The sequence below is a fragment of the Thalassolituus sp. ST750PaO-4 genome, assembly GCF_020320405.1.
Lineage (GTDB): Bacteria > Pseudomonadota > Gammaproteobacteria > Pseudomonadales > Oceanobacteraceae > Venatoribacter > Venatoribacter alkanivorans.
Map to the genome: position 1 here is coordinate 293,253 of NZ_JABVCB010000012.1, position 57,671 is coordinate 350,923.

General features: G+C 53.7%; 50 protein-coding genes, 4 tRNA genes and 2 pseudogenes (2 of these 56 cut by a window edge). 43 read left to right on the forward strand and 13 right to left on the reverse strand.

Annotated elements, in window-relative coordinates:
* Positions 1-168 carry the 5' portion of a leucyl/phenylalanyl-tRNA--protein transferase gene (gene aat, locus HUF18_RS14475; RefSeq protein ID WP_225692688.1) on the reverse strand. It extends 528 nt beyond the left edge of the window, so only the first 168 of its 696 coding nucleotides appear in the window; its start codon is at positions 166-168; the stop codon falls past the left edge of the window.
* Positions 169-316: 148 nt separating this feature from the next.
* Between aat and HUF18_RS19860 the strand changes: the two are divergent.
* The 8 genes and pseudogenes from HUF18_RS19860 to HUF18_RS14515 form a co-directional block, all read left to right on the forward strand.
* Positions 317-742: pseudogene (locus HUF18_RS19860) on the forward strand (DNA translocase FtsK 4TM domain-containing protein); the annotation flags it as partial.
* A 561-nt stretch (positions 743-1,303) separates the two neighbouring features.
* Positions 1,304-2,863: pseudogene (locus tag HUF18_RS19865) on the forward strand (DNA translocase FtsK); the annotation flags it as partial.
* Between the two features lie 12 nt (positions 2,864-2,875).
* A complete protein-coding gene (gene lolA, locus HUF18_RS14490) occupies positions 2,876-3,562 on the forward strand; it encodes an outer membrane lipoprotein chaperone LolA (protein WP_225692689.1) in 687 nt (228 codons plus the stop codon).
* Entirely contained in the window at positions 3,552-4,889 is a 1,338-nt protein-coding gene (locus HUF18_RS14495; RefSeq protein WP_225692690.1) for a replication-associated recombination protein A, read from the forward strand. Before lolA ends, HUF18_RS14495 begins: the two co-directional genes overlap by 11 nt.
* Positions 4,886-5,260 carry a fluoride efflux transporter CrcB gene (gene crcB, locus HUF18_RS14500; protein ID WP_145468647.1) on the forward strand — a complete coding sequence of 125 codons (375 nt, stop codon included), beginning with the start codon at positions 4,886-4,888 and terminating at the stop codon, positions 5,258-5,260. The genes HUF18_RS14495 and crcB overlap by 4 nt, the downstream gene beginning before the upstream one ends.
* Positions 5,261-5,266: 6 nt before the next feature.
* Positions 5,267-6,541 (forward strand): serine--tRNA ligase, encoded by a 1,275-nt coding sequence (gene serS, locus HUF18_RS14505; RefSeq protein WP_225692691.1) that lies wholly within the window; start codon positions 5,267-5,269, stop codon positions 6,539-6,541.
* Positions 6,538-7,908: a siroheme synthase CysG gene (cysG, locus tag HUF18_RS14510; protein ID WP_225692692.1), complete on the forward strand. Its 1,371-nt coding sequence runs from the start codon at positions 6,538-6,540 to the stop codon at positions 7,906-7,908. The genes serS and cysG overlap by 4 nt, the downstream gene beginning before the upstream one ends.
* Positions 7,909-8,010: 102 nt before the next feature.
* Positions 8,011-9,630, forward strand: a complete 1,620-nt coding sequence (locus HUF18_RS14515; RefSeq protein ID WP_225692693.1) for a methyl-accepting chemotaxis protein — start codon at positions 8,011-8,013, stop codon at positions 9,628-9,630.
* Positions 9,631-9,706: 76 nt separating this feature from the next.
* Here the strand turns inward: HUF18_RS14515 and HUF18_RS14520 are convergent, their stop codons facing one another.
* From HUF18_RS14520 to tusD, 5 genes are read right to left on the reverse strand one after another with little or no spacing between them, the layout of a single operon-like run.
* Positions 9,707-10,684: a glycosyl transferase family protein gene (locus HUF18_RS14520; protein WP_225692694.1), complete on the reverse strand. Its 978-nt coding sequence runs from the start codon at positions 10,682-10,684 to the stop codon at positions 9,707-9,709.
* Positions 10,681-10,995 (reverse strand): TusE/DsrC/DsvC family sulfur relay protein, encoded by a 315-nt coding sequence (locus tag HUF18_RS14525; RefSeq protein ID WP_145468657.1) that lies wholly within the window; start codon positions 10,993-10,995, stop codon positions 10,681-10,683. Before HUF18_RS14525 ends, HUF18_RS14520 begins: the two co-directional genes overlap by 4 nt.
* Before the next feature lie 4 nt (positions 10,996-10,999).
* A complete protein-coding gene (locus HUF18_RS14530) occupies positions 11,000-11,263 on the reverse strand; it encodes a DsrH/TusB family sulfur metabolism protein (RefSeq protein ID WP_225692695.1) in 264 nt (87 codons plus the stop codon).
* A gap of 1 nt (position 11,264) precedes the next feature.
* Positions 11,265-11,612: a DsrE family protein gene (locus tag HUF18_RS14535; protein WP_225692696.1), complete on the reverse strand. Its 348-nt coding sequence runs from the start codon at positions 11,610-11,612 to the stop codon at positions 11,265-11,267.
* A gap of 6 nt (positions 11,613-11,618) precedes the next feature.
* Complete coding sequence (gene tusD / locus HUF18_RS14540; protein WP_145468663.1) at positions 11,619-12,008, reverse strand: sulfurtransferase complex subunit TusD; 390 nt, start codon at positions 12,006-12,008, stop codon at positions 11,619-11,621.
* Between the two features lie 143 nt (positions 12,009-12,151).
* On the opposite strand from tusD, the gene HUF18_RS14545 reads away from it, so the two are divergent.
* A tRNA-Ser gene (locus tag HUF18_RS14545) sits at positions 12,152-12,241 on the forward strand.
* Between the two features lie 50 nt (positions 12,242-12,291).
* On the opposite strand, the gene HUF18_RS14550 is transcribed toward HUF18_RS14545, so the two are convergent.
* Positions 12,292-12,438 carry a hypothetical protein gene (locus HUF18_RS14550; protein WP_186435868.1) on the reverse strand — a complete coding sequence of 49 codons (147 nt, stop codon included), beginning with the start codon at positions 12,436-12,438 and terminating at the stop codon, positions 12,292-12,294.
* A 115-nt stretch (positions 12,439-12,553) separates the two neighbouring features.
* The gene (locus HUF18_RS14555) at positions 12,554-13,480 is read right to left on the reverse strand and encodes a histone deacetylase family protein (RefSeq protein WP_225692697.1); all 927 of its coding nucleotides are present in this window, start codon (positions 13,478-13,480) and stop codon (positions 12,554-12,556) included.
* Between the two features lie 81 nt (positions 13,481-13,561).
* On the opposite strand from HUF18_RS14555, the gene HUF18_RS14560 reads away from it, so the two are divergent.
* The 10 genes from HUF18_RS14560 to HUF18_RS14605 all read left to right on the forward strand — a co-directional run bounded on the left by HUF18_RS14560 (position 13,562) and on the right by HUF18_RS14605 (position 22,270).
* Complete coding sequence (locus HUF18_RS14560) at positions 13,562-16,276, forward strand: bifunctional acetate--CoA ligase family protein/GNAT family N-acetyltransferase (RefSeq protein WP_145468667.1); 2,715 nt, start codon at positions 13,562-13,564, stop codon at positions 16,274-16,276.
* A gap of 84 nt (positions 16,277-16,360) precedes the next feature.
* Positions 16,361-17,008, forward strand: a complete 648-nt coding sequence (gene uvrY, locus HUF18_RS14565; RefSeq protein ID WP_145468669.1) for a UvrY/SirA/GacA family response regulator transcription factor — start codon at positions 16,361-16,363, stop codon at positions 17,006-17,008.
* Positions 17,008-18,828 (forward strand): excinuclease ABC subunit UvrC, encoded by a 1,821-nt coding sequence (gene uvrC, locus HUF18_RS14570; protein ID WP_222428542.1) that lies wholly within the window; start codon positions 17,008-17,010, stop codon positions 18,826-18,828. Before uvrY ends, uvrC begins: the two co-directional genes overlap by 1 nt.
* Before the next feature lie 15 nt (positions 18,829-18,843).
* Positions 18,844-19,392, forward strand: coding sequence for a CDP-diacylglycerol--glycerol-3-phosphate 3-phosphatidyltransferase (gene pgsA / locus HUF18_RS14575; RefSeq protein WP_145468673.1), 549 nt, complete (start codon positions 18,844-18,846; stop codon positions 19,390-19,392).
* Between the two features lie 75 nt (positions 19,393-19,467).
* A tRNA-Gly gene (locus HUF18_RS14580) sits at positions 19,468-19,543 on the forward strand.
* Between the two features lie 26 nt (positions 19,544-19,569).
* Positions 19,570-19,643: transfer RNA gene (locus HUF18_RS14585), tRNA-Cys, on the forward strand.
* A gap of 41 nt (positions 19,644-19,684) precedes the next feature.
* Positions 19,685-19,770: transfer RNA gene (locus HUF18_RS14590), tRNA-Leu, on the forward strand.
* Positions 19,771-19,881: 111 nt separating this feature from the next.
* A complete protein-coding gene (locus tag HUF18_RS14595; RefSeq protein ID WP_145468675.1) occupies positions 19,882-20,766 on the forward strand; it encodes a radical SAM protein in 885 nt (294 codons plus the stop codon).
* Complete coding sequence (locus tag HUF18_RS14600) at positions 20,766-21,284, forward strand: DUF1285 domain-containing protein (protein WP_222428543.1); 519 nt, start codon at positions 20,766-20,768, stop codon at positions 21,282-21,284. The genes HUF18_RS14595 and HUF18_RS14600 overlap by 1 nt, the downstream gene beginning before the upstream one ends.
* Positions 21,285-21,454: 170 nt before the next feature.
* A complete protein-coding gene (locus tag HUF18_RS14605) occupies positions 21,455-22,270 on the forward strand; it encodes a DUF6160 family protein (protein ID WP_145468679.1) in 816 nt (271 codons plus the stop codon).
* Positions 22,271-22,342: 72 nt separating this feature from the next.
* On the opposite strand, the gene HUF18_RS14610 is transcribed toward HUF18_RS14605, so the two are convergent.
* The 3 genes from HUF18_RS14610 to HUF18_RS14620 form a co-directional block, all read right to left on the reverse strand.
* The gene (locus HUF18_RS14610; RefSeq protein WP_145468681.1) at positions 22,343-23,983 is read right to left on the reverse strand and encodes an electron transfer flavoprotein-ubiquinone oxidoreductase; all 1,641 of its coding nucleotides are present in this window, start codon (positions 23,981-23,983) and stop codon (positions 22,343-22,345) included.
* 107 nt (positions 23,984-24,090) lie between these two features.
* The gene (locus tag HUF18_RS14615) at positions 24,091-25,611 is read right to left on the reverse strand and encodes a helix-turn-helix transcriptional regulator (RefSeq protein ID WP_225692698.1); all 1,521 of its coding nucleotides are present in this window, start codon (positions 25,609-25,611) and stop codon (positions 24,091-24,093) included.
* A 58-nt stretch (positions 25,612-25,669) separates the two neighbouring features.
* Positions 25,670-27,310, reverse strand: coding sequence for an electron transfer flavoprotein-ubiquinone oxidoreductase (locus HUF18_RS14620; protein WP_145468685.1), 1,641 nt, complete (start codon positions 27,308-27,310; stop codon positions 25,670-25,672).
* Between the two features lie 352 nt (positions 27,311-27,662).
* Between HUF18_RS14620 and HUF18_RS14625 the strand changes: the two genes are divergently transcribed.
* The 13 genes from HUF18_RS14625 (at position 27,663) to gorA (ending at position 39,887) form a co-directional block, all read left to right on the forward strand.
* A complete protein-coding gene (locus HUF18_RS14625) occupies positions 27,663-28,412 on the forward strand; it encodes an electron transfer flavoprotein subunit beta/FixA family protein (protein ID WP_145468687.1) in 750 nt (249 codons plus the stop codon).
* Positions 28,413-28,426: 14 nt separating this feature from the next.
* Positions 28,427-29,356 carry an electron transfer flavoprotein subunit alpha/FixB family protein gene (locus HUF18_RS14630; RefSeq protein WP_145468689.1) on the forward strand — a complete coding sequence of 310 codons (930 nt, stop codon included), beginning with the start codon at positions 28,427-28,429 and terminating at the stop codon, positions 29,354-29,356.
* A 118-nt stretch (positions 29,357-29,474) separates the two neighbouring features.
* A complete protein-coding gene (locus tag HUF18_RS14635; RefSeq protein WP_225692699.1) occupies positions 29,475-30,815 on the forward strand; it encodes a UDP-glucose dehydrogenase family protein in 1,341 nt (446 codons plus the stop codon).
* A gap of 2 nt (positions 30,816-30,817) precedes the next feature.
* Positions 30,818-32,359, forward strand: a complete 1,542-nt coding sequence (gene gspE, locus HUF18_RS14640; protein ID WP_446751463.1) for a type II secretion system ATPase GspE — start codon at positions 30,818-30,820, stop codon at positions 32,357-32,359.
* A 2-nt stretch (positions 32,360-32,361) separates the two neighbouring features.
* Complete coding sequence (gspF, locus tag HUF18_RS14645) at positions 32,362-33,573, forward strand: type II secretion system inner membrane protein GspF (protein ID WP_145468695.1); 1,212 nt, start codon at positions 32,362-32,364, stop codon at positions 33,571-33,573.
* A 9-nt stretch (positions 33,574-33,582) separates the two neighbouring features.
* On the forward strand, positions 33,583-34,023 hold the full coding sequence (gspG, locus tag HUF18_RS14650; RefSeq protein WP_225692700.1) for a type II secretion system major pseudopilin GspG: 441 nt from the start codon (positions 33,583-33,585) through the stop codon (positions 34,021-34,023).
* Positions 34,023-34,604: a type II secretion system minor pseudopilin GspH gene (gspH, locus tag HUF18_RS14655; RefSeq protein ID WP_145468697.1), complete on the forward strand. Its 582-nt coding sequence runs from the start codon at positions 34,023-34,025 to the stop codon at positions 34,602-34,604. The genes gspG and gspH overlap by 1 nt, the downstream gene beginning before the upstream one ends.
* A complete protein-coding gene (gene gspI, locus HUF18_RS14660) occupies positions 34,594-34,965 on the forward strand; it encodes a type II secretion system minor pseudopilin GspI (RefSeq protein ID WP_145468699.1) in 372 nt (123 codons plus the stop codon). The genes gspH and gspI overlap by 11 nt, the downstream gene beginning before the upstream one ends.
* Positions 34,965-35,696 (forward strand): type II secretion system minor pseudopilin GspJ, encoded by a 732-nt coding sequence (gene gspJ, locus HUF18_RS14665; protein WP_225692701.1) that lies wholly within the window; start codon positions 34,965-34,967, stop codon positions 35,694-35,696. The genes gspI and gspJ overlap by 1 nt, the downstream gene beginning before the upstream one ends.
* The gene (gspK, locus tag HUF18_RS14670; RefSeq protein ID WP_225692702.1) at positions 35,696-36,712 is read left to right on the forward strand and encodes a type II secretion system minor pseudopilin GspK; all 1,017 of its coding nucleotides are present in this window, start codon (positions 35,696-35,698) and stop codon (positions 36,710-36,712) included. Before gspJ ends, gspK begins: the two co-directional genes overlap by 1 nt.
* Positions 36,713-36,722: 10 nt before the next feature.
* Positions 36,723-37,979, forward strand: coding sequence for a type II secretion system protein GspL (gene gspL / locus HUF18_RS14675; protein WP_225692703.1), 1,257 nt, complete (start codon positions 36,723-36,725; stop codon positions 37,977-37,979).
* A complete protein-coding gene (gene gspM, locus HUF18_RS14680; RefSeq protein WP_225692704.1) occupies positions 37,976-38,500 on the forward strand; it encodes a type II secretion system protein GspM in 525 nt (174 codons plus the stop codon). Before gspL ends, gspM begins: the two co-directional genes overlap by 4 nt.
* Before the next feature lie 31 nt (positions 38,501-38,531).
* Complete coding sequence (gene gorA, locus HUF18_RS14685; protein WP_255606141.1) at positions 38,532-39,887, forward strand: glutathione-disulfide reductase; 1,356 nt, start codon at positions 38,532-38,534, stop codon at positions 39,885-39,887.
* A gap of 105 nt (positions 39,888-39,992) precedes the next feature.
* Here the strand turns inward: gorA and rapA are convergent, their stop codons facing one another.
* Positions 39,993-42,752 carry an RNA polymerase-associated protein RapA gene (gene rapA / locus HUF18_RS14690; RefSeq protein WP_225692705.1) on the reverse strand — a complete coding sequence of 920 codons (2,760 nt, stop codon included), beginning with the start codon at positions 42,750-42,752 and terminating at the stop codon, positions 39,993-39,995.
* Positions 42,753-43,015: 263 nt separating this feature from the next.
* Here rapA and HUF18_RS14695 point away from each other — a divergent pair, with 263 nt between their 5' ends.
* Complete coding sequence (locus tag HUF18_RS14695; RefSeq protein WP_225692706.1) at positions 43,016-44,308, forward strand: DUF945 family protein; 1,293 nt, start codon at positions 43,016-43,018, stop codon at positions 44,306-44,308.
* A 66-nt stretch (positions 44,309-44,374) separates the two neighbouring features.
* On the opposite strand, the gene HUF18_RS14700 is transcribed toward HUF18_RS14695, so the two are convergent.
* Positions 44,375-45,565 (reverse strand): sigma 54-interacting transcriptional regulator, encoded by a 1,191-nt coding sequence (locus HUF18_RS14700; protein ID WP_225692811.1) that lies wholly within the window; start codon positions 45,563-45,565, stop codon positions 44,375-44,377.
* 572 nt (positions 45,566-46,137) lie between these two features.
* On the opposite strand from HUF18_RS14700, the gene HUF18_RS14705 reads away from it, so the two are divergent.
* The 10 genes from HUF18_RS14705 to HUF18_RS14750 form a co-directional block, all read left to right on the forward strand.
* Entirely contained in the window at positions 46,138-46,368 is a 231-nt protein-coding gene (locus tag HUF18_RS14705; RefSeq protein WP_145468714.1) for a hypothetical protein, read from the forward strand.
* A gap of 61 nt (positions 46,369-46,429) precedes the next feature.
* Positions 46,430-48,373: a type VI secretion system contractile sheath large subunit gene (tssC, locus tag HUF18_RS14710; protein ID WP_225692707.1), complete on the forward strand. Its 1,944-nt coding sequence runs from the start codon at positions 46,430-46,432 to the stop codon at positions 48,371-48,373.
* Between the two features lie 39 nt (positions 48,374-48,412).
* Positions 48,413-49,018, forward strand: a complete 606-nt coding sequence (locus tag HUF18_RS14715; protein ID WP_145468718.1) for an Hcp family type VI secretion system effector — start codon at positions 48,413-48,415, stop codon at positions 49,016-49,018.
* A gap of 16 nt (positions 49,019-49,034) precedes the next feature.
* Positions 49,035-49,388, forward strand: coding sequence for a GPW/gp25 family protein (locus HUF18_RS14720; RefSeq protein ID WP_225692812.1), 354 nt, complete (start codon positions 49,035-49,037; stop codon positions 49,386-49,388).
* Between the two features lie 37 nt (positions 49,389-49,425).
* The gene (gene tssF, locus HUF18_RS14725) at positions 49,426-51,240 is read left to right on the forward strand and encodes a type VI secretion system baseplate subunit TssF (RefSeq protein ID WP_145468722.1); all 1,815 of its coding nucleotides are present in this window, start codon (positions 49,426-49,428) and stop codon (positions 51,238-51,240) included.
* Entirely contained in the window at positions 51,204-52,247 is a 1,044-nt protein-coding gene (tssG, locus tag HUF18_RS14730) for a type VI secretion system baseplate subunit TssG (RefSeq protein WP_225692708.1), read from the forward strand. The genes tssF and tssG overlap by 37 nt, the downstream gene beginning before the upstream one ends.
* Positions 52,244-52,732 carry a hypothetical protein gene (locus tag HUF18_RS14735; protein ID WP_145468726.1) on the forward strand — a complete coding sequence of 163 codons (489 nt, stop codon included), beginning with the start codon at positions 52,244-52,246 and terminating at the stop codon, positions 52,730-52,732. Before tssG ends, HUF18_RS14735 begins: the two co-directional genes overlap by 4 nt.
* 6 nt (positions 52,733-52,738) lie before the next feature.
* Entirely contained in the window at positions 52,739-54,169 is a 1,431-nt protein-coding gene (gene tssK, locus HUF18_RS14740; RefSeq protein WP_225692709.1) for a type VI secretion system baseplate subunit TssK, read from the forward strand.
* A gap of 92 nt (positions 54,170-54,261) precedes the next feature.
* Positions 54,262-54,951 carry a DotU family type IV/VI secretion system protein gene (locus HUF18_RS14745; protein ID WP_225692710.1) on the forward strand — a complete coding sequence of 230 codons (690 nt, stop codon included), beginning with the start codon at positions 54,262-54,264 and terminating at the stop codon, positions 54,949-54,951.
* A gap of 6 nt (positions 54,952-54,957) precedes the next feature.
* Positions 54,958-57,671, forward strand: partial view of a type VI secretion system protein gene (locus HUF18_RS14750; protein WP_225692711.1) — the 5' portion only. 1,447 nt of this gene lie beyond the right edge of the window; only the first 2,714 of its 4,161 coding nucleotides appear in the window; the start codon lies at positions 54,958-54,960; the stop codon falls past the right edge of the window.

A 57,671-nucleotide genomic window follows, 5' to 3' on the forward strand; every position in this document is an offset into this window, starting at 1 on the left:
CCGTGCTTCCCCCGGATCATTCCAGGGAAAGATCCCTTTACGGTAGGCGCTGTCCGCCCATAGCGGACTTACCCGGCCTCCGGCTGCGAGCAGGCCGTTGGGTTCGTTCAGGGCTTTTGACGTGGCCGGAAATACCGGCGGAAGGACTTCATCTAGCCAATCAATCATGATAAACCCGTGGTAAACTTCGCCTCTGAATAAGGGTAACGGGAAGGGTATTTTGCCAAAGGATACGTCTGAAGCAGGTTTTCAGCCAGCAACAACACCGGATTCTGCTTCTGCCGGCAGCTGGCAGCGGCGCCATGATGTTATTTTTTTGCTGCTGACGCTGGTCAGCCTGCTGCTCCTGCTCGCTCTGTTTTCGTACACCCCCTCCGATCTGGCCTGGTCCGCGGCGGGAGAGGGGGCAACTCATAATTCGGTTGGCCGTATTGGTGCTGTCATTGCCGACCTTCTTTTTCATGGCCTGGGTTACCTGGCTTTCGCTCTGCCTCTGCTGGTCATGGCCAAGCTGTGGTTGCTGTTCCGCAAAGCTCCGCGACCCGGCGGTCGCATCTGGTTGTTGCGCACACTCGGCATGGTGCTCTCTGTCAGCATGCTGTGTGCGCTGGCTGAGATGAGCATCTGGCATGGCGAGGGTTTGCCTGTTGGCTCCGGCGGTATCGTTGGCAAGGTGATTGTGGGCGGTTTTCTGCCGCTGTTCAGCTTCGTTGGCTCAGCCATTATTTTTACCGCATTACTGGCTTTGGGGCTGATGCTATTTCTTGAATTTTCCTGGCTGCAACTGTTCGACCGCCTGGGCGGATGGTTGCTGGAATTGCGTGAGCGCAGTATTGCCCGTCGCCAGAGTGCACAGCATGTCAGCTCAGATGCTGTTGCGGTAACCGGTGATTATGACGACACAGATGATTATGAGAGCTCTGCTGAGCAGGCTAAGGCGGAGCCCGTCAAAGCTCCCGCAGGTAAAAATGACAAAGCAACATCTGTAAGCACCAATAAGCCGGGTGATGAGGTCGCAGGTTTTGATCGTTTCTTCAGCCGCATGGATGCTGCTACAGCCGCTGCAGATGATGACGTCGAGCCATGGCTTGGCGACCTGGATGTTTTCAGCAGTAGCGATGATCAGGTCGCGGCCAGTAATAGCCCTGCAGCAACCGATCTGCCGCCACGCCAGGAGAAAACAACTGCGGTCGTCACGCCAGAGCCAGCGGCTGACACATCAGAAATCCCTCCATGGGAAGATACGCCAGTAAAAACCAAAGCGGCAAATGCCGAGCCTGCGGAGGCTGTAATTCCTATTGAGCCTCTGGCGCGCAAAGAGAACCGCACCAGCGAACGTGCTCAGCGTGAGTTACAGGGAACATTGTTTAAAAGCGATCAGCCGCTGCCCTCGATAGCGTTACTTGATCCTCCGCGTAACGATCAGAAAAGTGGCTTCTCGCCGGAGCGCTTGCAGGAAATGTCGAAACTGTTGGTGCAGAAACTGGCGGACTTCGGCGTAAAAATCGAAGTGACTGCTGTGGCTCCGGGGCCGGTGATTACCCGCTTTGAAATTCAGCCGGCGCCCGGCGTAAAGGCCAGTAAAATTTCGAATCTGGCCCGCGATCTGGCGCGCTCGATGGCGATGATCAGTGTGCGTGTGGTTGAAGTTATTCCCGGCAAGTCGGTCATGGGGATTGAAGTGCCCAACGAAGATCGTGCTGTGGTATCACTGTCAGAAGTCTTGTCATCAGAAGAATACGATCGCTCGAAATCGCCGCTGACGCTTGCCCTCGGACACGATATTGGCGGCAATCCGATCATTACCGATCTGGCAAAAATGCCTCACCTGCTGGTTGCCGGTACAACTGGTTCCGGTAAATCGGTTGGGGTGAACGCCATGCTGCTTAGTCTGCTGTTTAAATCGACACCGGATGAGCTGCGCCTGATTCTGGTTGACCCGAAAATGCTGGAATTGTCGGTATATGAAGGAATTCCGCACCTGCTGACGCCAGTCATTACCGATATGAAAGAAGCGGCTAACGGTCTGCGCTGGTCGGTTGCCGAAATGGAACGGCGCTATATGCTGATGGCCGCGATGGGCGTGCGTAACCTTGCCGGCTACAACAAAAAAGTCCGTGATGCTATCGAAGCCGGACAGCCGCTGACAGACCCTTTATGGCAGATTGATAAATCTTTTGAAACGACACCGCCAGCGCTGGAGCCTCTGCCTTATATCGTTATTGTGATCGACGAATTTGCCGACATGATGATGATGGTGGGTAAAAAGGTGGAAGAGCTGATTGCCCGTATCGCACAAAAAGCCCGTGCCGCTGGTATTCATATGATTCTGGCGACTCAGCGCCCGTCGGTGGATGTTATTACCGGCTTAATTAAAGCCAACGTGCCGACCCGGATTGCGTTCCAGGTGTCATCCAAAATCGATTCTCGCACCATTCTTGATCAGGGCGGAGCGGAGCAACTGCTCGGACACGGTGACATGCTGTATATGCCACCGGGAAATGCTTTGCCTGAGCGTGTGCATGGCGCCTTTGTTGACGATGATGAGGTTCACCGTGTGGTGGCCGAATGGAAGCTGCGTGGCGAACCCAATTATATTGAGGAAATCACCAGCAGCGATGAAGACGGCGGCGGGGCTTTCTCACTGGAAGGCGGTGATGAAAAAGACGATCTGTATGATCAGGCGGTCGCCTTTGTCACCGAAAGTGGCAAATGCTCTATTTCCTCTGTGCAGCGCAAACTGCGCATCGGCTATAATCGCGCCGCACGCCTTGTAGAAACAATGGAGGCGGCCGGTGTTGTATCATCGCCGGCACATAATGGCTCACGTGAAGTGCTGGCGGGTGCGCCGCCGAATTACTGAGCGGATTTTATTTTGACGTACGCTAAACAAGTGGTAACCGACGTGTTTTTATCTGAATTTTTCCGCAAATATTTGCTGATTTTTATGGGTGCTTTAACTTTCAGCCTGCCTTCCGGTGCGCAATCGTCCGGCGATGCCTTAGCGGATTTTTTACTGCGCCTGAAACAGCTGCAGAGTCTTGAATCCTCTTTTGTGCAGACCACCCGCGATACATCCGGACGCATCCTGCAACAGATGAGTGGCAGTCTGACCGTCGCCAAGCCCGGAAAAATGCGCTGGCAGACCGATGCGCCTTTTGAGCAACTGGTTGTTTCTGACGGCAAGCTGATCTGGATTTACGACATGGACCTTGAGCAGGTAACTATTCGCGACATGGATCAGCGTGTTCAGGAAACTCCGGCCTTACTGCTGAGTGGCAGCACTGCCGATGTTGAAAAAAGTTTCGTTGTTGCTAAAGAAGTGGCCAGCAACGAAATTATTTTCCAGCTGGTACCCAAAGATCCGAGCCAGCTGTTTGAATCGCTGGAATTTCATTATCAGGGCAAAAACCTTAAGCGCATGATGATTTATGATGCGGCCGGTCAGGTTACGGAAATTTCATTTTCAGCCGCCAATGTAAACACCGCCGTAGATCCTTCCGCTTTTATATTTGATGTACCTGAAGGTGTGGACGTAATCGACGGACGCCATGGCATCTGATCTTTTCGGTAACCATACGCCCGCATACGAACCGCTAGCCTCAAGGCTTCGTCCGCAGCGTCTGGAACATTATATCGGCCAGGAACATGTTATTGGTCCGGGAACACCATTGCGTAAATCACTGGATGCCGGGCAGTTGCATTCGGTGATTTTCTGGGGGCCGCCGGGCGTTGGTAAAACCACACTGGCGCGTCTGATTGCACAATACGTCGATGCGGCGTTTCTGGCCCTCAGTGCGGTTATGTCCGGGGTTAAAGAAATCCGTGAAGCCGTGCAGCGGGCGCAGCAATATCGTGCGACGGGTCGTAAAACGGTGCTGTTTATTGACGAAGTACACCGCTTTAATAAATCCCAGCAGGATGCCTTTTTACCCTATGTGGAAGACGGCACTTTTATCTTCGTTGGCGCTACAACAGAAAACCCTTCCTTTGAATTAAATAACGCCTTGCTGTCCCGTGCTCAGGTTTATGTTTTAAAAAGCCTGAGTGCGGAGCAGTTGCAGCAGATTTTGCAGCAGGGGATTGCGCAGCTTGATCCTGCGCCGCGAGCCAGTGCAGAAGCGTTGCAGATGATCGCCGATGTCGCCGATGGTGATGCGCGACGTGCTTTGAATATGCTCGAATTCGCGCTGCAGCTCAGCGGCGAAGATGAACTCAGTGTGGCGGTTGTTAAAGAATTGCTGGGTAATCAGGCGCGTCGCTTTGATAAAGGCGGCGAGGCTTTTTACGATCAGATTTCAGCACTGCATAAATCGGTGCGCGGCTCGGACCCGGATGCAGCCCTTTATTGGTTTGCACGCATGCTGGATGGCGGCTGCGATCCTTTGTATATCGCCCGCCGGGTCGTGCGTATGGCCAGCGAAGATATTGGCAATGCCGATCCGCGTGCCCTGACGCTGTGTGTGAATGCCTGGGATGTACAGGAACGGTTGGGGTCGCCGGAAGGTGAGCTGGCCATTGCGCAGGCGGTTACTTATCTGGCCTGCGCACCGAAAAGTAATGCGGTCTATAAGGCTTTTAACAAAGTGCGGGCGATGATTGCTTCGCAGCCAAGCTACGAAGTGCCTCTGCATTTACGCAATGCGCCAACCAAATTAATGAAGCAGCTCGATTACGGTGCGGAATACCGCTATGCCCATGACGAGCCGGATGCCTTTGCCGCCGGTGAAAATTATTTTCCGCCGGAACTGAAAGATACTCAGCTGTACGAGCCGGTAAACCGTGGACTGGAAAGTAAGATACGGCAGAAACTGGAGCATCTTCAGCAGCTGAATCAGCAGTCCACACAACAGCGTTACCCACTGAGTGACGCAGGAGAGGGTGAATGACGTATCTGTGGATCGGCATCGGTGGCGCGCTCGGCGCCATTTCCCGTTATCTGCTGGCAACGGCCGTTTTCCGCTGGGCCGACAAGCCCTTTCCCTATGGCACCTTAACAGTGAACCTGCTAGGCTCCTTCGCCATCGGTATGGCCTATATTTGGCTGGTAGAACACCAGTGGGGCGGTGATCATCACAAGCAACTGGCGATGATCGGCTTCCTCGGTGCCTTTACCACCTTCTCTACGTTTTCATTAGAAAGTATTGCACTGCTGCAGCAGGAGCGTTGGCTGGCGATGGCCAGCTATGTCGGCTTCAGTGTTACAGGCTGCCTGCTGGCGACTGCCGCAGGCATGTGGTTATCTAAATCCTTGGTATAAGAAACAATGCTGGACGTTAAGTTTATTCGCGACAATCTGGATCAGGTAAAAGCAGCCCTGGCCAAGAAAGGCTTTATGTTTGATGAAGCCGAATTCACCCGCCTGGACGATGCGCGCAAAGCCGCACTGACCAGTGCTCAATCCCTGCAGGCCGAGAAGAAAAAAGCGTCCAAACAGATTGGCGCATTAATCGGTCAGGGCATGTCTCCGGAAGACGCTAAAGCTCAGGTGATGGGCAGTATCGATTCCGATATCGGTGAGGCCGAGCTGGCAGCAAAACAGGCTGAACAGAGTCTGCGCGAATTGCTGATGAGCATTCCGAATGTGCCACAAAATGATGTGCCATTTGGTTCTGACGAAAATGATAACGTTGAAGTGCTGACCTGGGGTGAGCCCGTTGCGTTCAGTTTCGAAGCCAAGGATCATGTTGATCTGGGCGAGCCGCTGGGCCTGAGTTTTGACGACGGCGCTCTGGTTGCCGGCTCCCGTTTTGTGGCGATGAGTGGCGCCATGGCGCGTCTGCATCGTGCTATTACCCAGTTTATGCTCGACACCCACAGCGAAGAACACGGTTACGAAGAGACCTATGTGCCTTACCTGGTGAATCGCCAGGCGCTGGAAGGTACCGGTCAGTTGCCAAAATTCGAGGAAGATCTGTTCAAGGTGCCGGGTGAGAAAGATTTCTACCTGATTCCGACAGCTGAGGTACCGGTCACCAATTTGCTGCGCGACAGCGTGACGGACAAGACCCTGCCAATTAAAAAGGTGGCGCACACTCCGTGCTTCCGCAGTGAAGCGGGCAGTTATGGTCGCGATACCCGCGGCATGATCCGTCAGCATCAGTTCGACAAAGTAGAGCTGGTGCAGTTTGTCCGCCCACAGGATTCTGATGCCGCACTGGAAGAATTAACCGGTCATGCAGAAGCTATTCTGCAAAAGCTCAACCTGCCATACCGCAAAGTGATTCTGTGTGGTGGCGATCTGGGCTTTTCTGCAGCCAAAACCTACGATCTGGAAGTCTGGCTGCCAGGTCAGCAGAAATACCGTGAAATCTCTTCCTGCAGCACCTTTGGTGATTATCAGGCGCGCCGCATGCAAGCGCGCTGGCGCAACCCGGAAACCGGCAAGCCAGAACTGCTGCACACCCTGAACGGCTCCGGTCTGGCGGTTGGCCGCACCATGGTTGCGATTCTGGAAAACTATCAGCAGGAAGACGGCAGTATCGTTGTTCCTGAAGCGCTGCGCCCTTACATGCGCGGCCGAGAAGTCATCCGCCCATGATGAATCTGCCCCTGGTCCTCCGGGGGAGTACCCGGCCTTTTGTGCTGGTTGGGGGCGGCCAGGTTGCCGCCCGCAAGCTGCTGACATTACTGAAAGCCGGCGCTCAGGTTCAGCTGATTGCCCCCGAACTGCACACGGATATTACCGCCTGTGCCGGAAACCCTCTCCTTAGCATCGAACGACGTCCCGCCAGCCTTACCGAAACCTTTGATTCCGGTTCTCTGGTGGTTCTGGCAACCGATAATCACGCTTTGAACAAGCAGCTGGCACTCAACGCCCGCAAGGCCGGTTGTCTGGTGTGTCGCTGTGATGAAACCGAAGACAACGATTTTATCTTTCCGGCGGTGATCGACCGATCGCCGCTGCTTGTCAGCATTTCAACCAGTGGTGCATCGCCGGCATTAACACGCCATGTGCGTCAGCGTCTGGAAGCCTTTTTGCCGCAGGAATACCGCGACCTCGGAGCCTTTGCTGAGCGTCTGCGCGGGCAGATTAAGCAGCAGCTTGCTGCGCCGCTGCGAGCCGGGTTCTGGCGCCGCTGGATCGGCAGTCTGGCACCTGAGCTGATACTGGCGCGACAGGCTGAGCGGGCAGAGGCTGTTACTGCAGAGTTGTTGAATGGAAATGTTGAGCAGCAGGGCGAAGTCTACTTGGTGGGCGCCGGGCCCGGCGATCCGGATCTGCTCACGTTCCGTGCTCTGCGCCTGATTCAGAGTGCTGACGTGGTGTTTTACGACCGTCTGGTCAATCCGCTGATCCTGGACTTTATCCATCCGCAGGCTGAACGCTTTTATGTCGGCAAGGCAAAAAGTGACCATGCGGTACCACAGGAAGGCATTAACCAGTTATTGGTTGATGCTGCCCGAACCGGGAAGAAAGTACTGCGCCTGAAAGGCGGAGATCCCTTTATATTTGGTCGTGGCGGTGAAGAAATCGAGGAGCTGGCTGCGGCTGGCATTCCGTTTCAGGTGGTGCCGGGCATTACCGCAGCCAGTGGTTGTGCGGCTTATGCCGGCATTCCGCTGACGCATCGTGATCACGCACAAAGCGTGCGCTTTGTAACCGGTCACCTGAAAAACGGAACCTGTGATTTACCCTGGCAGGAGCTGGTCCATCCGGGGCAAACGCTGGTGATTTATATGGGACTGAGTGGTCTGCCACATATTTGCGCCCAGCTGATGGCTGCCGGTATGGAGAAAACAACACCAGTGGCTCTGGTTGAGAAGGGAACCTTGCCAGACCAGAAGGTTCATGTCAGCACTCTGGAACATATGCCTGACTACATCGCCGGACGCACCATTCAGGCGCCAACACTCACTATCGTCGGCTCAGTCGTCAGTCTGCATGAGCGGCTGAAATGGCGTTAAAAACCGACCTTTTCTGACGTTAGTCTGCCGCTTGCTGAAGCGGCAGAGTCAAAAATATGCACTATGCTTGGACTTAGTGGTTGTAACTATCAGGTCTGAGCAATGAGTCTTCTGAATTCTTTAAGTATTAAAACCAAAATCCTGTCTCTCACTGGCGTTGCGGTTCTTGGTTTTATCGTCAGTATTCTGGTGAATACCAATATGAATACGGCGAACTCTGAGCGTCTGCAAACGATTCAGAAGACCTTCTTCCCGGTGGTTGAGATTTCAAAGGCTAACCTTGTGCGCCTGTCCCGTCTTGAAGAGCTATTTTCCACCGCAGTGAGCACCGGTGAAATGGACTTTGTGAATGCCGCAGAAAAAGTCAGAAAAGAAGTTACTGACGCGCTGGCAAAGCTTGAAACCATTTGGCCGGAACGTGCTGCTGAGGTAGGCGATACCCGCAATGCATTTAATGCCTATTTCACCGCAGCTAAAAAACTGTCGGGTGGCATGATCGACGGCACACTGGAACCATCGTTAATGTCGTCATCCATCGACACCATGAACACCGCTTTGGCGACAGCCCGAAAACTGATGCAGAAGTACAGCGATGATGGCCTTGAGGCGTTCAATCAGACGGTCGCCCAGTCTAATGAGGCCGCGCAAAATGCATTGTCTATCGGTTTGGTTGTTACTCTGGTAACGCTCGTGTTTCTCGCATTTGTTGCCTGGAGCACCAGCAGCTCAATCAATACCGCAGTGAACAGCCTTCTGACATCCCTGAAAGATATTGCTTCTGGCGAAGGGGATCTTACCCGGCGTATATCCAAATCATCCAATGATGAAATTGGCGAGGTGGTTGATTGGTTCAATCAGTTTGTCGACAAACTGCATCGCAGCATTGGTGAGGTGGTTGCAACCACCAGACCTCTGAGTGGCGTATCCGGCGATCTTGGCAGCCTTACGTCGCAGACATCGCAGATAACAGAGCAGCAGAACCGGGCAACAGAAGAAGTGTCTTTTGTTGTCGATGAAATGGTTGCCAGTGTTAAAAATGTTTCCGTGAATGCCAGCTCCGCGGCTCAGGCGGCGCGGGAAGCAGATCAGGCAGCCAAGGAAGGTCGTACCATCGTTAATGATACGGTGAAAAGCATTAATGCTCTGGCCGGTGAAGTTGAGCGTGCCAGCGAAGTTATTCGCAAACTAGAAGCAGATACAGCAAACGTAGGCAGTATTCTGGATGTGATTAAAGGTATCGCCGAACAGACCAATCTGCTTGCATTGAACGCAGCCATTGAAGCCGCCCGCGCGGGTGAGCAGGGACGTGGCTTTGCGGTGGTTGCTGATGAAGTACGAACACTGGCTTCACGAACCCAGGACTCGACGCAGGAAATTCAGGCGGTTATTGAAGAGTTGCAGTCTGCTGCACGCTCGGCGGTTGAGGTGATGAGCTCCAGTAAAGAGCGGGCACAAACCAGTGTTAGCCAGGCGGCAAAAACTGATGAAAGTCTGCAGGCGATCACCAGTAAAGTTGAATCGATTACGGCGATGAACAGCCAGATCGCTTCCGCAACTGACCGTCAGGAACAGGCTGCGCACAGCATCAAAGATAATGTGGTTGGCATTAAAGATACCTCGGCGACAGCGATGGCCAGTATGCAAAAAGTGGCAGCGGCCAGTCGCTCATTGACGGAGATTGCGCAGACACTGCAGCGTATTACCGGGCAATTCAAAGTCTGAAGCATGGGTCGCTAAATATAAAAAAAACCGGCATCTTGCCGGTTTTTTTATGACTGCTGCTATTTCCATGGCCTGTCTATGCCAGCAGGCTACGGTCTCTGTTGTTCCATGCATCACGGCATCGTTGCAGGGCCGTATCAATATCATTGTTTCTTTCAATAGCGCACAGGGCCAGGGCCGCCGTCTGTAAGATAGCGCTGTTGGCGTAAGTATTTTCTGCTTTCCCTTGCCATATCTGCGCCAGCCAGTCGATATCGGTGTTCTGGGGCTTGTCATCAATGTGAGAGGCCAGTTTCGGAATGTGAATTTCCCCGGCTTCTTGTGCAAAAAAGCTCTGCGCAGTGCAGTCGCGTTCCGGATTAACTTCAAACTCGCCGCCTTCTCCTTTTATCACCAGAGCATCATTCTGATTCAGTCGGGCAGCATCGATGTGAGTGAACGCGTAATTGGGATGAAATACCCCCTGAACGCTGGCGATGCCTGCAGGGGCGATGGTTTTCATTACCGTATTGATTGGCGAACGGACTCCGAGGATCGATTTCAGGGATAGCCAGCGCTGCAGTTGCGGATTCAGCACAGAGCAGGGCAGATACATTAATGGCGCTGTCGCTGAAATCGACAAAATGTCATTCAGTGTGCCCGCAACCGGGATTCTGAAATGGGCAAAAACGTCGGCCATATAGAGGCGGCCGGAGGTATGGGCTTCGGTGCCATGAAACAGAATGCGATATCCCATCTGTGTCAGCAGTAGGGCTGACAGGAAACACCAGAATGGCTGGCGGCGTTTGCCAGCATAGCTTGGCCAGATCAGGTCGGCCGGAATATCAGCAGGCCATAGCTGATTAATAGCGGCAGCAAAGCCGGCCAGCTCTTCTGCGCTTTCTTCTTTGACGCGCATCAGCATAAAAATAGCGCCCAGCTGCTCTGGCTCATACTCACCGGCAAGCATCGTTTGCATGGTGAACTGAGCTTCTTCATAGGACATGCTGCGGCTGGCGTTTTTCCCGCGGGCCAGAATGCGGACGTAATCCGCCAGTTTGTGTTGCGAATTCAAAGGCAATTCTCCGGACGGGGCAGGCCTGCAATTTTGGCAGCCACTTTGGCCGGGCTGCCGGGGAATAATGTCAGCAGATAAATGCTGCCTGCTTTATCGGCACCGAGTGTCTGCTTAAGGTATTTGCTCAATGGACGCATCGCCGGAGCAAGATCGTACTGTTGGTAAAAGTCACGAAGCGCCCAGAGGATTTCCCAGTGATCCGGAGTCAGCTCAATGCCTTCGCTTTGGGCCAGCTCAGCAGCAACGGCCTCTGACCAGTCGCCCAGATTCTGCAAAAAGCCGTCCTTATCGAGTTGTAATTCGCTCATGGGGTTATAACTTCCAGCTCAGGGTGCGGGGATGTTGCAGGCAGAGTTCGACCCACTGTGCATCATCAATGGCTATGGCTCCGGGGATCTCTGGCAGGCCTCTCTGGGTGCAGTCTGCGATGCGGTAGTAGCATGGATGACTGCTGTCCCAATTGGGCAGGGCGTATACGCCATCACCGATAAAGGCGATGGCATCTTCGCTGCTCAGGCTGCGTCTGAGATCATTTAAGCTGGATAGCTGACTGGTAAATAGCAGGTGCAGGGTCATATTAAAAACTCAGACAGTATTGGGCGCTGCTCAGTAACGATGGAATTTGAGGGTTGCTGAGAGGCTGAGCCAGTTTGTTTATGCTGGCCACTGGAATATTGAATGCCTGCAGGTCATCTTCAGCATAATAAACCGTCTCGCAGTCATACATTGGCAAGGCATTGATGATTTTTGCAGGCGATTTCCCGCCAGGCTTGCGCGCTTCCTGAGTGTTCAGCAGCCAGAATATGCCGGTTCCCTGAAACAGCAGGCTGACTTTATGCTCAAAGGCCGCCAGCGCCATCGCCATCTCCAGTGCTTCCGGGTCATTCCCCGGGGCGGTGCGAATTAAAATACAAACAGTGCTCATAAGCCCTCAGAAGTCGATGATACGGTCAGAATCCAGCGCTGCTTCCGCCATTTCGCCCAGCCCAGCAAGTTCAAAACCTTCGGCCAGGGTGTCTGTGGGCAGGTTGTAACGTTGCTGCTCTGTTTTGTCGACCACACCCCGACGCAAGGCGTTAGCAATACAGACCTGTAGTGAAAAACCATGCTCAGTAGCCAGGGCCTGCCACTGCTGACTGATGGACGGCTGCCCCTGCACCGGATTCTGTGTGCCCAGGGCGGCAAAAACGGCGTCCTGATAGAAAAATACGCGCTGCAGAGTATGTCCCTGCGAGAGCAGGGATCGGGCAAATTGCTGCGCCAGAGTATGGGATATGCCGGAGTGCGGACTCTGGGTCAGAAGTAGCGAAAACGTGGCCATAACATGGGTCCGGAAAGGTTGCTGCTATGGTAATCGGCTGTGCCAATAATGCAAAGCGGAGGTTAGTTTCGCCGCTATCGTGTTGATTTATAAAAAAAAGTATTGACCCAAATTCTGGATTCAGTATTATACGCGCACTGTTCGGAGGGATGGCTGAGCGGTTAAAAGCACCGGTCTTGAAAACCGGCATAGGTTAATCCCTATCTAGGGTTCGAATCCCTATCCCTCCGCCAAATACCAAAAGGCCAGCGCATGCGCTGGCCTTTTTTTATGTCTGAAAAGCTCAGGAAAGAGCTGCCTGGATGAGCAGGTACAAGCTGCAGCCTGCAACCAGTGTGATAGCCAGCCACTCGGCCTGATAGATTTTTGCCAATAAGGCAGGGGAGACAGAAACTTCATCCTGATGTGAGGAGGAACGTTTGATAATCATGATGCAATTCCACTGCGATGACCTGCAGTAAGAATGACTTAGGTTTTATGCCGGTGATGTTGTAGTCGTGTACATATTCTGTATCGCTGAGTAATCAGTCACCGGCGTTGTGTGATTATCTTTTACCCAGCATTTCATTGATAAATTCACATACTGAACGCCCCAGGGCGTTCAGGTTGTATCCCCCTTCGAGGATGGCCATCCACGGAATATTGCGCGAGGCGGCATATTCCTGAATCCAGCGCCCAATCCAGCGATAGTCGTCGTCCAGTAGGCACAGCTCAGCCATAGGGTCATCCCGGTGAGCATCGAATCCGGCCGAGACAATAATCACCTCGGGTGCGAAGCCGCGCAGCGCGGGTGCCCATGATTCTTCGACCTTGCCACGGAATTCATCGCTGCCGGCGCCGGCATTCAGATGAACGTTAATCAGGTTGCTGTATTTGTCGATCTGATAGTGGGAGTAGGGGTAAAACGGGTGCTGAAAGCTTGAGCAGATTAAAAACCGGGGATCGTTTTTAAGAATGTCGACGGTGCCATTGCCCTGGTGTGCATCAAAGTCGAGGATGGCTACGCGCTGCGCATGGTGAACTTCTGCTGCCCGCAGTGCTGTAATTGCGACATTGTTAAAAAAGCAGAATCCCATACTTTTACGGTGTTCAGCATGATGACCCGGTGGGCGCACGGAAACAAAAGCGTTGTCATACTTACCCGCCATAATGTCGTCCAGTGCCAATGTGCTGGTGCCGACAGAATAGAGAGCTGCATCAAGGCTGCCGGAGGACATTGGTGTATCCTCGTCGACATAAATATGACCCTGCTTGGGCTGAATCAGCTGTAGCTGGTCAACATAGCCTGGGCTGTGGGCGCGCAGGATATCTGGCTTATGCGCGGTCTGACCGTCAAGAATGGTTAGCTGATCCCACACTCCTCGCGATTTGAGCTGCTGCTCAATCGCCAGAATACGCATGGCGTGTTCCGGATGTTCATCGCCGGTATCGTGCTCAAAATGCTGCTGGAAGGAGTAGTAGGCTGTGGTCATATGAGGTAGTTTTTGTCTTTTTGTGTGCCCAGTGTATATAGGGCCAGTGTTTACGCCAACTAAACTTAAGGATCATTCCTTATGGGAACCCGCTCTCTCGAGTTATTTTTTCAGCCCAAAACAATTGCCGTCATCGGTGCCTCTGAGCGGGTCGGCAGTCTCGGCGGTGCCATTGTGCGCAATCTGGTCAATGGCGAATACCCCGGTGTGATCATTCCGGTGAACTCGCGCGGCTATAAAGAAGTGTACGGCATACCGGCTTTGTCCCGCATAGGGCAGATTGATGGTGCTGTCGATCTGGCCATTATCTGTACTCCGGCGGAAACCGTCCCGAAGATTATTAAGCAGCTTCACAGTAAGAATGTTGGTGCTGCTATGCTGCTGACCGGTGGTATTGCCCGAACCCGTTCCTGGCAGTTCCGGCCATCGTCTGACCGTCTGAATCAGGTTATCCAGCAGACCCGGATGCGCATACTGGGCCCTGATTGTCTGGGCATGGTCATTCCCGGGCGTAAGCTGAACGCCAGCTTTCTTCATGTGCCGGTACGCAGCGGACACATTGCCTACGTCGGGCAATCGGGCACGCTGGCTTCCGGTGTTATGGATTGGGCATTCAGCCGTAATATCGGTTTTTCTCACGTGCTGACGCTGGGTAAGAGTCAGGACGTAACCCTGCCGGATCTGATCGACTACATCGTGCAGGAGCCTCAGGTACGCACACTGCTGATTCAGCTGGACGAAATAGGCTCTGGCAAAGCACTGATCCGTGCGTTGCGGGCCGCCTCCCGGCATAAGCTGGTACTGGCGGTTAAGAGCAATCGCTTTCAGGAAAACCCATTAAACCGCATTGCCAGCCCGAAAGGGCTGCGTTCCCGTGATGCGTTGGTGGATGAAACTCTGGCCCGTGCCGGTGTGTTGCGGGTATCGGCCACTGATGAACTGTTTGATTGCGTCGATGCCCTGAGTCGTCGACGCGAAAGTTTTGGTCCGCGTCTGGCAATCATCGCTAATGGTCGCGGACCGGCGATACTGGCTATGGACCGGCTGTTGCACGACAAGGGAAGACTGGCAACACTGTCAGAAGACACCCGTACCCATCTGCGCAGCCTGTTGCCTGAATATGTGAAAACCGACAATCCGGTGCTGCTGAATCCGGAGCTGAAGCCGCAGCAGCTGGCGGCAGTTGCCAATACGCTGCTGCGCGACAAGCAGGTTGATGCCTTACTGGTCATCTACATTCCGAGTCTTGGCTCAGACCCGCTGGCCAACGCCGAAACACTGGTCAAAATCGCTCAGCACAGCAATAAAAGCGTGCTGACCAGCTGGATGGGGGAGTACTCGGTGGAAGCTGCGCGCGAATGCTTCGACCAGCATGGCATTCCCACCTTTGATACACCGGATAATGCCATTAAGTCTTATATGTACATGGTGCAGCACCAGCGTACCCAGGATCTGTTGCGCGAGACGCCGGAGAGTCTTGAAATTCCGATTTCTTCCGTGCACACCGAGGTCGATAAAGCCATTCTGGCGGTTCATCGCCCCGGTGATTACCTGCTGCCGGATCAGGCCTGGGATCTGCTCAATGCCTATGGTTTCTCCTGTGCAGAAAACCGCTATCGCGCCTCGCTGTCGGAGTTGCTGAGCGTAGCGGAAGAAGTCAAAGGCCCCTGGGTATTACGGGTACACCACCGTGATTACCTCTATCCCTTTGCTTACGGCAACAACCCACGCGAGCGTCTGCGTTCGGTGGCGCGCGAGCTGAAAACCATTGAAGACGTCACCAATGCCGCAGAGGATCTGGAAAGTAAGATTGCCACGGCCTTTCCGAACAGTCCGGTGCTGGGTTACACCCTGCAAACCATGCACAGGGCGCTGGACAACCTGCAATTTTCTTTTGGTATTGGCCGCGATTCTGAAATCGGCCCTTACCTGTTCTTTGGTGGTGGTGGCTCCACTGCCGACATCCTGGTGGACCGTCAGGTGGCATTGCCGCCGCTGAATGCCAATCTGGCGGAAAAACTGATTAAACGCAGCCACTTTTATCAGGTGCTGAGTGAGCGTTCTGACAATATTGAGCGTGAACTGGTAACACTGGAGCGCTGGCTGGTTGCGCTGTCACATATGGCGCTGAACCATCCGTGGATGGCGGGCTTTGAAGTGAACGCCATCCGCCGTCAGGTGGGTCGCTATATGGTGATTGGTGTGGCTGGCGAGGTGGGGCATTCGGCGAAAAGCGCCATCATGCCTTATCCGAAAGAGCTGGAAAGCCAGTATGAAAGCCGTAATGGCCACGCCTACGATGTGCGCCCGATCCGTGCTGAAGATGAACCGGCGCTGGAACGCTTTTATCAGCGCCTGAGTCCGGAATCGCTGCGCCTGAGATTCTTCTCGGCACGCCGCCAGTTTGATCACCGGGAACTGGCGCGCTTCACGCAGATTGATTATGACCGTGAGATGGCCTTTGTCGCGCTGCGCGAAGGGGAATTGTACGGTGTGGTGCGGGTGTATATCGATGCCGATGATGTCGCGGCGGAGTTCTCGGTTATTATCGATGACAACTGTCGCGGAGAAGGGCTGGGGCTGCGGCTGATGCAGGGCATTATTGGCTACCTGACCGAGCGTGGCGTGCTGCAGATTTTCGGCACCGTTCTGCCGCATAATGGTGGCATGCTGAAGCTGGCAGAGCGTCTGGGCTTCAGTGCGCACCACAATATGGATGAGGGGGTTGTGGAAGTGGGTAAGAATCTGAACCCGCTTAAATACGCCTGGCAGAGAAAACGAATGTACCCTCTGTGAACGGTTTGTTATATTTCCGCAGATAACAACGACAGTGCCATGATGCATTGCGCTGCTGAGATTGTGTAATAACGGGGTGGTCCCTTGATTAAAGTGCTGGTTGTCGATGACCATGAGCTGGTTCGCTCAGGTATCTCTCGTCTGCTGACAGACGCAAAGGGAATTGAAGTAGTCGGTGAAGCAGCAAGTGGTGAGGAGGCGGTTCAGTTCGCCAAAGAGCACTCACCCGACATTATTCTTATGGATATCCGCATGCCGGGTATTGGTGGGCTTGAGGCCACCCGCAAGATTACGCGTCATAATCCGGAAATTCAGGTGATTGCGGTCACTGCCTGTGATGACAATCCTTATGCCACGCGTCTGTTGCAGGCCGGGGCTGCGGGCTATATCACCAAGGGTGCAGACGCGGATGAAATGGTTCGCGCCATTATGAAGGTGAAGAGCGGGCAGAAGTACATCAGTCCGGATATTGCTCAGCGTATGGCCCTCAAGCCATTCCAGCAGGATCAGACGTCACCTTTTGATGAGCTTTCAGAGCGGGAAATGCAGATTACGCTGATGATTGTTGGTTGTCAGAAGGTCGCTGAAATCAGTGAAAAGCTGTTCCTCAGTCCTAAAACCGTCAACAGCTACCGCTACCGGATTTTCGAAAAACTCGAAATCGACAGCGATGTTGAACTGACTCTGCTGGCTATGCGCCACGGTCTGGTGGATCCTGCGGCGACCGCCTGATGGCAGACTTTGATATCAGCGCATTTCTGCAGACCCTGACCCAGCGGGCCGGGGTTTACCGCATGTTCGCGGCCGACGATGAATTGCTTTACGTCGGCAAAGCCAAGAATCTTAAAAACCGTGTTTCCAGTTATTTCCGTGCCCGTGGTCTGAACAGCAAGACGGTTGCGCTGGTCAGCCGTATTGATCATATCGAAGTGACCGTCACCGCCAGCGAGGCGGAAGCGCTGCTGCTTGAACAAACGCTGATCAAACAGCACAAGCCGCAGTACAACATCCTGCTGAAAGACGATAAATCTTATCCCTTTATTCACCTGTCAGAGCACGACTTCCCTTTGCTGGCTTACAGAAGAGGGAAAAAACGCCGCGATGGCCGCTTGTTTGGCCCTTACCCGAATGCCGGCGCGGCGCGTGACACCCTGAATTACCTGCAACGATTATTTTTGCTGCGTTCCTGCGAAGACAGTTATTTCAATCACCGCAGCCGGCCCTGTCTGCAGTATGAGATCAAGCGCTGCTCTGCACCCTGTGTCAATAAAATCAGCCAGCAGGATTACCAGCAAAGCGTACGGCAGGCGACACTGTTTTTACAGGGTAAAAGTCAGGAGTTGCTGCAGGAACTGCAAACGCAGATGCTGGCAGCGGCCGAAACCCTGGATTTTGAAAAAGCCGCCGCGTTGCGCGATCAGATTGAGCTGTTGCGCCAGACTCAGGAAAAACAGTTTGTCGATGCCGGGCAGGGTGAAGCGGATGCCTGGGCTATTATTGAGTGGCAGAATGTTCTCTGCATTCACCGTCTGGCGTTCCGTCAGGGACGATTGGTGGCGAGTAAAAATTACTATCCGGAGAATCCGGCCGGTGAAAGCGATGAGCAGTTATTGCTGGATTTTATCAGTCAGTTTTATCTGGCTGACCATGCCCTTGAAGGTATTCCGCGTGATCTGGTCGTGGATGTCGGCGATGAAGATGTTGCCCCCTTACTGGAGGCATTGCGCCTGCACCGTCAGGCAAGGGTTCAGCACAGTCGCGGTGGACGTGGGCAGAACCGCAAGTGGCTGCATATGGCCAGCGAGAATGCCCGCACCGGTGCGCAGACAAAAATCTCCGGTCATCAGGCAGCACTGAATAAACTCAGTCAGGTTGCACAATTGCTGAATCTGGCCGAGCCACCCAAACGCATCGAGTGTTTTGATATCAGCCATGCGCAGGGCGAGGCGACTTACGCATCCTGCGTTGTGTATGGCGAAGAAGGTTTAATGAAACAGCGCTACCGGCGCTTCTCAATTAAAGGCGTTGTTGCCGGTGATGATTATGCCGCACTGGAGCAGGCGGTCACCCGCCATCTGACACGCCTGAAAGAGCAGGATGATTTGCCCGGCTTGCTGTTGATCGACGGGGGGAAAGGCCAGATAGGCAGGATTCAGGAAGTGCTGCAGCGTCTGCAATTGAGTTCATTGCCAGCCTTTGGTATCTCAAAAGGAGAGACCCGTAAGTCGGGCTGGGAATTCTTGTGGGAAGCCGGTGCTACACAACCTATAATGCCCGACGCCCATCATGAGGGATTCCGTTTGCTGCAATGGGTGCGTGATGAAGCACACCGTTTTGCCATTACCGGGCATCGTAAAGCCCGGGCAAAATCGCGCAGTCAGTCGGATGTGGATTCTCTGACAGGCGTTGGCCCTAAGCGCCGGCGTGAACTGCTGCTGCATTTTGGCAGTCTGAAAAACATGCGCAGCGCACCGCGCGAAGAGTTGGAAAAGGTTCCAGGCATTAGTAAAAAACTTGCCGAACAGATATTCATGCAATTACACGGCGAGTAACGGAGATACGTTTTAATGAATTTGCCCAACATACTGACCCTGAGCCGCATTCTGATGATTCCGCTGATGGTGGTCAGTTTTTACTGGTTTGGCCCGGACGGGAAGATCGGGGCCGCCGTGTTGTTTGCACTAGCCGCCGTTACCGATTGGTTTGATGGTTATCTGGCGCGTAAGCTCAATCAGACAACCCCGCTGGGTGCCTTCCTCGATCCGGTGGCTGATAAGCTGATTGTAGCGGTCGCGCTGGTACTGCTGGTCGAAAACTTTGCCAGTATGTGGCTGACCATTCCGGCATCCATTATTGTTGGCCGGGAAATTGTGATCTCAGCCCTGCGCGAGTGGATGGCTGAGCTGGGCAAAAGGGCCAATATTGCCGTTAGTTATGTCGGTAAAGTAAAAACGGCACTGCAGATGGCTTCTATTACCATTCTGATGGCATCCGGTGATCATCAGCTGTTAATTGAAGCGGGTTATGTGACCCTTTATCTGGCTGCGGTACTGACCATCTGGTCCATGCTGGTTTATCTGCGTGCTGCCTGGCCGGAACTGCGTGCCAAGGCATAAATCGTCTAAGTGCTTAAAAAGTAAGAAAAAACACTTGACTCTCAGGCTGCTCCATTTAAAATGCGCAGCACTTAAGCGGGAATAGCTCAGTTGGTAGAGCACAACCTTGCCAAGGTTGGGGTCGCGAGTTCGAGTCTCGTTTCCCGCTCCAAATTTTCATTGCACTCAATGAATCTCGGCGCGATAGCAAAATGGTTATGCTGCGGATTGCAAATCCGCCGATGCCGGTTCGATTCCGGCTCGCGCCTCCAAATTCGGTGATCCCGACATTCGCCGAGCTGCGCGGCAAGATGCCCCGGTGGTGAAATTGGTAGACACAAGGGATTTAAAATCCCTCGGCCTATGGCTGTGCCGGTTCGACTCCGGCCCGGGGCACCATTTCTAGCATTCGCAGTACTCCTCCTTTTTAAAAACATCCGATGTGTTCTGCGATCGCAGCTTCAGGGATAATACCTGATACTCTGTTAATTTCCGGCTGAGACATCGTTTATGTTCAATTACATCGAACCTGTATTCCGTCCCCCCAGCGAAGCCCGCTCCCTTATTTTGCAAGTCACCAATGGCTGCTCGTGGAATCAGTGTACTTTCTGCGATATGTACACTCAGCCGCAAAAAAAATTCCGTGCCCGTGACGAAGCCGATGTGCTGAATGAAATCCGTCAGGCGGCTGCTCTGGGTCCGCGTTTTGAAAAAGTCTTCCTGGCCGATGGTGACGCCATGGTGCTGCCGGTACGCCGCCTCACGAATATTCTGCTGGCCATTAAAGAGCATTTGCCCTGGGTTAGGCGGGTGGGGGCTTATTGCCTGCCGCGCAATATCCGTAAAAAGTCGGCGGAAGAAATGACCGAGTTGCGCAGGCTGGGGTTGGGTATTCTTTATGTCGGCGCCGAAAGTGGTGACGATGAGGTGCTGGGTTTTATTAAAAAAGGGGAAACCTGGCAGAGTACGCTGGATGCACTGTTAAAAATAAAGCAGGCCGGCATTCAGTCATCGGTGATGATCCTGAACGGTATGGGTGGTGTTGCCTACAGTGAGCAGCATGCGCGTAACTCCGCTCTGCTGATGAATGAGGCGCAGCCGGATTTTCTATCAACATTAATTGTCAGCTATCCGCTTGGCGATCAGCGCGTTGTCGAGGGTTTTAACGGCAACTACCAGCTTCCGGATCAGCATGATTTGTTTGTCGAACTGCGCGAGTTGATTTCTCATCTGGAGTTAACCAATACGGTTTTCCGCAGCGACCATGCATCCAATTATCTGCCGTTAAAAGGCACGCTTGGCGCCGATAAGTCCGCTATGCTGGCTCAGCTGGATATGGCGATTAATAATCCGGAACGTATTCGTCTGCGTCAGGAATGGCAAAGGGGGTTGTGATGAATCTGAATGCCTTGCAGCAACAGCTTGGCCTTGAAACTGAAAATCAGTATCCACCGGTCGAAAAATGGCACCCGCAATTATCCGGCGATATGGATATGGTTATTCGTCGTGATGGTACCTGGTGGCATGAAGGTGTGCAGATAAAACGTGAAAAACTGGTGCGCTTATTTGCCAGCATCCTGCGCAAAGAAGGTGATGAATATTTCCTGCTGACCCCGGTCGAAAAATGGCGCATCAGTGTTGAGGACCGGCCGTTATTGATTGTAATGATTGAGCGTGTGGATGAAAGCATACGCGCCATCACCAATAGCGGAGATGTTGTAACCATCGGGCAGGAGCATCCTCTGTTAATGAGCGAACTGGATGGTGTTCTGTTGCCGGAAGTAAATGTCCGGGCTGATCTGTATGCGCGTTTTTCCCGCAATGCGTTTTACGATCTCAGTGATATGGCCCATGAGGATAATAATGGACGCTATTTTGTTACCAGTGAGGGACGTAAATATTTTTTATCCTGATCCGGAGTAATTATAAAAATAAGACCTGCGTGAAGGTCTTATTCATTCCGGAACATTTGTTTTAATGGTTAATTCTGAATATTTTCCCGCTTTTGTTTTTTAGCTTGAACCCTGCATAAGCGCTCCTTACATTGCCGCCAATTCAATAATAACGAACACCATGGACGGCTATGCGCTACATTTTTCCTCTCTGTTTTTTATCTCCGTGCCTTGCTTTTGCTGCTCTGGACCCGGTTAGCGATACACAATTGGCTGATATTTCCGGACAGGACGGCATCACCATTGTTACATCTGCGCGGCTTACTGTTGGTCAGATTGAATATCGGGATGAAGGCCGCCTGCAGATCAACCAGGTTGCGTTGGGTGGTGCCAGCAGAAGCAGCTATTTTGGCAAAGACTGGGGGTACAGTTCGCGCTCTGGCGATCGCCTTGATGGAATGATGATGACAGTCGATGTTCTTCCTGATGGTGACATCGTGCTGTCTGCTTTTGTTGATCCCGGGCTGGGCGGAGGGGTGATTGATTTTGGGCTGTCGACCGGCCAGATCGCTTTATCTTCAGCGGATAATGCACACAGTGCTGCGCTGATTAACTCCGTTAGTATCGCCGGGCTGGCAACGCAATACCGGATGAAAGTGGATGCACAGACGACGGATATTCAAATCCAGATGGCGATGGGGATTGCTGGTCTGGATGTTGATGCAACCCCGCTGGGTATTAATGTACGCAATATGGTTCTGGCTAATCATACCTATTTTGAATCTCTGGAAGACTGGGGTTCTTCTGCGTTGTCATTATCGGATGTGCAATTGCCTGTTGGCATTAATATCCATGCCAGCGATCTTGGGCTGGATATTCGTCTGGTTAATTTTTTTGCCGATATGAACGTTGAAGCTATTGAGCTGGCGCAGGAAAGTATTGGCAGAGTAGCGGTGGATGATCTCAATCTTGGTGGATTAAATATGCGCATCAGTGGGCATTTGTAAGGTACCGGAGGCTGAATAAATGGCGTGAAAACAAAGGAGCAAAACTCCTTTGTTTTATCTGCAATAACGTTTCTACATATTCGGATAGTTCGGACCGCCGGCACCCTCTGGGGTTACCCAGGTGATGTTCTGAGACGGATCTTTGATGTCGCAGGTTTTACAGTGAACGCAGTTCTGAGCATTGATCTGAAAATGCTTGCCGTTTTCGTCTTCTGTTATTTCATACACGCCAGCAGGGCAGTAGCGCTGAGCAGGCTCATCCCATTCAGGCAGGTTAACGCTCAGTGGAATGGAAGCGTCTTGCAGTTTCAGGTGGCATGGCTGATCTTCTGCGTGGTTTACATTGCTGATAAAAACAGAGTCCAGCCGGCTAAAGCTCAGCTTGCCGTCTGGTTTCGGGTAATCGATCTGCGGGCTCTTGGCAGCGGGTTTCAGTGCGGTGTGATCGGGTGTGGTGTCATGCAGGGTGAATGGCACTGGCAGAATGTTCTGATCGATAAAGTTAAAGGCTGCGCCGCCAAATACTCCGAATTTATGCATGGCCGGGGCGAAGTTGCGGCTGCGCTGCAGCTCTTTGCAGGCCCAGGATGCTTCGAAGGCAGTAGTGAATTCTGTAATTTCATCGTGCTCACGCCCACGGCTTAAGGCGGCGACTATTTCTTCGGCGGCAACCATGCCGCTTTTCATTCCGGTATGAACACCTTTTATTTTGGCAAAATTCAGTGTGCCGGCGTCGCAACCTATCAGCAAGCCACCGGGGAATGTCATTTTCGGCAGGCAATTAATCCCGCCTTTGGCTGCAGCTCTGGCGCCATAAGAAACCCGCTTGCCGCCCTGTAAGTATTGCTTTAACACCGGGTGATGTTTCAGGCGCTGAAATTCATTAAACGGGCTCAGGTGTGGATTGCTGTATGACAAATCGGTAAACAGCCCGACCACCGCCTGATTATTTTCAGTGTGGTATAAAAAAAATCCGCCGGCAGTGGATGATCCCATCAGTGGCCAGCCGGTACCGTGCAGTACCAGTCCTTTATGGTGTCTGGCGGGGTCGAGGTCCCACAGCTCTTTAATACCAAGCGAGTAATGCTGAGGATCTTTACCGGCATCCAGTTTGAATTCGGCAATCAGGCGCTTGCCCAGGTGGCCGCGGCAGCCTTCGGCAAATACGGTGTACTTGGCGCGCAGTTCCATGCCCGGTACGTGTTCATCTTTTGGCTGACCGTTATGGTTAACACCCATGTCGCCGGTAATGATGCCTTTAATGACACCATCTTCGAGGATGTATTCTGCGGCGGTAAAACCGGGGTAGATTTCTACGCCGAGGTCCTCAGCCTGTTTGGCCAGCCAGCGGCAAAGGCTGCCGAGCGAGACGATATAATTCCCCTGGTTATGCATGGTTCGTGGTATGGCCCAGTGTGGCGCTTTAATACTTCTTTTTTGTGTCGTCAGGAAATAAATATCATCGTGTGTTACTGCGACATTGAGTGGGGCTCCCCGTGCTTTCCAGTCAGGAAAAAGTTCTTTCAGTGCGCGGTCTTCGATTACGGCGCCAGACAGAATATGGGCGCCAATTTCCGAGCCTTTTTCTACCAGGCAAACGGAAATATCCTGTCCGGCGGCAGAGGCTGATTGTTTAATACGGCATGCGGCTGACAATCCGGCAGGGCCGCCACCAACGATTACCACATCGTATTCCATTGTTTCTCTTTTCATTGCGTTCTCCTCTGAGACTTCACCTGCTGGTAACGGTCAGAGTAAGCAAAGCGGTGCGGCTTGTTATCACCCCTGGGGGTGATAACCGCTATCAGGCGGGGGTGAAATTACGGTGATCTGTCGTCCTGGCTGAGGAGTTTATGCAATGCTTCGGTTCGGTTTTCCACGCCGATTTTTCCGTACAGATTACGGATATGCACCTTCAGTGTATTGAGTGAAATATGCAGTTGGCGGGCAATTTCTTTGTTAGGGTGCCCCTGACTTACCAGCGCCAGTACCTGCTGTTCACGCGAGGTCAGCAGGGCGTCAAAGGCCAGAGAGGTGTGGGGCTGCTCTTGTATCTGCGGCACGTGTTGATGTACGGAATGCTCTGGCGGAAAAGACGCCAGCCAGGTGGGCAGCAGGGTATTAATTTCATCATCACTTGCAAGCAGTTGTAACAACAGTGTCTCTGCTTTATCCCAGTCCCGGAGTTGTAGTCTTTGTTCCAGTGCTTCCTGCAGATAGCCATTTTGCTCGAACCATTGCGCTGCCGTATTGCGTCCCTGTTGCCGGACTTCCGTACTCAGGTTGTTAAAGTGTTGCAGCAGAAAGCGGCGAAACAGATCATGATAGCGGAACCATACGCCGTGATTGTCCAGTGGCAGCAGAAACAGGTTGTGGCGATCAAGATGGCTGATTACGGCCAGGCTGTCATTGCGTCCCGTCAGTGCATTGCACAGGCCAGCGGTGAAGCGTGGTACGGCCGCGCTCAGCAGTAAAAAGTGCTGAATGTCGGGGCTTTGTTGTGAGTACACCTCATCAAGCAGATAGTCGGCAATGTCGCGTTGCAATGAAAGGCCGGGCTGCTTATGGCGGTTGTGGTCACTCTCTGCCTGGTGGTTTTCGACGGCAGGAAGTGGCATTGAAGCCGTTTTCTGCAATGACAACCCAATCAGTTGCAGGCCGGCAATCCAGCCTTCGGTTTCCTGAAAATAAAGCTGACTCTGCCTGCCACTGATTGGCAGGCTCATTGTCTGTTGCAGAAAGCGGTTGCTGTCTTCTGCGGAGAAGCGCAACTGGTGCTGATCAATCTCGACCAGCTGATTGCTGGCGCGCCGTCTGGCCAGCGCCAGATCAGGCGCGCTGCGTGAGGTAATAACAATGCGCAGTGACGGTGGCAGGTGGTTAAGAAAGCTGTTGAATTGCCCGCTCAGCTCCGGTGTTGCGATCAGATGAAAATCATCCAAAACCAGTGTTATTGCATCGCGTGGTGAGGATGGGCTGATAGCGTCCAGCTCATTGAGCAGCGCAATAAGGGCATTTTCCAGTGCGTGTTCGTTTTGATTGTCTCTCAACAGCTGCAGAGGGTGTTCGCCACAGCCGGGGGATGCCTGATTCAGTGCGGTAATAAAGTAGCGCCAGAAAATCCCCGGAGCCGCCTGAGTATCATCCAGCGCCAGCCATGAAAAGGTATGCGGAGAATGGTGCAGCCACTGGCTGATCAGTGTGGTTTTGCCATAGCCTGCGGGGGCTGAAATCACTACCAGCTGGCCGCCCTCGCTGCTGTTCAGGATTTGCAGCAGAGGCTCGCGCTGTACAATATTTTTTCTCAGTGGCGGAATGTAGAAGCGGGTTTTCAGCAGCATGGTGGTTTCTTATTGTCGAAAAAAAAGCGGGCAAGGCCCGCTTTCTTTTGTGAACAGCTTACATGTTCGGATAGTTCGGACCGCCAGCACCTTCCGGGGTTACCCAGGTGATGTTCTGAGACGGATCTTTAATATCACAGGTTTTGCAGTGAACACAGTTTTGTGAGTTGATCTGGAAGCGCTTGCCGTTTTCGTCTTCCACAATCTCGTACACACCGGCAGGGCAGTAGCGCTGCGCAGGCTCGTCCCACTTAGGCAGGTTAACGCTCAGCGGAATGGAAGCGTCTTTCAGCTTCAGGTGGCACGGCTGATCTTCGGCGTGGTTTACGTTACCGATGAAGACGGAATCCAGTTTGGCGAACGAAATTTTGCCATCCGGTTTCGGATAGTTAATTTTCGCGCATTCTGCTGCTGGCTTCAGGGTTGCATAATCCGGCGTGGTGTCATGCAGGGTGACCGGGATCGGGAAGATGTTCTGGTCAATGAAGTTGAAAGCAGCGCCGCCGAACATGCCGAACTTATGCATTGCCGGGCCGAAGTTGCGGCTGCGGTGCAGTTCCTGATAAGCCCATGAAGCTTCGAAGGCGGCCGTGAATTCGGTTACTTCATCGTTGGCACGACCAGCCTGAATAGCCTTGAACAGCTCTTCAGCAGCCACCAGGCCGCTCTTCATGGCGGTGTGGGTGCCTTTAATCTTGGCAAAGTTCAGGGTGCCGGCATCACAACCAACCACCAGGCCGCCCTGGAAGGTCATTTTAGGCAGGCAGTTCAGGCCGCCTTTGGTGATTGCGCGGGCGCCATAGGATACGCGCTTGCCGCCTTCCAGATACTGCTTGATCACCGGATGGTGCTTCATGCGCTGGAATTCATCGAAAGGGCTTACGTGAGGGTTGCTGTACGACAGGTCAGTGATCAGACCAACCACTACCTGGTTGTTTTCAGCGTGGTACAGGAAGAAACCACCGGATGAGGCGGATTCATTCAGCGGCCAGCCGGCGCCGTGCAGTACCAGACCTTCCTGATGCTTTGCAGGATCAATGTCCCACAGCTCTTTAATACCGATACCGTAGTGTTGTGGATCTTTGCCTTCGTCCAGTTTGAATTCGGCGATCAGGCGCTTGCCCAGGTGGCCGCGGCAGCCTTCAGCAAATACGGTGTATTTGGCACGCAGTTCCATGCCTGGTACGTACTCATCTTTTGGCTGGCCGTCATGACCTACGCCCATGTCGCCGGTCACGATGCCTTTAATGGCGCCGTCTTCGACGATGTACTCGGCGGCGGTAAAGCCCGGGTAGATTTCTACACCGAGGTTTTCAGCCTGCTCAGCCAGCCAGCGACATACATTACCCAGAGATACGATGTAGTTGCCATCGTTGTGCATCGGTTTAGGGATGGCCCAGTGTGGAGTCTTGATCGACTTCTCATCGCTGGTCAGGAAGTAAACTTCATCACCTTTAACAGGCACATTGAGCGGGGCGCCCATTTCTTTCCAGTCAGGGAACAATTCGGCCAGGGCGCGGTCTTCTATAACCGCACCGGACAGGATATGAGCGCCAACTTCGGAGCCTTTCTCAACCAGACAAACAGACAGTTCCTGTCCGGCGGCTTCGGCTAATTGCTTGATACGACATGCGGTTGACAGGCCGGCAGGGCCGCCGCCAACGATCACTACATCGTATTCCATTACTTCACGTTGCATATTGATCTCCTCGAAATGAGCTGGGAGCTACTGAGCTATCACGGACTCTGGTGCACTGAATAATTGTGCCCGGCGATTGTTTTGCCATGCCAGGCGGGCCATATAAAGGTGCCTGCCTGAGAGTCAAAATGGCCGCCATTATACGTTGGGTTAAACACTAGGCAACTGATTTGACAGGAAAATAGCCTGAATGCCCCGGTCTTTGTGGGCTTCAGCAATGCTGCTATTGACGCTCGCGGTAAACATCCGAATAATGTGGCGCGCTGGAAAGGGCTCCTGATATGACTGTGTCATCCTGTCGGCGTGGTAATTTTGCCCTTTATTCATCCACCAAGTTAAATACGAGGAATCTATGAAGGTTCTTGTCGCTGTTAAACGCGTAATCGATTACAACGTAAAGGTTCGCGTCAAGCCAGATAACTCAGATGTTGATCTGACCAACGTTAAAATGGCTATGAACCCATTCTGTGAAATCGCAGTGGAAGAAGCGGTACGTCTGAAAGAAAAAGGCGTCGCTACTGAAGTGGTTGTGGTTTCTATCGGCCCTAAAGTGGCTCAGGAACAGATCCGTACTGCTCTGGCACTGGGTGCCGATCGTGGCATCCTGATCGAGACTGAAGAAAAACTGGAGTCTCTGACCGTTGCCAAACTGCTGAAAGCCGTTGTGGAAAAAGAACAGCCTCAACTGGTACTGATGGGTAAGCAAACCATCGACAGCGACAACAACCAGACCGGCCAGATGCTGGGCGCACTGACCAATATGGCTCAGGGTACTTTCGCTTCTGAAGTGGCCGTTGATGGCGACAAAGTAAACGTGACCCGTGAAATCGACGGTGGTCTGCGTACTGTTGCTCTGAAACTGCCTGCCATCGTAACGACCGATCTGCGTCTGAACGAGCCTCGCTACGCTTCTCTGCCAAACATCATGAAAGCCAAGCGCAAGCCTCTGGATGTGACTACTCCTGCAGATCTGGGTGTGGCTATGACCTCCACTCTGTCTCTGGTTAAGGTTACTCCACCGGCCGAGCGTCAGGCTGGCATTAAAGTCGGCAGCGTAGAAGAGCTGGTCGAAAAACTGAAGAACGAAGCCAAAGTGCTGTAAGAGAGGATTGTGTAATGGCTATTTTAGTAATCGCAGAGCACGATAACGCTACTCTGAAAGGCGCAACCCTGAACGTTGTAACTGCTGCTGCCGCTATCGGTGGTGATGTGGTTGTTCTGGTTGCCGGCAGCAACTGTGGTGCCGCTGCTGAAGCTGCTGCCAAAGTGGCTGGCGTGAGCAAAGTTCTGGTTGCAGACAATGCAGCCTATGAATATCAGCTGGCTGAAAACATGGGTGAGCTGGTTGCCGAACTGGGCAAGGAATACAGCCACATCCTGGCTGCAGCGACCACAACCGGTAAAGACTTCCTGCCACGCGCAGCTGCTCTGCTGGATGTGAACATGCTGTCTGAAGTGACTGCTGTTGTTGATGCGGACACCTTCTCCCGTCCTATTTATGCCGGTAACGCCATCGCGACCGTTAAATCTTCTGACAGCATCAAGGTGATGACTGTACGTGGTACTGCGTTTGACGCAGCTGCGGCTGAAGGTGGTTCTGCGGCGGTTGAAACTGTTGCTGCCGTTAAAGATGCAGGCCTGTCTGCTTTTGTTGGTGAAGAGCTGGCTAAGTCTGACCGTCCTGAGCTGACCGGTGCCAAGATTGTTGTATCTGGTGGTCGTGGCATGCAGAACGGCGACAACTTCGAGATGCTGTACAAAGTGGCCGACAAAATCGGTGCTGCTGTTGGTGCATCCCGTGCAGCGGTTGATGCTGGTTTCGTACCTAACGATATGCAGGTTGGTCAGACCGGTAAGATCGTTGCTCCGGATCTGTACATCGCCGTTGGTATTTCCGGCGCGATCCAGCATCTGGCTGGTATGAAGGACTCTAAAGTCATTGTTGCTATCAACAAAGACGAAGAAGCTCCAATCTTCCAGGTGGCTGATTACGGCCTGGTTGCAGACCTGTTCGACGCAGTGCCTGCACTGGAAAATGCTCTGTAATATCAGTAGCTTAGAAAAACCCGGCCAAGGCCGGGTTTTTTTATGTCATTGAGTTGTCATTTTTCCGTAATAAGGTAACGTACTGTCGGTTTACGAAGTTACGAATAAGGAAATAACCTTGAATATTACGGTAGTAGGGACGGGTTACGTTGGTCTGGTAACCGGCGCGTGTTTTGCCGAAATGGGCAACAGCGTTACCTGCGTAGATACAGATGAAGCCAAGGTTCATCAACTCAAGGAAGGCATTATCCCGATTTACGAACCAGGCCTGGAGGCCATCGTACGGGAAAACAGCAAGGCCGGACGTCTGCTGTTCAACACCTCTTTATCCCAGGCAATGCAGCAATCTGCGTTGTACTTTATCGCAGTCGGCACGCCTCCGGGTGAAAACGGCTCGGCGGATCTTACCTATGTTCTGGATGTGGCCCGCGGAATTGGCCGCAATCTTCAGGGTTATGCCATCGTTGTGAATAAATCGACCGTGCCGGTTGGCACGGCAGAGAAAGTGCGCGATGCCATCCGCGCCGAGTTGAATGCCCGCGGCGCTGAGATTGAATTTGATGTGGTCTCCAATCCGGAATTTCTGAAGGAGGGCGCAGCCATCGATGACTTTATGCGCCCGGACCGGATTATTATCGGCGTCGATTCAGATCGTGCGCGTGAACAAATGGCTGAGCTATACCACAGTTTCTCCCGTAATCATGACAAACTGATGTTTATGGGTATCCGCGATGCGGAGCTGACCAAATATGCCGCCAACGCCATGCTGGCGACCAAAATCTCCTTCATGAATGAGGTCGCCAACCTGGCCGAGCGCATGGGTGTTGATATCGAAAATGTGCGCAAAGGCATCGGTTCTGACAGCCGTATCGGCTACTCCTTTATTTATCCGGGCTGCGGCTATGGCGGCTCCTGTTTTCCGAAGGATGTACAGGCCCTGATTCATATGGGTGACGAATTTAACTTCGACACCCGTATTTTGCGTGCCGTGGAAGACCGCAATCAGGCACAGAAACAGCGCCTGTTTGAAAAACTGCAGCAGCGTTTTGGCGAAGATATGAGTGGCCGCACCATCGGTGTCTGGGGATTGGCATTTAAACCTGGTACCGATGATATGCGCGAAGCCAGCTCTGTTGCGCTGATCAATCGTCTGGTCGCCGCTGGTGCGGTCGTGCGTGCCTATGATCCGGTGGCCATGGATGAGGCGCGCCGCTGGTTTGCGCCGCAACTGTTTGAGCAGGGGCAGATAGTGTTCTGTGATCACCAATACGATGCGCTGGCCGATGCGGATGCCATGGTGCTGGTTACTGAGTGGAAGCCGTTTCGCCAGCCTGACTTTAACGCCATGAAAAAACTGCTGAAACACCCAATTATCATCGACGGCCGGAACCAGTACGATCCTTATGCGCTCAAAGCGCAGGGCTTTGACTATGCCGGTATCGGACGCGACTTAGGCTAATTATGACCGCAGTAATATCAGAACATCCGGCAGCAGAATCCGGAACCGGTATGCCGCAGGCGCAGCATCAGGCCACCAGCCTGGCAACCCGCCTGCCTTTTGGCTTTGCCAAGCGTTTTGGCGTGGTTGTGGAAGGCGGGCAGGAACAGCTGGTGCTGATCCATAAAGAAGGCATCAGTGTTGATGTTATTATGGAAGTGCAGCGTTTTCTGGCCGCACCATTCCGGCTGGAAGCCGTCAGTAAAGAAGAATTTGAACGGCGCCTTGGGCTGGCTTATCAGAGCGATTCCTCTGAAACCATGGAAATGGTTGAAGGTCTGGGCGACGAAATGGATCTGGCCAGCCTGGCCGATTCCGTCCCGGAAACCGAGGATTTGCTGGAGCAGGAGGGGGATGCCCCCATTATCCGTCTGATCAACGCCCTGCTGACCGAGGCGGTAAAAGAAAATGCCTCGGATATTCACGTTGAAACCTATGAAAAGCGTCTGGTTGTGCGCTTCCGCGTCGATGGTGTATTGCGCGAAGTGGTACAGCCCAAGCGGGCACTGTCAGCGCTGCTGATTTCCCGTATCAAGGTAATGGCCAAGCTGGATATTGCCGAGAAGCGTGTGCCGCAGGATGGACGTATTGCACTGCGCATCGGTGGCCGTGAAGTGGATGTGCGGGTGTCGACCATGCCGTCCAGCTTTGGCGAGCGGGTGGTAATGCGTCTGCTGGATAAGCAGGCCGGACGTCTGAGTCTGTCACAGCTGGGTATGGCCGATCGTGATCTGCGCAGCATGCGCAATATCATCAGCAAACCACACGGTATTATTCTGGTCACCGGCCCGACCGGTTCCGGTAAAACCACCACGCTGTACGGCGCGCTGAGCGATCTGAATGACACCAGCCGCAACATTCTGACCGTCGAAGATCCGATTGAGTACAGCCTGCCTGGTATTGGCCAGACGCAGGTAAATACCAAGGTTGAGATGACCTTTGCCAAAGGCCTGCGCGCCATTCTGCGTCAGGACCCGGACGTGGTGATGATCGGTGAGATCCGTGACCTGGAAACGGTAGAAATCGCTATTCAGGCCTCATTAACCGGTCACCTCGTGCTTTCCACGCTGCACACCAATACCGCGATCGGTGCCGTTACCCGTTTGCAGGATATGGGCGTTGAGCCGTTTCTGCTGTCGTCCAGTCTGATTGGCGTGATCGCCCAGCGTCTGGTGCGGGTGTTATGCAATGACTGCAAGATTGAAGCGATCGCCGATGCCAGCGAGTGCGAGCTGCTGGGCGTTGATGCCGCCAATCCGCCGACCATTTACCATGCCAAAGGCTGCGATAAGTGCAATCAGCTCGGTTATCGCGGCCGTCAGGGTATTTACGAGATCATCGAAGTCGATGAGAAAATGAAAACCCTGATTCATGACCGCTCGGGCGAACAAACCATGGAACAGCATGCGCGCACGCTGGGGCCAAGTATTCGTCAGGATGGCATTCGCAAAGTACTGGGTGGCAGTACCACCATTGAAGAGCTGCTGCGGGTGGCGAAAGGTTAACCATGGCAGCATTTGAATATCAGGCCATCGACGGCCGCGGCAAGCAGCAGAAGGGCGTATTGGAGGCGGACAGTGCCCGCCAGGTGCGCCAACAGCTGCGTGACAAGGGCTGGACGCCACTGGCCGTTGAGCAGACCGCCCAGAAACAGAAAAAAGACAGCCTGTTTGAGCGTCAGCCGAGTTTGTCGGTGCCTGAGCTGGCGCTGATTACCCGTCAGCTGGCAACACTTATTCAGGCTGGCCTGCCGATTGATGAGTCGCTGCGGGCACTGTCAGAGCAAACCGGTAAGCAGCGCATTAAAGCCATGATTCTGGCAATTCGCGCTAAGGTGCTGGAAGGCTACACACTGGCTAAAGCGCTGGCCGAATACCCCAAGGCTTTCCCGCATCTGTACCGTTCAACCGTCAGTGCCGGCGAGCATGCCGGCCATCTGGATGGCGTGCTTAATCGTCTGGCGGACTACACCGAAGCCCGCCAGGCGGCCGACCAGAAGATCAAGCTCGCAGCCATGTATCCGGTGATTCTGACCATTGTGGCTATTGGTATCGTAGTGGGCCTGCTCACTTACGTTGTGCCGGATATCGTTGATGTGTTTGTGAAAAACGGTCAGGAACTGCCCGGTCTGACACAGTTTATGCTCGATCTGAGCCACTTTATTACCGCCTGGGGGATGTATACCCTGGTCGCCATTATTGTCGGGATGATTGCATTCGGTCGTGCCCTGAAAAGCCCGGCTTTCCGTAAGCGTTACCACCACTTTCTGCTGCGGGTGCCGGGTTTGCGCGGTTTTGTCAAAGATGCCAATACCGCCCGCTTTGGCAGTACGCTGGCGATTCTGACGACCAGTGGTGTGCCTTTGGTGGATGCCATGCGCATTGCCAGTCAGGTGGTGACCAATATGCCGATTCAGCAGTCCCTGACTCAGGCGACCGTCACCGTCAGTGAGGGTGGCAGTCTGCATAAAGCTCTGGCCGAAACCGGCTATTTCCCGCCGATTATGCTGCACATGATTGCCAGTGGTGAAAACAGTGGTGAGCTGGATAGTATGCTGGCGCGAACCGCACAGCAGCAGGAAACGTCGCTGGAAAATACGGTGTCAGCACTGGTTAAGATTTTTGAGCCCGTCATGCTGCTGGTGATGGGTGGTATTGTGGCAACAATTGTCGCGGCAATTATGTTGCCGATTCTTGAATTACAAAAAATGGTTCAGTAGGAGAACGGAATGAAATCAATGCGTAACGCGAACCGCCAACAGGGTTTTACATTACTGGAAGTGATGGTTGTACTGGCGATTATCGGCGGCATTATGGCGCTGGTTGCGACCAATATTATCGGCTCTGCCGGTGATGCCCGGATTAAAACCACCAAAAGCCAGATCAAGCTGATCGAAAACGCACTGGATCTGTACAAGCTGGACAATTTTACTTACCCAACCACCGAGCAGGGCCTGGAAGCGCTGGTAAAAAAACCAAGCAGCTCCCCTGAGCCTAAAAACTACAAATCCGGTGGCTACCTGAAGGGTAATAACGTACCGACTGACTCCTGGGGTAATGAGTTTATGTACTTCCTTGATAAAGGGCAGTACGAAATCGTCTCACTCGGTGCCGACGGTCAGGAAGGCGGCGAAGAAGAGAATGCCGACATCAGCAGTCTGGATCACTGATGCGTAAGCAGCTTCAGCGGGGTTTTACCCTGCTGGAGGTGATGGTGGTGCTGGCCATTGTTGGTGGCCTGCTTGCCATGGCAACCCTGAGCAGTGGTGATCGCCAGGCTCAGGATGAGACCACTCAGTTTGCCCATCACCTCAGCAACCTGTTTTCAGCCTATCGGCAAGAGGCGGTATTTCAGAATATCGACCTCGGTGTTGCTATGGATGAGCAGGCGCTGCAGCTGCTGAGCTTTCAGGATGTTAACAGCCAGGAATTCAGCGCCAATAAAACCCGGGAAGAGCTTGATAAGCTCAGTAAAAACCCCTGGCAGGCCTACAGTGGCAGCCTGAAATCCCAGCTTGAAGCTCCCGAGCATGTTTTTATTGCGCTGAATGTCGAAGGGCAGGAGGTTGATTTTGACAGTTTGCTGGATGAAGAGGATGGCGCAAAACCTGCGCTGATGTTTCTTTCTTCTGACGAATACACGCCTTACCTGCTGACACTGACTCACGATAGCGACGATCACTTTCAGGTTCTGATCCGTGGTGATGGTTTCGGGGCGCCGCTGATCAAGGTGGAAACCTATGAAAACTGAACGCCGCCAGCGTGGATTTACCCTGATTGAGGTAATGATCGCTCTGACCGTATTTGTTGCCATTGCCGCTACGATGAGTGAAACCGCCAGTCAGAGTGTCGGTAGTCTGCTGCATTTGCAGGATAAAACCCTGGCGTCTTTTGTTGCCGATAACCGCATGGTGGAGCTGCGCCTTAATGGCCTGCCGCCAGTGGGGGAAAATAATGATCAGGTCGATATGGCTGACCGCGAGTGGAAGGTGTTCACCAAGGTTGAGAAAACAGAATTTCCGGACACGCACCGGGTGACCGTATCGGTGGCGGATATGCAGCATAAAGACAGCAACCTGATCACGCTGGTCAGCATTATGAGCAAATACTGATGCGGCCATTGTCAGCGGTAAAAGGTTTCACCCTGCTTGAAGTGCTGATCGCGGTTTCCATTACCGCCATGATCGGTGTCGCATCCACGCAATTATTAAGCAATGTGATCGACTCAAAACAGGCCAGCGAAGTGCGTTCAGAGCAGCTGGTCAGTCTGCAGCGTTTTAATATGGTTGCCAGCCGCGATCTGGAACAGTTTATCAACCGCAGCATCCGCGACGCATACGGTGATGCACAGGCATCGCTGCTGCTTGATAGTGGCGACTTTCCGCTGGAATTTACCCGTGCCGGTTGGCGTAATTCTCCGGTCAGTACCGATCCGCGGGCCGAGCTACAGCGTGTTGCTTACCGCCTTGAGCCCATCGACAGCGAAGTTTGCGAGCCGGCGCTGCAGCGCCTGCAATCCTGGGGCGTGACTGAGCCTGAGCACGATTGTCTGGTGCGCTATTTCTGGCCGGTGCTGGACCGGGCCAGTGACTCTGTACCGCAGGCACAGGTCGTGCTGGAGCAGGTGGAGCGTCTGGAGATTGACCTGCTGGTGCAGCAGGAACGCAAAGCAAGTGACGGGCAGAGTGCAGAGATCAGTGGCCGGGACTGGTATACCGCCTGGCCGGCGCTGCAGAGTGGCAGTGATGAGGAGCGGCCATTAGCAATCCGCTGGCGACTGACGCTGCCGGCGCTGGGCGAGATTGAGCGCCAGTGGCTGCTGTCCTGGGGAGCTGATTCATAATGCGCAGCCTGCAGAGATCTGAGCGTGGCCTCGCGCTGATTACCGTTTTACTGATTTTTGCCATTGTCTCTATGCTGGCGGTGGCGATGATTGATCGCCAGTCAACCGATGTGCAGCGCAGTGGCACCATGCTTGCCCTGCAGCAGGCGCGTTCGTATGTGTTTGGCGCTGAGCAGGCGGTAAAAACCGGTCTGTACCTTGATTGGAAAAACGACAAGGAAATCGATCACCGCTATGAAGAGTGGGCGCAGGAGCGCACCTTCCCATTATCCCCCGGGCTGGCGCGCATCAATATCGCCGATGCGATGGGGCGTTTTAACCTGAACAGTCTGAGTGTGGCGGCCAGCAATAAAGCGACGCAGAAGATCCGCTTCAGTAATCTGCTTAACCTGCTTGGGCTGGATGTCACCCTGGCCGATACCCTGGCACGCTGGATGGATGAATCCAGTCAGGATGATGACCGCTATCAGGGCATGGAACCTCCCTATAAGGCTGCGTATCAGGGGTGCAAACACCCCTCTGAGCTGCTGTTGCTGGAGGGAATGGATATGGTCAGCTTCCGCAAGCTTGAGCCCTATGTGGTCTGTCTGCCTATCACTGCACAGCTGAATGTGAACACGGCCAGTGCGATGGTGCTGGCCTCCCTTGATGCCGGTCTGTCACTGGCCGATGGTGAGGCGATTGTCAGTGCCCGTGGTGATAAGGGCTTTAAGACAGTTGATGACTTCTGGAGTCTCAGTCAGGTAGAGCCATTTACTAAAACGAATAACGGCGGCAACGCGGGCGAAGGTGAAGCGCCGGTAACAAAGGCCCGCTGGGATAAAACCGACTTCAGTGTAAAATCCGAATATTTTGAAACCTTTATCCGGGTTGAGCTGGGTGACCGTATCGCCACTGGCGAAATACTTATTAAACGTGACAACGGTGATGGTCGGATGACCACACTGTACAGAGATTACTCCCGCCGCGAAGCGAAGCGGGAGCCCGAAACCACCCAACCTGGCATGACGCAATAAGGTGTAGTGCATGGAAACCGCTAAGGCCATAAAAACGATAAAAGTGCAGTGGAACGCGATCAGCGGCCGCTGGACGGTAACTGCTCTGGATCAGATGGCCGCTGGTTCAGAGCAAGGCGTGCAATCGCTGGCATCCTGGGCTGAAGTTCAGGCGGATCTGACGCCGGTGCGTCTGATTCTTTCTGCCTGTAATTATGCTACCCACTGGGTGTCTTTGCCGGGTGTCAGTAATCGTCATCTGGCCCGTGCCTTACCCTATGCGCTGGAAGAAGGGCTGATTGATGATCTGTCGGATTATCTGATTCTGCCCGCCGGCAGTGAAGGCAAAAAAGTCCGTGCTTATGTGGTTGGCAATGACCTGATTGAGCGCCTGCTGGAAGAGTGCGAGTTGCATCACCTGCAGGTGCGTGAGCTGATTCCTGAAACCCAGCTGCTGCCACAGGATGTTCCTGTGATGCTGCGCCAGGGTCAGGGTTGGGCTATGCGTATTCCGGGGGTATTTGAAGGCTGGGTGACTGACAGTGCAATGACCCCGGTGCTGGAATCATTGTTTGATCATGGTGATGAAGAGCAGTCTGCGCAGCAGGTTACCGGTCTGCAGATTATGGCCGCGCAGCTGGATCAGGCGCAGTTGCTGAAAACCACGCTGGAAAGCAGTTTTGCCGGGGTTTTTGCCGAGATAGAACTGCTCGCCAATGATGGCAACCAACTGCGACAGCAACGTCTGCAGGGCAAACTAACCAATTTGCTGACCGGGCGTTTTCAGGTGCGCGAAGTCGCTGAAGACCGCCCGCCTGTGTGGTGGCGTGGTCTCGCGGCCGTCGCTGCGGTTTGGCTGGTTGCTGCCACGCTGTACCTGTTTATCGATAACTACACGCTGAAGCAACAGTCGCAGCAGGTGCGGGCGGAAGCCATCAGTCTTTATAAAAACCTGTTTCCGGGTGAGCGTATCCGCTCGCTGGAGCGTCAGATCAAAACCAAGCTTGATGGTGGAGACAACAGTGACGGCGCAGGCTTTATTGGCACAACCAGTGTGCTGGCGCGGGTGTATGCCGCCCAGGGGCTGCAAAAGCAGGTGCAGTTGATGTCATTGCGTTTTAATGATCGCCTGCAGGAGCTGGTTGTTGAGGTGCGCGCCAGTAATCTGAATGAATTACAGACGCTGCGTGCGGCGCTGGAAAAAGAAGGTCTGGTTGCGGAGGTGGCGTCGGCTACCAACGATAAGGACGGAGTTAAGGGCCGCATTAAGATCGGAGGTTCGGCATGAACGAACGCCTTCAGTTAATTCAGGGGCAGCTGCAGGCGCAGTTGCAGAGCAACAAGGCCGTACAAGCGGCGCAGCACTGGTATCAGGCGCTGCCATCCCGCGATCGGCTGGTTGTTAAGGCGATTGCCGCTTTGCTGGTGCTGGCGCTGATTTTTGTGATGATTTATGCGCCGTTGATCCGCGGCCAGAAAGCCGCCGCACTGAGTCTGGAAAAGAATCTGGCGACCTACAATCTTCTGGCGGAAAACGCTCACCGTTTTGGCGGGGCGGCAACCCCCGCCTCCGATGCGCCGATTCTGGCGACCGTCACCCAGCAGGCGAAGAAAGCCGGCATTGTGCTCAGTCGCTACGAACAGGATGGCAAAGGCCTGCGCGTCTGGGTGGAGAAGGCTGTCTTCGACGATGCCATCACCTGGCTGGAAGGGATGCAGTCCCGGCACGGCATTCGTGTCAGCCAGATCACTATTGATCGTACCGACCGCTCTGGTCTGGTCGACATCCGCGCCACACTGACTCCCTGAGTCAGATTTGAGTAACGGGCAGGGGAATATTATGAATTACGATTTTGAATTGCTGGTGATTGGTGCGGGCTCCGGCGGCGTACGTGCATCGCGCATGGCGGCAGCGCGTGGCGTTAAAGTCGCTGTAGTCGAAAACCGCTATCTGGGCGGTACCTGTGTAAACGTTGGCTGTGTGCCGAAGAAGATTTTTGTCTACGCCTCGGAGTATGCCGAGAAGTTTGAAGAAGCCCGCGGCTTTGGTGTTAACGGCCAGCTGGAAAACTTCGACTGGCCCACGCTTCGCGATAATAAAACCAGTGAAATCAAACGCTTGAATGGTATTTATAATAATTTACTGGAAAATTCCGGCGTTGAAATCCTGCACGGCACAGCCAGCATTATCGACCCTCACCGGGTAAAAGTGGGCGAGCAGGAGTTCACCGCTGAGAAGATTCTGGTCGCCACCGGTGGCTGGCCTTTCAAGCCGGATATTCCCGGTGCCGAGCTGGCCATTACCTCAAATGAAGCCTTCTATCTGGACGAATTCCCCAAGCGCGTGGTTGTCGTTGGTGGTGGCTATATTGCCGTAGAATTTGCCGGAATCTTCAACGGCCTGGGTGCTGAGGCTCACCTGCTGTATCGCGGCGAGCAGATCCTGCGTGGTTTTGATGAAGGTGTGCGCAACTTTGCTGCCAGTCAGATCGCCCATAAAGGCGTTCGCATCCATACCCAGACCGATATCCGCCGCATCGAACGGCTGGCCGATGGCAGTCTGCGCTGCCAGCTGAATAACGGTGATACCCTGGACGCTGATTGCGTCATGTATGCCACCGGCCGCAAACCGCTGACCGAAGGCTTAAACCTTGAGCAGCAGGGTGTTGAGCTGCGTAACGATGGCAGTATTGTGGTGGATCATTTCTTCCGCACCACAGTACCAAGCATTTACGCTCTGGGCGATGTGATCGGCACTCCGGCGCTGACACCGGTGGCGCTGGCGCAGGCAATGAAGCTGGTTGCCCACTGGTACGATGGCAACAACGAGCCGCTGAGCTACGACAGCATTCCGACGGCGGTCTTTTGCCAGCCGAATATCGCTACCGTAGGTCTCAGCGAAGAAGAGGCGCAGGAGCGCTTCGGCGATGATCTGCATATCTATGAATCCGATTTCCGTCCGATGCGGCACACCATGTCCGGTCTTCCGGAGCGTACCTTTATGAAACTGGTGGTACGCGCCAGCACCGATCAGGTGATTGGTGCCCATATGGTCGGGGCAGAGGCCGGGGAAATTATTCAGGGCATTGCCATCGCCATTAAGGCCGGGGCAACCAAGGCGATGTTTGACAGCACCATAGGCATTCATCCGACCGCTGCCGAAGAGTTCGTCACCATGCGTACTCCGCGCAGCTGATCGGCTCTGAATACGGCAACAAAAAAGCCGGTACTGTGTTCAGTACCGGCTTTTTTTTTGCCCGGCGGCGCTGCTGTATACGCCGCGCTTTTATAGGCGCCGTGTTTAGCCGCAGAACACCAGACGCACGCTGTCGAGCGCCAGTTGCGACTGGGCAATGGCATCCAGCACCGCGTCGCGCTCACGCTTAACATCGGCCACTAACAATGGCGAAATATTCGGGTTCTGCTCGCTCAGGGCGCTCAGACGCTCAAGGCGAGCGGCAAAGGCTTCTGTGGCTTTGCTGCTGGCTCGATCAACCATCTTGCTCAGCTGGGCGCTGCCCATTTTCTCCAGCTTATGTATCAGAGGCTGCACGGCTTCTGTTTTCTGCTCGACCAGACCGCGTGCGGTGCCACGTTTCAGTGGCAGCACAAAGGCCGGCAACTCGCCATCGTTAACCTTCAGCTCACCGGCAGGAGTCATCATCAGGTGCATGGCATTGGGTGGCAGGTAGCGTTCAACCGCCAGTGCTTTCGGCGCCGGGCAGCGGGCGACAAACTGCAGTTCGATAAAGCAGTCACCGGTGCGGAAGTCGTGATCTTCGATATAACCGGCGCTGGCGTTACCGGCCGGGCCGCTGGTGATCAGCTCCAGTGCCTGATCCACAAACGGGTGTTCCCAGCTCAGGAATTGCACGTCGTCGCGGGCGAGGGCGATATCACGGCGGGTGGTCGCCATAAAGCCGTCTTCCGGCAGATGCGGCATATCCGGCACCAGCATATGGTCACCCGGTGCGATGGTGATGCAGTCACCACCGAGGTCGATCAGCTCCAGACCAAAGGCATCGGCGAACAGCTCAAGGAAGTCGTTCAGCTCGGCTTCGTCTTCGATATGGGTGATGGTCATGTCTTTCGCCAGACGACGGGCACGCTGCGGATGGCAGGAATGCAGCTCCAGCAGACGATCACGGCCTTCTTCCAGACTGGCCAGCAGCTCATCGCGTTCCGTTGCCAGCTGACGGGTCAGATCATCCAGACCTTCGCCACTGATCAGCGCCTGCTCAATGGCAGCGCGGTGTTTTTCCAGCAGCGGCTGGGCTGCCGGGTTCGGACGACTGAACAGATCAATGCCGGCGTGCAGCAATTGCGCCCAGCGGCCGCTGATGTGATCGCTGAAGGCCGGGATATAGATTTTGATATCTTCCGCCTGACCGATACGGTCCAGACGGCCAATGCGCTGCTCAATCAGGTCGCAGTTAAACGGCAGATCAAACAGCACCAGATGATGGGCGAACTGGAAGTTACGGCCTTCGGAGCCGATTTCTGAACACAGAAGAATACGTGCGCCCTGCTCATGATCGGCAAAGTAAGCCGCCGCCCGGTCACGCTCGACCAGATCCATATGCTCGTGGAACACCGCCACCTGAATGCCGCAGGTTTCCCACAGCCAGGCTTCCAGATCGAGAACCGTCTGTGCGGCATGGCAGATCAGAACGATCTTATCTTTGCCGGTGCTGGCCAGAATGTTCAGCAGCCAGTCGGTGCGGGCATCATCATCGCACCAGCCGGTAACGCCCCGTTCAGGATGCAGATCAGCCAGCGTCGGCGTCAGGTCATCACTTTGCGGTGCTGGCAGGGCCGTCAGCTGTGGCAGGCGTTGCGGGAAGCCGCTCACACCATGACGGGTGTTACGGTACAGCGCCCGGCCCGGACCATGACGGTCAATCAGGGTTTCCAGCAGGCGGTTACGCTGGGTGGCATCGCTGATATCAGCACTGGCATGATCCGGCAGCAGGCGGGCAAGGGTTGCCTGTTGCTCTGCTGACAGGTCATCGCTGCCGGCCAGTGCGGCAGCCAGGTCCGCGACCGGCTGATAGGCTTGTTGTTCAGCCAGGAACTGCTGCAGGGACGGATAACGCTCAGGGTCGAGCAGGCGCAGGCGGGCATAGTGTCCCTGCACGCCCAGCTGCTCCGGAGTTGCCGTCAGCAGCAACAGGCCGTCGACCTGGCGCGACAGGGTTTCCACCAGAGCGTAGCCCTCGTCGAAGCCTTCTTCGCTCCACTGCAGGTGGTGTGCCTCGTCGACGACCAGCATATCCCAGTCGGATGCGCGGATCTGCGGCGCGATGGCATCATGGGTAGCCAGTGACAGCGGACAGAGGAATAGTTGGCCGGTGGCGAAGATGTCATCGTCGCCATCTTCGAGCATATCTTTGCTGACCAGTGAGAAACGCAGGTTAAAACGGCGGATCATTTCCACCAGCCACTGATGCAGCAGATGATCCGGCACCAGCACAAGGGCGCGCTGAATGCGCTGTTGCAACAATAAGCGATGCAGAATCAGGCCCGCCTCAATGGTTTTACCCAGACCCACTTCGTCGGCCAGGAGTACGCGCGGGATAGAATCCTGAGTGACCTGTTCGGCTATATAGAGCTGATGCGGCAACAGGCTGGTACGGCCACCTAATAAGCCGTAGAAAGGGCGCTGACGCAGTTTGCTCAGTTGCTGCAGTGCCATCTGGCGCAGCTCGTACAGATTGTTGTTGTCAATCTGACCGGAGAATAAACGATCGGTTGGCTGGTTTAACTGAATCTGGCCACTGAGGTGGATCTCAGAAATTTCGCGCTCACCGTCGCTGTAAAACACAATACCGTCGATGTCGGTCACGTCAGCGACAGTCAGAATGCTGCCATCCTGCAGCGGCAGCAGGTCGCCTTCTTTGAAGATTACACGGGTGAGCGGGGCGTTCTGGCGTGAATAGCTGCGCACATCGTCGATGGCCGGAAAATAGATAGTAACGACCCGGAAGTCGACATTTTGCACAAGACCGAGACCGAGGTCGGTTTCGGCCTCACTGATCCAACGCTGACCCACTGTATACATATAAGCTTAACCTGCAGATATTTTGACGTGACAAACAGAACCCGGCTGCAGCATGGCAGCCGGTAAAAACAGGCGCGCAGTCTAGCGCAAGGGGGCTTTAAATCCCACCTGCAATGGCACTTTGCCGCGCTATAAACACGCTGGTTCGTGTTTACATTGTTGCCGTGGCTTCTTACGATAGGCCAGCGTCCGTGGTCAGACTCAACGAATGTTCAGACTCGCGCGGGAAACGCACACTGGAATCACATATAAGGACATTGACTATGGGTAAGACCCTGGCCTTGATTGTCGGCCTGCCGGTAATCGCCTCAGCCGCTGCCGCAGGCTACATCACCTATCAGAATATCGAACGCTACGATGCGTTTACCCAGACGTCCCTGCGACAAGCGAACGACAGCCTTGCTGCGCAGGGGGTTGCGATACAGTTGGAAGAGGTCAGTCGCGGGCTGTTCGGTGCTACCCGTGAGGAGCTTTATCATGTTCGCCTGCTGGGTGAAGAACCCGCCGATCTGTTCAGTATCCGCCAGCAGGTAACCATTGAACCGCACCGCGCCTCAGGCACTTTTATGATCGATCCTCAGCAGGGGCTGGCGGGCATGATGCTGCAACAGATGCCGGAACTGCTGGCTGGTCAGCAGGGTGAGTGGCACCTGGATGGCGGCGATGACCGTATCTACGGTCGTTACCAGACCGGGGCCATCAAGATGACACTGCCTGATGGTGGCGCACTGGCTGTTGCACCACTGATCCTGCAGACGGAAACACGGCTTGATGAATCGGCGCGGGGAACGGCCAGGCTCAGTCTGGCCTCTGCCAGCCTGCAGGGCAGCACGCAGGGTGACGCCAATCTGCAGCAGCTGGAGCTCAGTGTTGTCAGCAGTCAGCGTAATGGTGCGCCCTTTATCGACAAGGCCAGCTACCGTATCGGTGCGCTTAATATCGACAGTCCGGCCATGAAAATAAAACTGAATAATCTGCAGACCGAGCAGGCCGCTCTGATTGATCGCGATACTCTGGCATCCCTCTCTACCCTGACATTCAGCAATTTGCGCGTCAGCTCCGCCGACAAAGAACTGAACGTCGATCCCAGCAATCTGTCGCTGTACATCGATGGCGTCAGCTGGTCAGGCTATCGGCGCCTGCTGGAAAAAGTACAGAGTGCCGGCGATGATCAGGCTGCTATTGCCGGTCTGATGCTGAATGCAAACGAAGTGCTGAAGAATGGCGGCAGCCTGGCGCTGGAATCCTTTGAAACCGCGTTTATTTTTAACGACCTGAGTCCGGGTGGTATTGGTGCCAGTGGCGATCTGAAAGTAAACGGCAAGGTCAGACTGGACGCCGGTGATGCCGCCGGACTACCACAGGAACTGATGGAGCGTCTTAATGGTGAGTTGCAGATAAACCTGAGTCGCAGTCTGATGCAAAGTCCGCTGGCTGAGCACTTTATCAGTTTGCTGGACGCGGGAATGTTGCAGGATCAGGATGGGCGATTAGTCAGTCAGCTTAAACTGCAGCACGGACAGCTCAGCGCTAACGATATTGCTGTGGCTTTCTGAACGCAAAAACGCCATAACAAATCCGATTCAGTAGGGTTGTTATGGCGTCCCGCTTCCGGTATCCGCTCACTCCATAAACAGACCTCTGCGGATATTGTACTTCTTAATCATCTTGCCCAGTGCGCGCCGGTCTTTTCCGCACATCATGGCTGCACGGGTTACATTGCCATTCGCTTCATCCAGAATCCTGGTGAGATATTCCTTTTCAAAGCGCTCAACAAGCAGCCGCTTGTCGCGGCTGAAATTGTAATCACCTGCACCTATGCCGCATTGCCGGGTAAGAGGAAACTCATCCGCACCATTTTCTGCGTCAGGCTCCATGTCCGTCGTTATTGGAGATGGCACGAATGGTTCTGCGTGAATGTCGGTAGCAGGCATGTGCTGTATTTCGATGCGCCCGGAACCAGATAGCAGATATAAACGATGAATGGTGTTTTCCAGCTCGCGTACATTGCCTGGCCAGGATAATGAGGTCAGATGATCAATCAGCTCGGCCGGGGCAATCTTTTCTCCAAGCTCATACTGTTCAGCAAACTGTCGCAGAAAGTGACGTACAAGAACCGGAATATCGTCTTTGCGATCCCGCAGGGCAGGCATATGAACCGTCAGAATGTGCAGCCGATAAAACAGATCCCGGCGAAACAGTCCGGCTGCTATTTTTTCCTGAAGGTCGCAGTTGGCCGAGGCAATAAGGCGGACGTCGCACAGGTATGTTTTTTCTGAGCCAACCGGCCGGTACTCAGATTCCTGCAGTAAACGCAGCAGGGCAGCCTGTGATGTCAGTGACAGGCTATCAATCTCATCCAGAAACAGCGTTCCCCGTTCGGCCACGGCAAGTAATCCTTTCTTGTCCTGACGGGCGTCGGTAAATGCCCCTTTTTTGTGACCAAAGACTTCACTGGCAAACAGGTCGGTTGTCAGTGTGGCGCAATTTACGGCTACAAAAGGGTGGCCAGAGCGGCTGCCGCAATAGTGAAGTCCCCGGGCCGCAAGCTCTTTTCCGGTTCCCGTTTCACCCGTGATCAGAACCGGCGCGTCATATTGTCCAAAGACTCTGATGCTATCCAGAGCTTTCTCCAGAGGTTTTGATTCTCCGGCAATGTTGACGATGCCCAGATAGAATCCGCCGGAGCTTTCATTACTCTGTCGTTCACCAGGAACCGATAGTGCAGGGTAGCCAGAGCATGGCGGCGCAGAAAATGAACGTTTTTCTTTTGCTGCGTCGCGGCTGAGCGGATTCTCCATATCAAATTCCATCACGGCATCTCCTTGTGAGTCGGGCTGACTGTTATGCAAAAAAAAAGCCAGCAGGATTTCTCTGGTGTTGCGTCTTACATATGCATCCGGGTTGTTGCTGAAACGGCGCAGATGGGGTGTGGGCGCCACAACCGGGGTCTGTTTTACCCACCACTCACCTGGCATCTGCAGGTGGGTGATAAAAACCCCGCTTGACACTAGATGACAAGACGACTCTGCGTAAGGATTGTGAGAATGATCTAAGAATAACGACTTAATTTCTTCAGGTACCCGATAAAGACCTTCTGTTAAATAAACAACCGAACTCTGACGAGTTGTTAATCCCGCTCAGAATCGCCACGGCCATTCAACGTGTCCCAACTGGCATAGCCGAACCATAAAACTGAGTTTTATTTTACCCGGAGGGTTATTTATCCCTCGTCAAAAACACCCCGGAACCTGTCTTTTTTATTTTGGAATGCCGAATTTCTGCGGATTTTTCTGACTTTAAAATCTGGCACCTCAATTGCTACCGGAGAATAAATCTTCGGAATTTCTCTGAAAATTAAATTCATGATGACGGCGATATTTGAATGAATAACTCAAGCAATAATCAAAATTTATATGTTGCAAACCTGATTGAGAGCTATCTGCTTTCACATCCGGATGCCATGGATAGCTTTGAGGGAATATGGCGTTGGTGGGTCACCCAGCAAAAGCTCCATGAGTCGGCTTATTCAGTAAAAGTTGCCCTTGAGCTTTTAATTGAAAAAGGGGTTGTAGAAGAGATAGGAAATGGATTTTTCAGATGCGCAGAGCATTAGGTTCTATTCGATCCTGCTGAACATCTGTCTTTTTGCAATTGACGATTGAGAGGAAATAACATTGGAAAGCACACAGAAAAAACTATCCAGAGTAAGATCCCCAAGGGTTCATATTACTTATGATGTCGAAATCGGTAATGCGATTGTACAGCGTGAACTGCCACTGATTGTCGGCATTCTTGCTGACCTTTCCGGTTCTCCGGCTGAGCCATTGCCTGTATTAAAAGAACGGGACTTTGTTGAAATTGATCGTGATAATTTCGATGAGGTCATGGAAGGCTTTGTGCCACGCCTTACCATGAAGGTCGCCGATTCATTGTCCGAAGAAGAAGGCGCTACAACCAATATTGAGCTCATCTTTAAGTCGATCAATGATTTTTCGCCACTGAATCTGGTGCGCAGCATCCCAAAAACCAACGAGATCTATCAGGCCAGAATTCACTTGCGCGATTTCCTGGCCAAGCTGGATGGTAACGATGCGCTGGATGAATTGCTGACTCAGTTGCTGAGCGACGAAGCTCTGCAGACTGAAGTAAAAGGCGTCTATGCGGATCAGGAAGATCTGTCTGCGGTTGAGCCAAGTGAATTTATCAGCAAGCTGCTGGAAGAAGGTGGCATGGCGCTGGATGAATCGCAGAGAAGCTACGCTCTGACTCTGGTTGGTCAGTTCGCTCTGGATATTCTGGGGCAGGAAGCCAGTGAGTCAGCCGGCGATGCTGCAGACCGTATGAATGACCGGATCTCGCAGATCGATAATCTGCTGACACAGCAGATTAACCTGGTCATGCATGACGAAGGTTTTCAGAAGCTGGAAGCAACCTGGCGCGGCCTGCATTACCTTGTGATGAACACCGAAACCAGTACCCGTCTGAAACTCCGGGTTCTGAACGTTTCCAAACGCGATCTCCTTAAAGATCTGCAGAAGGCGTCTGAATTCGATCAGAGTGCGCTGTTTAAAAAAGTGTATGAAGATGAATTCGGCACCTATGGTGGCGATCCTTTCAGCGTTCTTGTCGGAGACTATGAGTTCGGACGTCATCCTGAAGATATTGAACTGCTGGAAAAATTATCCGGTGTTGCGGCGGCGGCGCACGCCCCGTTTATTGCTGCAGCTTATGCAAAGCTGTTCGATTTACAGGATTATTTCCGTCTGTCACAGCCGCGCGATCTTTCTAAAATCTTTGAAAGTGCCGAGCTTATCAAGTGGCGCAGTTTCCGCGACAGCGAAGATTCGCGTTACGTCACACTGACGCTGCCTAAAGTTCTGTTGCGTCTCCCTTATGGCCCGGACACCGTCGTGGTGGATGGCTTTGATTTTAAAGAGGATGTGGATGGCACCGATGCCAGTCGTTATCTGTGGGGAAATCCCGCATTTATTCTTGGTCAGCGCATCACCAATGCCTTTTCAAAATTTGGCTGGCTTGCTGCCATTCGCGGTGTAGAAGGTGGTGGCCTGGTCGAAGGGCTGCCAGCACATACATTCCGTACCGCAGCAGGGGATGTTCGCCTGACCTGTCCGACTCAGGTTGCCATTACCGATCGTCGGGAAAAAGAACTGAACGATCTTGGCTTTATGGCCATCCTGCATTGCAAAGGCACCGACAAGGCCGCTTTCTTTGGCGGTCAGACCACCAATCAGCCGAAAAAATATAATACGGATGAAGCCAACGCAAATGCCAGAACCTCGGCAATGATGCCGTACATTCTGAATGCTTCACGTTTTGCTCATTATATTAAAGTCATTATGCGCGACAAAGTCGGATCGTTTCTGACGAAGGATAATGTTTCCGATTATCTGAATACCTGGATCGCCAGTTATGTACTGATCGATGACGGCGCCGTTAATGAAATCAAGGCACGCTACCCACTGCGGGAGGCCCGTATTGATGTGACGGATGTGCCAGGAAAACCAGGCTCGTATAAGGCAACGGTATTCCTTAAACCACATTTTCAACTGGAAGAGCTGTCGGCGTCGATTCGCCTGGTGGCTGACATTCCGGGTTAATGTGAATTCAATTTAAGTCTGAAAATTTCGGGGAATATTATGGATCTTATACTTCTGGAACTGGGTGATGCGGCACTGACACAACCCAAAGGCAACGACCAGGCCGCCGGTGGCTCATTGATTGATGGTGCCGCCGAAGGTGATTGGCAGGCGATCACGGCCAATCCGGGTAATCTCGGTTTTGATGCCACAAAATGTGTTGAACTTGTTTCTATTAATCAGGGCATTCAGCAGCAGGTAACCACCGATGTCAGCAACAGTGCGCGCACATCGGGCCGGCCGATTATCTCTGACTTCACCTGTGTCAAATACGTGGATGTAACGTCACCAAAACTCTATGAGTTTTGTTTGCGGGCAAAACTTCTGGATTCGAAAGGCTCACCTTGTCGAATTCATGTTTTACGCAACTCCGGTGATCGCCTGAATCTTTTGATGCAGTTTGAGTTAACCAACGTACTGATCAGCGAAATTCAGTTCCAGTCACATCCAAACGATATGGCAACGGAACAGTTTAAGCTGAACTTTACGGAAATCTCCTGGGTGCACTGCCTGCAAGGACCTGGTCTGCAGAACAAAGGGCATGTTGCAACAGGCTGGAGTGTGGTCCGCAATCGTCCGATCGCACCTGGCACCTATACGCTGTAACGGTGTATTTCTGGTGATGAATATAACGTTACTGGAAAAACTGGACGATTCCTGCAGCGGGATATCGCTGCAGGAATCCGTCTGTCGTCAGGTTCAGCGAATTATTTCGACCCGGATTTATGTCCGTAATGATGATCTGGCGAACAGCTATATCACAGGCTTCGGATTGCCGGAAATTGTCGAACTGTATACCGATGACAGCAGCGCCCGGCAGGCATACCGCGATCTGATTCGCGAAAAGCTTCTGGCACTGGAGCCCAGATTAACAGATGTACAGGTGATTGCGGTCAGTTCGGCAGCAAGCACTGCAAGCTGCAGGCTGAAATTACAGCTTGGGCAGCACACGATTGAAGAACGGTTTTTTTTCTGAACAGCAGACAACCATTGGGCAACGGGAATTGAACAGCATGAACAGGGATATCCAGCAATTTCAGAATGAACTGGGGGGAATGCGTAAAGCGGTTGAAGCTTTCAGTCGTGCTTATCCTTCTGTCGCATCTGAGCTGCGTCTGAGTGCTGGTCATTCTGCTGACCCTCATGTTGAGCAATTACTGCAGTCGTTTGCCTGGCTTACGGCCAGTTTGCGTAATGACCTGCAACAGCAAAAGCATGAAATCCCTAATCATTTATTGCTGAGTCTGTATCCCGCACTGATGCGGTCAATACCCTGCATGACAATTATGCAGGCCAATGTACTGCTTGATGGTGCGAATTTTATAAATGGATACACCCTGGAGAAGGGTCGTTTATTTTCCGCCAAAAGTATTTCCCGTCGTGACGCCGGGCAGAAGCCTGTGGAATGCAGAATGCAGTGTTGCTATGACACGCCGCTGTGGCCATTTCTGTTGGAGGACGTTGCAGTAAAACCGAAAAATATCTTTGAATTTCTCGGGGGCCGGAATGATGTTCAATCAGTTATCTCCATAAAAATGCGCAGCGAGGGAACCGATCCGGTCTATGAATATCCGCTGCAGCGTTTGCGTTTTTTTATTAACGACCCGGCACTGAGACCGGATCTGTACAAATTACTCAGCGATCATATATGCGGTATTGCCATCCGCGTGGACGGAGAAATAGTGCCACTGCCAGAAGCCGGTATTGAGTGGCTGGGATTTGACCAGCAGCATAATGTACTGCCGCAACCGAATGGCAGTCACGATGCTTACCGGCTATTACAGGAATACTTTTATTTTCCGGAAAAGTATTACTTTTTCGAAATTACCGGGCTTGATGTCAGCCGGGTATCCAGCCAGTTTGAATTATTGTTATTGGTTAATCAGCCGGATTCCATGCCGGCACTGGAACGCAACAGCCTCAGCTTTAACAGTTTTCCGGCGATTAATTTATTTCCCGCCACTTTTTGTCCGGTTCAGCTGGATCACAGCTGTTACGAATACCGTCTGTATGCCGATGAAAGTCAATACGGTCAGAGTGAAGTACACAGCGTGGAAAATGTTCGCCTGTTATCGGCGGATGGCCGGGTTAAAACGGCAACCCCCTGGCTGGGGCATGCCGGAGTGGATGATATCCGTGACGCCGGCGTGCGCTACCTGACCCGTCTGGTCGCTCCGCTTTCACCGGCAACGCCAGGTTGCGACACCATGATTTCACTGCAGGATCTGGATCTGACGCCGGCCACTCCGGTTGATCAGACGCTCAGCGTTAAAGGGCTGTGTAATAACCGTACGCTGCCGGAGTCCTTGCGCATCGGCAACCGCTTAAAACTGACCGGCGCCGGGGCCTTGCTGGACGCGACCATTATTACCCGCCCCAGTCTGTTCCGCGGCGAAGGACTGAGCGGGGAGGCCAACATTAACCTGCTATCGCAGCTGCATCTGAATTTTCTGTCACTTTTACCTGAGGCCGACGATGGGCATCCACTGGCACGGCTTAAACAGCTGATTGCTCTCTACAGTGATCCGCAGAACGCCTCACACCAGCGTCAGCTGGATGGTCTGGTCAACATTCAGGCAGAGAGCTGTGTCCGGCGCATGGGGCGTGAAGCCTGGCGCGGCCATTATCGTGGCAGTCGTATAACGCTGACAGTGGATGAGGCGTTTTTTGATGGCGCCAACGCGCTGTTGCTCGGTGAAGTAATGAGCCATTTTCTGGGCCTTTACACCACCCTGAATCATTTCGTCCAGCTGCAGCTGGTCAGTTATCAACGGGAAGGAGTCTGGAAGCAATGGCATCCGCGCATTGGCGAACAGGTCATACTGTAAATTCTCTGCTGGCGCAGAAAAACGGAACCGGCTGGAATTTCCTGCAGCTGGTGCGTCTGGTGCTGCGCCTGCGCCGGACAGCGGATGCGACCTCCGGCAAACAGCCTGTCAGCGATAACGAACTGCTTGAAATCCTCGCGGATAACGTCCGCTTCCGCGCCTCTCTGGCAGCCGACTTTCCGCCTTGGGATGTGCGCGAAGTGAGCCTGTCAGAACAAGGGATAACCGCGATTACATTGGCGCATGGCGGGCTGATGTCGCCGGACGGGCCGCTGCCGGCTCCCTTTATTGAGTGGCTGCGCGACCGGTCTGAGCAGGATGATCACGCCATGCTCGATTTTCTCGAGCTGTTTAATAACCGCCTGATGGCATTGCGCTATCTGGTACACCGCAGCACCCGGCCAACGCTGATGGATGCCCCCGCTGAGGTCAGCGACAGCGGTCGCCTGATGCAGGCACTGGCCGGGCGGTTAGCAATGAATCCTGAGGGTGATTATGACCTTGGCCTGACCGGGTTGTTTGCCAATGTCCGCCTGTCACTCCCCATGGTAAGGCAGATGCTGCAGTGCGCACTGGGATTGCCGCTACTGCACATGAATGCCCTGCAGGGAGGCTGGCTGAGGGTAGATAGTCAGGATCATTCCCGTTTGGGCGACAGCCAGAGCTGCCGGCTTGGACAAGGCGCAACTCTGGGGAAGCGGGTCTGGGATCAGCACAAAGCCACAGAGCTGGTTATCGGCCCACTGGATTGGGCGGAAGTGCAAAAACTGACCCCGGGAGGCGCACGCCATTCCCGGCTGATCGATCTGATCCGGCGCATAACCGACTGCCGCATTGACTGCCGGATTACGTTGCGCTGCCCGGCAAACCAACTGCCGTCTCTGCGCTTAAGCAGCAAAGTTGCACCGGGGGAGCATATGGCATTGGGTGTCACCTCTTTCCTTAGCCACAAACCCCAGAGTCAGGGATTCCGCGATATCAGCTTTATGGTCGGGGTAGCAGCATGATCAAGGCGTACGGTCGGCACTCTGTTCATGGGCTTTGTTATCTGCTGATTGCGCTGAGCGTAATACTGTCTGGTTGCTCGGTACTCGGCCTGTCGCCGTTAAATGATGTCCGCAGCATCCGTATTGAGGCCAGTGCCGACTGCAACCGCAGTATGCCGGTGGCCATTGATTTCGTATTTATCAGCGATGAGCGGGTAGCCCGGTTACTGGCAGACCTGAGCGGCCCGGACTGGTTCAGCCGCAAACAGGAGCTGGTTATGCGCTATGACAAGCAGCTGGAGGTGGTCAGCGCCGAGGTCGTGCCCTTGTCTGTTATGTCCTCACTGCCTCTGCCAGACGACCACAGCAGGGCTGGCAACATTCTGATGTTTGCCAACTATCTGGGGGCTGAAGGTCAGTTTGTTGCTCAGCTCGGACAATTCCGGCAACTGAAGGTCCTGCTGCAGCGGGAAGGATACCGGTTAATCGAAATGCATCAGGAATAACACACCATGGCAATTTTATCGGCCGGGCAGGCCAGTTTACTCATCCCAGCAAGTCGTGAGAAAGCAACGGGTTACCCGCAAAGACTGCCAAACCCTATCTGCTGGCACGAAGGTATGCTGCTGTCACCGCAACACTTTCAGCAAAATCATTTTTACTGGGAAGAGCAGCTGCGCCAGCAGTTATCGCTGATCAACCCGGCGTACTGGGGGATTGCTCAGTTAAGCCTCGATCGCGGAGCCCTGCTCGAAGGCCAGGTGGTGATTAACCATCTGGTTGCCGTTATGCCGGATGGACTGCTGGTTGATCATCTGGCCAGCAAAGACAATCCGCTTACCCTGACATTGGATTTCAAGCCTGGCCAGGGAGCACAGACCATTCAGCTGGCGGTACCGATTCAGGTACCCGGCAGTGCCAGTGAACGGGCCGAAATTCAGCGCTACAGCAGCCGCAGTGATCACCCCAGAGTTGATGAAAATACCGGTGAGAACGAACTGATTATGCCAAGGCTGTACCCGCAGCTGTCATTGCAGAGTGGCGATCAGGTCAGCAGCCGCTATGTCGGGTTGCCTTTATTCCGGGTGATCAAGCCGGAAGGCGGTCACCCCCAGCTTGACCCGGATTACGCTCCGCCATTGCTGAGCATTGCGGCTGATCACTTTCGTCATGCCGGCGAAACCTCATCTGCGGGCAGATCATTACAGCAGCGCTGCCAGGCTCTGGCGCTGACCATCCGTCATAAAGCCCGGCAGCTGGCCGGTTTGTCTGAAGACGGAGAGTCTCTGGGCTACAACATTACCCGCCGTCACCATCGCTGGATTCGCGCAATGGTGCAGGAACTGGCGGCTCTTGAGCAGCTTGCAGACACCGCAGAAACCCCGCCGGCAGCGCTGTACCGGGGGCTGATCCGGATGGCCGGACCAATCAGCGAACTCGACCCGGGCAGCATTCCTCCACGCTTTCCCATTTATAACCACGACAACGCCTTGCCCGGCTTCGATAAGGTAATGAGTTACATCCTGCAGCAGGTGGAGCGGGTCAATCTTAATTACACCTCGCTGGGTTTCGACGAAGAACAGGAAGGGGTATTCACACTGAACTACGACAAGGCCTGGGAAGGAAAAGACCTGCTGATAGAGCTGCGCCCGGCCTCTGGCAGCAGTCGCGAAGGCGCCATCCGCTGGCTGGCAGCCTGCCGTATTGCATCGGTTACCGTGCATAAAGAACTGATGCAACGGCGTTTGCTTGGTGCCAGTGCGGTTCAGATAGAAAGCGACGAAAAAAGCGGCATCGTACCCGCTAATGGCAACGTACTGTTCCGTATCAAAGCCAATAAAACACTGATACGGCCCGGTGCAAAACTGGCTATCGCCTGTACCAGCCGTCAGGCCAGTGAAGGTCGTCCGGCTTCCATCGTGATGCATGTTCCCCACGAGTAACACAGAAAAGGGTTGGTGATTTGGTGATGGATAACAGGCTTCAGCCGACCGCAACTGCGGCAACACAAGACTACGGCGACCCGGTGCAACTGATGAGCGATTTTTACCGCCAGGTGGTTGAGGTTAAGTTCTGGGTGCGCAGTGGCCGGCTGAATGACGAAGTTGCTGCGCAGTTCAACCTGAACCGGGCTCCCAGTGGCGAAGAAATTACGGAAGCCGTTGCCCTGCGCCTGCAGCGCTGGGTCGAAAAAACCCGGCTGAACGCAGCCAAAACCCTGACAGAAAGAGAGTGTGAACGGGTAGAGCAGACACTGTTTGTTCTGGTCGCACTGGCCGATGAGCTGTTTATCATGGAGCTCGACTGGCCAGGCAAAGAACACTGGCAGGAGCAGCCACTGGAAGAGCGGGTGTTCAGCAGCTGCTTTGCCGGCGAGCGGTTTTTTACCGGAGCGGCAGCATTACTGGCAGACCGCTCATGGGACCAGCAGGAGCAGAAACTGGCCTCTGTTTATCTGTTTGCCCTGCGTCTGGGATTCGCCGGGCGCTATCGGGGAGATGCCCAGCGCCTGGGCAATTACCGCGCATTACTGTTCAAGCGCATCAGCAGTGGTGCGCAGCCCGGTCTGGTTTGCCCGAATGCCTATCAGCATGTTCTTGCCTCACGTCAGGAACGCCGGCTTGCACCACTGGCAGCGTGGTACCGGATGATGGCTCTGGGAGCTGCAGCCTATCTGGTGCTTGGCTGGGTTATCTGGCTGACATTCAAAGGCCACTGGGGGTAATAGCAAATGAGTCTGATACAACCCCTGCTGAACCAGATTCAGGACAGCGTTCAGGCCTTGCTGATGTCGCTTGGTGAGCGCTTTGCGCCACTGATCGAAAATCTGCGGCCAATCTGGACCGATCCGTTGTGGCAGTTTATTGGCCTGATTCTGTTACTGACACTGCTCGTTATTCTGCTGATCTGGCTGCTTAAAGCCGGCAGCGATGTCGTGGCGTCGGTGTCAGACATCACCATAAAACTGTTCAGCTGGCCACTGAAGGCCGTCCGTAAGGCCTTTCAGGCACTGTCGCAGAAGCGTCAGCAGCAACAGGATGAAGAGCAACAACCCACAGGCTGGCAAGTGCTGAACCGCATCCGGGTGCGTCAGGGTATGGATGTTGTGCGCTACCTGACAACCCGCCGGGACTGGCGCTACCAAACCCCCTGGTATCTGCTGGCCGGGGTTGATAGCAGCGGCAAAAGCAGCTGGGTGCAGAGTGTCCGCTCTGGTGTGCGGGCGCAGTTACTGGCGCGTGAAAAGCAGCTGGCTGCGGCGGGCAGCCAGTGGCACTTCTTTGATCAGGGAGTGATCATTGAGGTTGAGCAGGAAAAACACTTCACACAAACCGTCGATCTGCTCAATTTTTACCGTCCGGAGCGGCCGGTAGACGGACTGATTCTGACCATATCTGCCAAAGCCCTGCAGCAGGCCAGCGATCCGGTTGCCCGCAGAACGCTGGGTGAAGCTCTGTACCGCCAGCTCTGGAGTATTCAGAAGCAAACCTGCTTTGTCGTACCTGTCTATGTGCAGGTAACCCAATGTGATCATGTGCGCGGATTTAACGAATTCTGGTCTGCGGGCACAAAAGAAAGACCGCAGGAAATGTTTGGCTGGTCCAATCCGACCCGCCTGGATGCGGCCTTTTCGCCACAGTGGGTCGATGATGCTTTCACCAGCGTAGTGGATGGTATCCGCAGGGCGCAGCTGCAACTCGCCGCCGGTGGTGATGGCATTGCCGGCATTGATGCCTTTATGTTGTTCGATCTGGAGTTTCAGAATCTGGCAGAGCCACTGCGGGAAGTGCTGGCGTTTGCTTTTGCCCGCAGCAGCTATCAGGAAGCACCGCCACTGCGTGGCATCTGGTTCAGCGGCAAAGTACGTGATGAGGTTGCCCTGACCGATGACTTCCTGAATCACAAACTGTGGCCGGAAACCCTGCTGGCTTACCCGGCAGAGCAACGGCGCTTCTCTACCAACCGTACGTTGCGGCATGCGCAGTACGCAACACTGGCCATCGCATTTACGCTGCTCTCGGCACTGCTGATCGACTCAACCCGTCTGTATCATTATTCCGTCAGCACTGAAAAAAGCTGGGCGGATATTTTAAAGAAAGAACCCGATTGCAGTGAAAGTGGCAGTAACACCTGGTGGCTGCTGAGCAGTCTGAGCAAAATGAGCGAACAGCCCCTGACACTCTCATTGCCGGCGTCCTGGGGGAGTGGTCAGATGCGCTCTCTGAAGGCGGCAGTCGCGCAGCGTATCTACCCCAATCTGTTATTTCAGGGAATGGACTGCCGGTTGCAGGAAAAAGCAACCGAACTGAAAAAAGATTCTGTTTCTGCGGATGACGATCTGGAAACGGCCAGCCGTGAGCTGAAAACCTTTATGACCGACCTGCGGGAATACCAGCAGGCCCAGAAACGCCTGATTTATCTGGCAGGTCCATTACCTGATAACCAGGGCGTGGCCGGCGAGTTTCAGGCGCTGCTCGATTATCTGTATAACTCATCCATACCATCGACGATTACCTTCGACAGCCCGTTGCTGGCCGGGGCGATTGTCGATACGGCTTACGACATCAACTGGAATGAACATGATCTGGTTGACCCGGAACAACAGCTGACCCGGCTGAATACACTCAGCAATAATGTACGCAAAATGATCGGTCAGCAGGCCACCAGACCGCCTGTTGCAGCAATACAACGTGCTTTTCTGGTCAGCACGCAGAGTCAGTCTTCAGCCGTATATCTGCAAAAGAATGCGGCAGCCATGACCGGTTCTTTGCAGGACTTCCAGCGCTGGCTGCTTTATATGAAACACCAGTGGGTCGACACCCGTGCAGCAACCAGCCCCTGTGGTCGTCTGCAGCAGGAAATGGCGAGTTTACGGACTGTTCTGTTGGATGCCGGCTACCCGGACACCATCGAAGATGCCTTCAGTAATAAAGAATGTGATGAGGCAATCCGTAATCAGATTGCCGCTCTTGATATTGCTCCTCTCGGCAAATTGTTTCAGCTGACAGACGACGGTCCGCTGGATTTTTCACCGCAGATGGAACACTGGGAAGAAGAGTTTGCCGCGTTACGTTCCCTGAGTGTTGTTTCGCAAAGCATTCCGACCATCGCCGGTGAACAGGATAGCGGCGACAACAGCGGCGCTGTTGTTGCGTGGAACGCTCAGCCACTTGAACAGGCTCTGGATATGCTGCTGTCTTATCAGGCCTATACGCAACAATGGTGGCCGGTCGTGGCAGGCAAACAACAACAGCCTTTTTATGCCACCGCCTTGCGCAGTCAGCTGCAGCAGACCATACGCAAACTGATAGCCCGGGCACAGATCCACCCGCACGACTTCAGCCGCGGGCCTCTTTCCGGCGCGACAGATTCAGAAACTGAACTGGGCCGGACCCTGACCAGCTTCAGCCAGACAGAAGGGTATATCCGCCAGTTACTGACCTT

Bases quoted from the DNA above. Each gene is read 5' to 3' on its own strand.
- HUF18_RS14495 (WP_225692690.1), top strand. From the start codon at position 3,552: ATGGCATCTGATCTTTTCGGTAACCATACGCCCGCATACGAACCGCTA.
- crcB (WP_145468647.1), top strand. From the start codon at position 4,886: ATGACGTATCTGTGGATCGGCATCGGTGGCGCGCTCGGCGCCATTTCC.
- serS (WP_225692691.1), top strand. From the start codon at position 5,267: ATGCTGGACGTTAAGTTTATTCGCGACAATCTGGATCAGGTAAAAGCA.
- cysG (WP_225692692.1), top strand. From the start codon at position 6,538: ATGATGAATCTGCCCCTGGTCCTCCGGGGGAGTACCCGGCCTTTTGTG.
- HUF18_RS14515 (WP_225692693.1), top strand. From the start codon at position 8,011: ATGAGTCTTCTGAATTCTTTAAGTATTAAAACCAAAATCCTGTCTCTC.
- HUF18_RS14525 (WP_145468657.1), bottom strand. From the start codon at position 10,995: ATGAGCGAATTACAACTCGATAAGGACGGCTTTTTGCAGAATCTGGGC.
- HUF18_RS14530 (WP_225692695.1), bottom strand. From the start codon at position 11,263: ATGACCCTGCACCTGCTATTTACCAGTCAGCTATCCAGCTTAAATGAT.
- HUF18_RS14535 (WP_225692696.1), bottom strand. From the start codon at position 11,612: ATGAGCACTGTTTGTATTTTAATTCGCACCGCCCCGGGGAATGACCCG.
- tusD (WP_145468663.1), bottom strand. From the start codon at position 12,008: ATGGCCACGTTTTCGCTACTTCTGACCCAGAGTCCGCACTCCGGCATA.
- HUF18_RS14550 (WP_186435868.1), bottom strand. From the start codon at position 12,438: ATGATTATCAAACGTTCCTCCTCACATCAGGATGAAGTTTCTGTCTCC.
- HUF18_RS14555 (WP_225692697.1), bottom strand. From the start codon at position 13,480: ATGACCACAGCCTACTACTCCTTCCAGCAGCATTTTGAGCACGATACC.
- HUF18_RS14560 (WP_145468667.1), top strand. From the start codon at position 13,562: ATGGGAACCCGCTCTCTCGAGTTATTTTTTCAGCCCAAAACAATTGCC.
- uvrC (WP_222428542.1), top strand. From the start codon at position 17,008: ATGGCAGACTTTGATATCAGCGCATTTCTGCAGACCCTGACCCAGCGG.
- pgsA (WP_145468673.1), top strand. From the start codon at position 18,844: ATGAATTTGCCCAACATACTGACCCTGAGCCGCATTCTGATGATTCCG.
- HUF18_RS14595 (WP_145468675.1), top strand. From the start codon at position 19,882: ATGTTCAATTACATCGAACCTGTATTCCGTCCCCCCAGCGAAGCCCGC.
- HUF18_RS14600 (WP_222428543.1), top strand. From the start codon at position 20,766: ATGAATCTGAATGCCTTGCAGCAACAGCTTGGCCTTGAAACTGAAAAT.
- HUF18_RS14605 (WP_145468679.1), top strand. From the start codon at position 21,455: ATGCGCTACATTTTTCCTCTCTGTTTTTTATCTCCGTGCCTTGCTTTT.
- HUF18_RS14610 (WP_145468681.1), bottom strand. From the start codon at position 23,983: ATGAAAAGAGAAACAATGGAATACGATGTGGTAATCGTTGGTGGCGGC.
- HUF18_RS14615 (WP_225692698.1), bottom strand. From the start codon at position 25,611: ATGCTGCTGAAAACCCGCTTCTACATTCCGCCACTGAGAAAAAATATT.
- HUF18_RS14620 (WP_145468685.1), bottom strand. From the start codon at position 27,310: ATGCAACGTGAAGTAATGGAATACGATGTAGTGATCGTTGGCGGCGGC.
- HUF18_RS14625 (WP_145468687.1), top strand. From the start codon at position 27,663: ATGAAGGTTCTTGTCGCTGTTAAACGCGTAATCGATTACAACGTAAAG.
- HUF18_RS14630 (WP_145468689.1), top strand. From the start codon at position 28,427: ATGGCTATTTTAGTAATCGCAGAGCACGATAACGCTACTCTGAAAGGC.
- gspE (WP_446751463.1), top strand. From the start codon at position 30,818: ATGACCGCAGTAATATCAGAACATCCGGCAGCAGAATCCGGAACCGGT.
- gspF (WP_145468695.1), top strand. From the start codon at position 32,362: ATGGCAGCATTTGAATATCAGGCCATCGACGGCCGCGGCAAGCAGCAG.
- gspG (WP_225692700.1), top strand. From the start codon at position 33,583: ATGAAATCAATGCGTAACGCGAACCGCCAACAGGGTTTTACATTACTG.
- gspH (WP_145468697.1), top strand. From the start codon at position 34,023: ATGCGTAAGCAGCTTCAGCGGGGTTTTACCCTGCTGGAGGTGATGGTG.
- gspI (WP_145468699.1), top strand. From the start codon at position 34,594: ATGAAAACTGAACGCCGCCAGCGTGGATTTACCCTGATTGAGGTAATG.
- gspJ (WP_225692701.1), top strand. From the start codon at position 34,965: ATGCGGCCATTGTCAGCGGTAAAAGGTTTCACCCTGCTTGAAGTGCTG.
- gspK (WP_225692702.1), top strand. From the start codon at position 35,696: ATGCGCAGCCTGCAGAGATCTGAGCGTGGCCTCGCGCTGATTACCGTT.
- gspL (WP_225692703.1), top strand. From the start codon at position 36,723: ATGGAAACCGCTAAGGCCATAAAAACGATAAAAGTGCAGTGGAACGCG.
- gspM (WP_225692704.1), top strand. From the start codon at position 37,976: ATGAACGAACGCCTTCAGTTAATTCAGGGGCAGCTGCAGGCGCAGTTG.
- gorA (WP_255606141.1), top strand. From the start codon at position 38,532: ATGAATTACGATTTTGAATTGCTGGTGATTGGTGCGGGCTCCGGCGGC.
- rapA (WP_225692705.1), bottom strand. From the start codon at position 42,752: ATGTATACAGTGGGTCAGCGTTGGATCAGTGAGGCCGAAACCGACCTC.
- HUF18_RS14695 (WP_225692706.1), top strand. From the start codon at position 43,016: ATGGGTAAGACCCTGGCCTTGATTGTCGGCCTGCCGGTAATCGCCTCA.
- HUF18_RS14700 (WP_225692811.1), bottom strand. From the start codon at position 45,565: ATGGAATTTGATATGGAGAATCCGCTCAGCCGCGACGCAGCAAAAGAA.
- HUF18_RS14705 (WP_145468714.1), top strand. From the start codon at position 46,138: ATGAATAACTCAAGCAATAATCAAAATTTATATGTTGCAAACCTGATT.
- HUF18_RS14715 (WP_145468718.1), top strand. From the start codon at position 48,413: ATGGATCTTATACTTCTGGAACTGGGTGATGCGGCACTGACACAACCC.
- HUF18_RS14720 (WP_225692812.1), top strand. From the start codon at position 49,035: ATGAATATAACGTTACTGGAAAAACTGGACGATTCCTGCAGCGGGATA.
- tssF (WP_145468722.1), top strand. From the start codon at position 49,426: ATGAACAGGGATATCCAGCAATTTCAGAATGAACTGGGGGGAATGCGT.
- tssG (WP_225692708.1), top strand. From the start codon at position 51,204: ATGGCATCCGCGCATTGGCGAACAGGTCATACTGTAAATTCTCTGCTG.
- HUF18_RS14735 (WP_145468726.1), top strand. From the start codon at position 52,244: ATGATCAAGGCGTACGGTCGGCACTCTGTTCATGGGCTTTGTTATCTG.
- tssK (WP_225692709.1), top strand. From the start codon at position 52,739: ATGGCAATTTTATCGGCCGGGCAGGCCAGTTTACTCATCCCAGCAAGT.
- HUF18_RS14745 (WP_225692710.1), top strand. From the start codon at position 54,262: ATGAGCGATTTTTACCGCCAGGTGGTTGAGGTTAAGTTCTGGGTGCGC.